The following is a 57,671-nucleotide window of genomic DNA, read 5'->3' as shown; positions in this document are numbered from 1 at the left end:
AGTACCGGGTCACCCCCGGGATCCCGCAAAAGGATTGGGGGTCCCGGTGAACGACCACTCTCCGTAAGATGCCCCACGTGCTTCGCGGCAGCGAAGCACCGTACTTGGGGAAGCGATGGGGAGACGCAATGGACGCCGCACAGCAGGAAGCTACCGCAAGAGCCCGGGAGCTCCAGCGCAGCTGGTACGGGGAGCCGCTGGGGGCGCTCTTCCGTCGGCTGATCGAGGACCTCGGCCTCAACCAGGCCCGCCTCGCGGGAGTGCTCGGCCTGTCCGCGCCCATGCTGTCCCAGCTGATGAGCGGCCAGCGCGCCAAGATCGGCAACCCCGCTGTGGTGCAGCGCGTCCAACTGCTGCAGGAACTGGCGGGGCAGGTCGCCGACGGCAGCGTCAGCGCGGCCGAGGCCACCGAGCGCATGGACGAGATCAAGAAGTCGCAGGGCGGCTCGGTGCTCACCAACACCGGCCAGACCGCGTCCGGTTCGGGTGCGCCGACGGTCAAGCGCGTGGTGCGTGAGATCCAGTCGCTGCTGCGCTCCGTCTCCGCCGCGGGCGACATCATCGAGGCCGCGGACTCCCTCGCCCCCACCCACCCGGAACTGGCAGAGTTCCTCCGGGTGTACGGCGCGGGACGCACCTCCGACGCGGTGGCCCACTACCAGGCGCACCAGAGCTGACCCCTGGCAAACGGCACGGCAGCCGGTGCCGTGACCGCCACCCCCGCGGTGGTGGTCACGGGCCGGACCGGGGGACCTTGCGCGACGTCCGGAGAGCCCCGCGCGGCGGGGCCCGGGAGGGGAGCGACGCACGACCATGGGTGAGGTCTTCGCCGGCCGGTACGAACTGGCCGACCCCATCGGCCGCGGGGGAGTGGGCGCCGTCTGGCGCGCCTGGGACCACCGCCGCCGCCGCTATGTCGCGGCCAAGGTCCTCCAGCAGAGCGACGCCCACACCCTGCTGCGCTTCGTGCGCGAGCAGGCACTGCGCATCGACCATCCGCACGTGCTGGCCCCGGCGAGCTGGGCCGCGGACGACGACAAGGTCCTGTTCACCATGGATCTCGTCGCGGGCGGCTCGCTGGGCCATCTGATCGGCGACTACGGCCCCTTGCCTCCGCAGTTCGTCTGCCTGCTGCTCGACCAACTGCTGTCCGGGCTCACCGCGGTCCACGCGGAAGGCGTGGTGCACCGTGACATCAAGCCCGCCAACATCCTGCTGGAAGCCACCGGCACCGGCCTGCCGCACCTGCGCCTGTCCGACTTCGGCATCGCGATGCGCAAGGGCGAGCCCCGGCTGACCGAGGCCAACTATGTGGTGGGCACACCCGGTTACATCGCCCCCGAGCAGGCACTCGGCGCCGAACCCGACTTCCCCGCCGACCTGTTCGCCGCGGGCCTGGTCGCGCTCTATCTCCTCGAAGGCGCCAAGCCGGACAGCAAGGCCCTGATCGAGCACTTCGCCGAGCACGGCACTCCCGGGCCGCCGCAGGGCATCCCCGGACCGCTGTGGAGCGTCCTCGCCGGGCTGCTCCAGCCCGATCCCGAGGCCCGCTTCCGCACCGCGACCGGCGCCCGCAAGGCTCTGCTCGCCGCCGCGGAGCTCCTGCCGGAGCCCGGCCCCGACGACGAACTGATCGAGGTCTTCGACCAACTCGGTCCGCTCCCGCCGGGGTTCAGCCCCGAGGGCCCGGCCACCCGCGGCCGCAGGGCCCGCCCACTGCACGCCCCCAAGCCCACACACACGCAGTCCACCGTGGTCCCCGAGCGCCCGCCGGCCCGGCCGCCCCAGCCGGTACCACCTCCTGCTCCCGCCGCTGCCCCCTTCGGCGCCCCCGAGCCCGACCCCGATCCCGCTCCCGCTCCTGCTCCCGCCTCTGCTCCTGCCGCCGCTCCGGCGGAACCGGTCACTCCGCCACCGCCCCCACCACCGGCGCAGCCTCCCGTCGCCCCCGCCTCCGCCCCCGCCTCCGCTCCCGCTCCCGCTTCCACGCCCACGCCCGCGCCGGTCCCCAGGTCCACCTCCTCCTCGCCGGAAGCCGGTCACCCACCGCAGCCGCCCCACGAGGTCCCCGTCTCCATGTCGGAGACGGGCAGCTTCCATCTCCCGCCACCGGCCGCCCTCGAAGCACAGCCGCCCCCACCGGCGGTGCCCCCGATGCCGCCGGTCCAGCCCACCGACACCATCTCGTCCGCGCCCAAGTCCACACCCACACCCACACCCACACCCACACCCACACCCACGCCCACACCCAGAACCCCGCTCGCGTCCCCCCATGACCTCTCGCTCTCCCCGCAGCCCGCGCACGCCGTGACGACCGTGATCCCTCCCGACCGGGATCGTCACTCTCTGTACGCACAGCGCGACCGAGAGGTTCCCGAGCGGCGACCGGGACCACCCGTGAGGGTGACGGTCCCGGTCCTGCTCCTCGCCCTGATCTGCTTCACCGTGGGCATCTGGGCCCTGGCTCAATCCTGATCCCCAGCGCCCCAGGCCCCCGAGGTCACCCGCGCACCCGCACCCGCAATCGCCGCACCGCGACCACCCGCCACACCCCAAGCATCAGCAGCAACGCGGTCCCCGTCCCGATCCCCGCCACGCCCAGCACCGTCATCGCCGCGCTCCCCGACGACGTAGAGGAAGCGGAGGCCGCATCGGCGGGCGCCGACCCCGAACCGGAACCCGAGGACGAGCCGGACCCCCCACCGGCCCCAGAGCCAGATCCCGCCCCGGAACCGGACCCGGCCGAAGCCCCGCCGCCCTCACCAGCAGAATCACCGCTCCCGGCGGCCTCGGTGCCCGCCCACACGGCCCCGCCGTCACCGCGCTCGGCGGCCTTCAGATCCGCCCCGGTCACCTGGAACTCCCCCGCGTCCCGCACGTAGTCCGGGGGCTGCGTGACCTCCCCGTCGACCGTCACCCGCACCGTCACGGCCGACGCCCCGGCCCCGAACTTCCGGGCCATCGCCGGATTGAGGGAGACCTTGAGGTAGTACCAGCCGGCGAACCGCATCGCCGTCTGGTCGTCCCGCAGCAGATAACGGTTCTCGTAGGCCACGGGCGGCAGCGGATCGAACGTCGTCGAGGTCGGATCCCCCGAGTACAGGACGTCCTTCGCCGCGACCGACGCCCGCGCCGGGTTGTAGAGCTCCGTGTCGAGCGCCGCGGCCACGGTCGCCCCGCGCGAGGCATCCCCCGTCGCACTGCCCAGCGCGGTGTCGACGGACAGCTGCTGCCCCCAGTTCACGGGCACCCGGAAGAAGTGGCTCTGGCCTGGGGCGATGCGGTCCTTCCACACCCCCGACGACAGGGCCCGCGCATCGTTGAAGCCGGTCCCGCCACTGCGCTGCGCACCGTTCCCCGACGGCGGCTGCACCGACGCCGACGGCCAGGTCCGGGGTCCCGCGGTGGGTTCCGGGGTGACGAGGCCGGGCTCGGTGGCCACCCGCAGTTCGAGGTCCCAGGCCGCGTTCGTGGAGTCGGCCTCGGCCTTGCGCTCCACGGCCACGTAATACGTCCCCGCCGCCTGGCACCGCAGACCCCCGGGGCGCACCAGCCGCTCGGCGACGGCCGCGACCGGCCGCGGAAACGTCCCGGCCCTGAACGTCGCCCGCTGCGCGTCGCACCGGTCGCCCTTGTCGTCCTGAAGGGTGAGGGTGACCCCGTCCGAGTAGGCCGCCTTCACACCGGACCCGAGCGGCGGCACCACGACCACGGAGACGTACGCGTTCGCGGCACCGTCCAGCTCCACGCGGTAGTACGCGGCCGCGCTCGGCCCCGATCCCAGCGAACTCCGATAGGTCTCCCCGGTCTTGAGCCGCGGTGCGTCGGCGCTGTTCTGCGCACCTCTTACGTCCTGCGCGCCCTCGGCGAAGACATACGGGTCCGTCGCCCCGGCACCCGCCGTCGCCGTCGTCCCGGTGTCCGCCACCGCAGCGGCCCCGGACAGCGCCGGAACCCCGCACAGCACCACTGCGGCGGCGACCGCCGCCCCGGCTCGGCCGCGTCGCCCCTCCATCAGCCGCCTCATGAGTCCCCTCATGGACCGTCATCCTGCCGCCCCGGGCGGCGCACTGTCCGCCGTGCGCCGTAATCGCGCCACGCATTTGCCGCCGCAAGGAACGTCCCCGGACACGCGAACCCGCCCGCTCGGAGCCGAGCACAGGACGCGCGACAGCGCACCCGGAGGGCCCCGGACAGCACAGAGCCCCGGCCGCTACTGCGACCGGGGCTCTGCGAAAAGACTGTTGTCGATACTCACGAACCCGTGGGCACGGAGTCAGTCGCCTCCGTCCACAGATCCTGCTCGGCGCGATCCGCCTGGATCTGGCGGTACACGAGGAGCCCGCCGATGGCGGCCAGTGCGACCAGGAGAAGCTTCTTCACCGCGCGACCTCGTCTTTCCTTGACGTAGGGGACCTCTGGCGCCCGACTATACACACCGACCGATACCGATCGGTGACCTGGATCGACCTCAACTCCCGCCCGCCGTACAGCAGTAGAAATGGAGGGCGCGGCTCCAGCGTCTCGGCCTCACTGATTCCCGGACTGTGAGATACGCCGCTTTTCAGCATTCATGGCAGTCCTTGCCCCTTCTTGGGGCCATCCGAGTGGTGTTCATCTGAAGATCGACGCGCCGCGAGCGTGGGTCCCGCACATACAGCGCTGCGTACACATCATGAGGAAAGTACGCAAATCGCCCAACCTGAAAGTGAGGGGCCATGACCAAGAACAAGGTCATGACGCTGTGGACCATCGTCATCTCTGCCTTCATCGCGCTCTTCTCGGCGCTCGGTCTCGTCTCCCCGGCCGCTGCGGCCACGCCCGTTCCGCAGACGGAGGAGGCGCACCGGGCCACCGCGGCCGAAGCCCCCGACGTCGCCTCGATCCGTCCCTACTGGGCCTTCAAGAGGTCCCTGCCACCGACGATGAAGCAGCGCATCCGCGCCGAGGCCCACGGTTCCTCCCCCAGCTGCCGCCACCGCCCGCCGGCCGACTCCGAGCAGGACGAGAACGAGACGGATCTGGCGAACGAAGCACTCGCGGGGCAGCTGTAGCCCGACCCGCGCCCACGGCCCCCCACGCGGAGCCGAACGCCGCTCTGAGAAGCGGGCACAAGAGCAGGAACAGCACCACCGGCAAGAACGGCAAGAACGGCACCACGCAGGACATGCAGTACGCAAGACATGCAGTGCGCAGGACAAGCGCGATGCAGAACAAGCAGTACGCAGGAAATGCCCTACACAGGACAAGCAGTGCGCAGCACCGTGGCCGGCGGCATCCCATGCCGCCCATGAGAGCCATGGGCTGAAGCCTGAAGCCTGAAGCCGCCCGCGAACCGGACAACCGGCAACCGCAACCGGCCATGGGCGAGCGGCAGAGCAGCCGAGCACCCCAGCAGCAGAATGCTGCTGCGGCCGCGCACTCCAGCGGTCGAGCGGTCGAGCGACAACCGAAGACGACACCCGAGAACAGCACCGCCAGCACCGAGGCCCCAGCCAGCACATCCGGCTGAGAGGGCCCTTTCGGCGTGCTCGAAGACTACGGGCGAACAGCAGAAGACCCCCAAGCGTTTCCGCTTGAGGGTCCTCATGATGTGGGGCTAACAGGATTTGAACCTGTGGCCTCATCCTTATCAGGGATGCGCTCTAACCAACTGAGCTATAGCCCCGCCGCGCTCTGCGGTGTGTGTCCCGCGCGCTGACTCCTGAAGATTAGCGCACTGGGGGGCCAGTCCCAAAATCGATAGTCCCGGCCCGCCCACCAGCGGGTCTTTCAGACCTCCGAGAGGCCTCCGAGAGGGCCCCGGGGCCCCAGTGAGAGACCCCCGAGGGACCCGCGAGAGACCTACGAGAGACCTACGAGAAGGTCACTCGTCCTCGGCGAGCGTCAGCTCGATGCCGCCGACGAAGCCCGCGGAGAGGTTGTAGATGAACGCGCCGAGCGTCGCGAGCGCCGTCGCCAGGACGACGTCGATGACCGCGATGACGGTCGTGAACATCAGCACGCGCGGCAGCGACAGGAACGACTGCAGATCGAAGCCGTTGGACTCGTTCGAGCCCGTGGCCTCGGAGATGGTGCCGCCGACCGTCGAGAAGACACCCATGGCGTCCATGACCATCCACAGCACGGCGGCCGCGATGATCGTGCAGATGCCGAGCGCGATGGAGAGCAGGAAGCTGACCTTCATCACCGACCACGGGTCCGCCTTGGCCACCCGCAGGCGGGCCTTGCGGGTGCGCGGGGTCGTGCGCGCCCCGGTGCGCGGCCTGCGGACCGCGCCCGTCGGTGCCCCGGCCGTCGGTGCCCCGGCCGGTGCGTTCTGGTACGCCTGCGGCGGGTGATAGGGCTGAGCCGACTGCTGCGGCTGCTGCCTCTCCCCTGGCAGGGCCGAGCCGCCGGCCGCGTACTGCTGCTGGGTCTGCGGACCTCGGGTGTCCGTCACAGTTCCCCCCTGGGATCCATGAGACTCGTGCGAGTCGGCCGAGCCTTTGACGTCACGTCCGTCATGGACGTCGTGAGCGGAGCCACGGCCGCTCTCGGTTTCCGTACCGGTGGATGTCCCGGTAGAGCCTGCGCCCGTGGCTCCGCTCACGATGACTCTCTCCTCGCGCTACTCGGCCGAGGACTGTCCGCCCTCGTCCGTACCGTCGACCGTCTCGCTCTGGGCCGATTCGTCGCTCACGGCGCCATCCACCTGCTCGGCGTCGCCGTCGACTTCCTCGGCCTCGCGGCCGGCCTCGGCGTTACGTGCGATACCGACGACGGCATCGCGCTTGCCCAGGTTGATCAGTTGGACGCCCATGGTGTCACGGCCCGTCTCCCTGACCTCGTTGACTCGCGTACGAATCACACCGCCGGACAGTGTGATGGCGAGGATCTCGTCGGTCTCCTCGACCACCAGCGCGCCAACGAGCGAGCCACGGTCCTCCACGATCTTGGCGGCCTTGATACCGAGGCCGCCGCGGCCCTGGACGCGGTACTCGTCGACGGCGGTGCGCTTTGCGTACCCACCGTCGGTTGCGGTGAACACGAAAGTACCGGGCCGGACGACATTCATCGAGAGCAGCTCGTCGCCCTCGCGGAAACTCATGCCCTTCACGCCCGAGGTGGCGCGGCCCATCGGGCGCAGTGCGTCGTCCGTCGCGGTGAACCGGATGGACTGCGCCTTCTTGCTGATGAGCAGCAGGTCGTCCTCGGCGGAGACCAGCTCGGCGCCGATCAGCTCGTCGTCCGAACCGTCCGCCGCTTCGCGGAGATTGATGGCGATGACACCGCCGGAACGCGGCGAGTCGTAGTCCTTCAGAGGCGTCTTCTTCACCAGGCCGGCCTTGGTGGCGAGCACCAGGTACGGCGCGGCGTCGTAGTCGCGGATCGCGAGGATCTCGGCGATCGCCTCGTCCGGCTGGAAAGCCAGCAGGTTCGCGACGTGCTGCCCGCGCGCGTCGCGTCCGGCGTCCGGAAGCTCGTACGCCTTGGCGCGGTAGACGCGGCCCTTGTTGGTGAAGAACAGCAGCCAGTGGTGCGTCGTGGACACGAAGAAGTGGTCGACGATGTCGTCTTCCTTGAGCTTCGCGCCGCGCACGCCCTTGCCGCCGCGCTTCTGCGAGCGGTAGTCGTCCGTCTTGGTGCGCTTGACGTAGCCACCGCGTGTGATGGTGACGACGATGTCCTCTTCGGCGATGAGGTCCTCGATGGACATGTCACCGTCGAAGGGCACCAGCTTGGAGCGCCGGTCCTCGCCGAACTTCTCGACGATCGCGGCGAGCTCCTCGCTGATGATGGCGCGCTGACGAACCGGCGAAGCCAGGATCTCGTTGTACTCGTTGATCTTCGCCTGGAGTTCGTCGTGCTCGGCGACGATCTTCTGGCGCTCCAGGGCGGCGAGTCGGCGCAGCTGCATCTCGAGGATGGCATTGGCCTGGATCTCGTCGATGGCCAGAAGGCCCATGAGGCCCTCTCGCGCGATCTCGACGGTCTCACTGCGCCGGATGAGGGCGATGACCTCGTCGATGGCGTCCAGGGCCTTCAGGAGGCCGCGCAGGATGTGGGCGCGCTCCTCGGCCTTGCGCAGGCGGAACTTCGTCCGGCGGACGATGACCTCGATCTGGTGCGTCACCCAGTGGCGGATGAACGCGTCCAGCGAGAGGGTGCGCGGCACGCCGTCGACGAGCGCCAGCATGTTGGCGCCGAAGTTCGTCTGCAGGTCGGTGTGCTTGTAGAGGTTGTTCAGCACGACCTTGGCGACGGCGTCGCGCTTGAGCACGATGACCAGGCGCTGGCCGGTCCGGGACGAGGTCTCGTCGCGGACGTCCGCGATGCCGCCGACCTTGCCGTCCTTCACGAGGTCGGCGATCTTCTGCGCCAGGTTGTCGGGATTCACCTGGTAGGGAAGCTCCGTGACCACCAGGCACTGGCGGTTCTGGATCTCCTCGACCGCGACGACCCCGCGCATCGTGATGGAGCCGCGACCGGTGCGGTACGCCTCCTCGATGCCCTTACGGCCCACTACAAGGGCGCCCGTCGGGAAATCGGGGCCCTTGATGCGCTCGATGAGCGCGTCGAGGAGCTCCTCGTGCGAGGCCTCCGGGTTCTCCAGGAACCACTGGGCGCCGGCCGCGACCTCGCGCAGGTTGTGCGGCGGGATGTTGGTCGCCATGCCGACCGCGATACCGGCCGAACCGTTGATCAGCAGGTTCGGGAAGCGGGCCGGCAGGACGGTCGGCTCCTGGGAGCGGCCGTCGTAGTTGTCCGTGAAGTCGACGGTCTCCTCGTCGATGTCCCGGACCATCTCCATGGACAGCGGCGCCATCTTGCACTCGGTGTAGCGCATGGCGGCCGCCGGGTCGTTGCCCGGAGAGCCGAAGTTTCCGTTGGAGTCCACCAGCGGCATGCGCATCGACCACGGCTGGGCGAGGCGTACCAGGGCGTCGTAGATCGAGGAGTCGCCGTGCGGGTGGTAGTTACCCATGACGTCACCGACGACACGGGCGCACTTGTAGAAGCCCTTCTCGGGCCGGTAGCCGCCGTCGTACATGGCGTACAGGACGCGGCGGTGGACGGGCTTGAGACCGTCCCTCACGTCGGGCAGCGCACGCGACACGATGACGGACATCGCGTAGTCCAGGTACGAACGCTGCATCTCCGTCTCGAGCCCGACGGGCTCGATGCGCATCTGGATGGCGCCCTCTTCGGAATCAGAGGTGCTCGGGCCCATGGAAGAGTTGGGTGTCTCGTCGGCCATTGCTGGTGAAGATCCTTTCTGCGGCGGTCAGCTGAGACCGACTCAGATGTCGAGGAAGCGGACGTCCTTGGCGTTGCGCTGGATGAAGGAACGGCGCGCCTCGACGTCCTCACCCATGAGGACCGAGAACAGGTCGTCGGCCTGCGCGGCGTCGTCCAGGGTGACCAGGCCCAGGACGCGGTGCTCCTGGTCCATGGTCGTGATGCGCAGCTCCTCGGCGTTCATCTCACCGAGACCCTTGAAGCGCTGGACCGAGTCGTCCTTGATGCGCTTGCCCGCCTGGCGGCCCATCTCGATGAGGGCGTCGCGCTCACGGTCCGAGTAGGCGTACTCGAAGTCGTCCCGGCCCCACTTGATCTTGTAGAGCGGCGGACGGGACAGGTACACGTGCCCGGCCTCGACCAGCGGCCGCATGAAGCGGAAGAGGAAGGTCAGCAGCAGGGTGTTGATGTGCTGGCCGTCGACGTCGGCGTCCGCCATCAAGATGATCTTGTGATAGCGCAGCTTCTCGATGTCGAAGTCCTCGTGGACGCCGGTACCGAAGGCGGAGATCAGTGCCTGGATCTCCTGGTTCTGCAGGATCTTGTCGATCCGCGCCTTCTCGACGTTGAGGATCTTGCCTCGGATCGGGAGGATCGCCTGGTACTGCGGGTTGCGGCCCGACTTGGCGGAGCCGCCGGCGGAGTCACCCTCGACGATGAAGATCTCGCACTTGGTGGGGTCGTTCGACTGGCAGTCGGACAGCTTGCCCGGCAGCGAGGCGGACTCCAGGAGACCCTTGCGGCGCGTGAGGTCGCGGGCCTTACGGGCCGCCACGCGCGCGGTGGCCGCCTGGATCGACTTGCGGATGATGTCCGAAGCCTCGTTCGGATTCCGGTCGAGCCAGTCGTTGAGGTGCTCGTGCACGACCTTCTGGACGAAGGTCTTCGCCTCGGTGTTGCCCAGCTTGGTCTTGGTCTGGCCCTCGAACTGCGGCTCGCCGAGCTTGACCGAGATGATCGCCGTCAGACCCTCGCGGATGTCGTCACCCGTGAGGTTGTCGTCCTTCTCGCGCAGCAGCTTCTTGTCACGCGCGTAGCGGTTGATGAGACCGGTCAGCGCGGCACGGAAGCCCTCTTCGTGGGTGCCGCCCTCGTGCGTGTGGATCGTGTTGGCGAACGAGTAGACACCCTCGCTGTAACTGGTGTTCCACTGCATCGCGACCTCGACGGAAAGGAGCTTCTCCTTGTCCTCCGCCTCGATGTCGATCACGGTCTCGTGAACGACGTCGCCCTTACGGGAGTTGAGGTACTTCACGAAGTCGACGATGCCGCCCTCGTAGTGGTACGTCACCGTGCGCGCCTCGGCCGCGGTGTCGTCGCCCGCCTCGGCGGAGTCCGCACCGGCCGTCGCCTTCGCCGACTCACGCTCGTCCGTGAGCTTGATCGTGAGGCCCTTGTTGAGGAAGGCCATCTCCTGGAAGCGCCGCGACAGCGTCTCGAAGGAGTACTCGGTGGTCTCGAAGATGTCGCCGTCGGCCCAGAAGGTGACCGAGGTGCCGGTCTCGTCCGTGGCCTCGTGCTTGGCCAGCGGCGCCGTCGGAACGCCCGCCTTGTAGTCCTGTGTCCAGCGGTGGCCGTCCGTCTTGACCTCGACGGCGACCTTCGTGGACAGCGCGTTCACGACGGAGACACCCACACCGTGCAGACCGCCGGAGACGGCGTAGCCGCCACCGCCGAACTTGCCGCCCGCGTGCAGGACGGTCAGCACGACCTCGACGGCAGGCTTGCCCTCGGAGGGGATGATGCCGACCGGGATGCCGCGGCCGTTGTCGATGACGCGGACGCCGCCGTCCGGCAGGATCGTCACGTCGATCGTGTCGGCATGGCCGGCCAGCGCCTCGTCGACAGAGTTGTCCACAACCTCCTGCACCATGTGGTGCAGACCACGCTCACCGGTCGAGCCGATGTACATGCCGGGTCGCTTGCGGACCGCGTCCAGCCCTTCGAGGACGGTGATCGCACTGGCGTCGTACGAGGCCTCTGTGGCCCCTACGTGCTCTTCGGCGTCGGTGGACGGGATGTTCTCGTTGGGGTTGCCGGAATCGGCCACGAAGCGCCCTTTCTGGCACAGCACAAGCCAAGCTCCCGGTTGGTGGCCGGAGCGGCTGCGGCGTGTTGGTTCGGTAAGCCCTAGTCAGCGTTGCTCGGTGCGTCCCACAAGTGGGGCGGGATTGTCTTCCAGTGTACCGGTAGCGCTGACAGTGATGGGGGTTTGCCGGTACCTGAGTCCGCATGTGCCGCCCTCAACCGGTCTCGGCCGACTCCCCCTATATGGAAAGGGGCTCCAGGAGGCTCACAGCGGCACTCAGCGCTTCGAGGTGTCAACCACCAGCTACCGTGACCGCACTCTCACCCGTAGCTGCTGTCGTGACCGGTGCTTCCGGGGGCACGCAGGGGGCCGTAGCGACGGGGGCCACCGCCGGGATTCTTGATGTCGATCCGGCGCACGGTGCCGTGCCCGAGGTCCTCGTTCAGGCGCCTGACCAGCTGCGGAGCCAGCATCCTGACCTGCGTCGCCCAGGCCGTCGAGTCGCACTGCACCACCAGGACGCGCTCGTCCTCGTCGTACTTCTGCGGCACGCAATGTTTGGCGAGATCCTCACCCACGATCTGCGGCCAGCGGCCCATGACACCGCCGACGGCGGCGGGAGCCTCCCAGCCGCGCTCGGTGATCAGCCGGTTGATGGCGGCGCCGAGCCCCATCGGGTCGCGCCCGTCGGCGCGGGCCCCGGACCGCAGTCCGCCGCCGCGCCGTGCCTGCTTCTTCTGCTGCGCGGACGCGCCACGCGCGCGTGCCGCCTCTTTCGCCGCGCGCAGCGCCACGCGCGCGAGGTCGACGCCCGAGGGCTCGCCGGGCGTCTGCGGAGTCTCGGGCTTCCCGGACCCGCCGGGCTTCTCCTCGGCACTCACAGCCGCTCCACGGTCCCGTTCGACACCGCGTACCGGGTGCCGGTCAGCACGCCCGGTACGTCGTCGTCGACCGCGGCGGTCACCAGGACCTGCTCACCGGGGGCGACGAGCTCCGCCAGGCGCTCACGGCGACGGGCGTCCAGCTCGGCGAAGACGTCGTCGAGGACGAGCACCGGCTCGTTCCCCTCGGCCCGCAGCAGGTCGTAGGAGGCCAGGCGCAGCGCCAGCGCGTACGACCAGGACTCGCCGTGGCTCGCGTACCCCTTGGCGGGCAGCTGGCCGAGCTTGAGCAGCAGCTCGTCGCGGTGCGGACCCACGAGCGTGACGCCCCGCTCGATCTCCTGCTTGCGGGCGCTTTCGAGGGCGGCGAGCAGCTGCTCGTAGAGCTCCTCGCGCGCGTGCCCGACGATCTCGGGCGAGGACGGCTTGTACTCCAGGGCGATCGGACCGCCGCCGGGCGCCAGCTGCTCGTACGCCTTGTCGGCCAGCGGCTGCAGCGTGGCGATCAGGTCGAGGCGCTGGGCGAGCAGCTCCGCGCCCGCGCGCGCGAGGTGCTGGTCCCACACGTCGAGCGTGGACAGGTCCATGGTGCGGCCGCCGTGGCGCCGCGCGAGGGCCGCGGACTTCAGGAGCGTGTTGCGCTGCTTGAGGACGCGGTCGTAGTCGGAGCGGACCCCGGCCATGCGCGGCGAGCGGGCGGTGATCAGCTCGTCGAGGAAGCGGCGGCGCTCGCCCGGGTCGCCCTTGACGAGCGCGAGGTCCTCGGGCGCGAACAGCACGGTCCGGACGATGCCGAGCACATCACGGGGCCTGACCTGCGAGGACCTGTTGATGCGGGCGCGATTGGCCTTGCCCGGATTCAGCTCCAGTTCGATGAGCTGCTGACGGTCCCCCTGGCGGACGGCGGCCCGGACGATGGCGCGCTCGGCGCCCATGCGCACCAGGGGGGCGTCGGAGGAGACGCGGTGGCTGCCGAGGGTGGCGAGATAGCCGACGGCCTCCACGAGGTTCGTCTTGCCTTGGCCGTTGGGGCCCACGAACGCGGTGACGCCCGGGTCGAGCGGGACCTCGGCCCGGGTGTACGAGCGGAAGTCGGCCAGCGACAGATGCGTGACGTGCATGGTCGTGGGCCGACCTCCCCCAACGTTCTGAAGAGCAGTTCTCTGCAGCCGGTTCTCCACTGCCGGTTCTCAACAGCTGTGGACGGCTTCTTGGCGCGCGTTCTTGCCGCGAGCTACTTCTTTTCGACGGCGTGGCCGCCGAACTGGTTGCGCAGGGCAGCGATCATCTTCATCTGCGGCGAGTCCTCCTGCCGGGACGCGAACCGCGCGAAGAGCGACGCGGTGATCGCCGGCAGCGGGACGGCGTTGTCGATGGCGGCTTCCACGGTCCAGCGGCCTTCACCGGAGTCCTGTGCGTAACCGCGCAGCTTGTCCAGGTGCTCGTCCTCGTCGAGGGCGTTGACGGCCAGGTCGAGCAGCCAGGAACGGATGACCGTGCCCTCCTGCCAGGAGCGGAAGACCTCGCGGACGTCGGTCACCGAGTCCACGGCCTCCAGCAGCTCCCAGCCCTCGGCGTAGGCCTGCATCATCGCGTACTCGATGCCGTTGTGGACCATCTTCGCGAAGTGGCCCGCGCCGACCTTGCCCGCGTGCACCGAACCGAAGTCGCCCTCCGGCTTCAGGGCGTCGAAGACCGGCTGCACCTTGGCGACGTCGGCGGCGGAACCGCCGTACATCAGCGCATAGCCGTACTCCAGGCCCCACACACCGCCCGAGACGCCGCAGTCGACGAAGCCGATGCCCTTGGCCGCCAGTTCCTCGGCGTGCTTCTCGTCGTCCGTCCAGCGCGAGTTGCCACCGTCCACGACGACGTCGCCGGGCTCCAGCAGCCGGGCGAGCTCGTCGACCGTGGACTGGGTCGCGGCACCGGCCGGCACCATCACCCACACCACACGCGGACCCTTGAGCCTGCCCACAAGCTCTTCCAGGCTGTGGACATCGGCGACGTCCGGGTTGCGGTCATAACCGATGACGGTGTGGCCTGCGCGGCGGATGCGCTCGCGCATGTTGCCGCCCATCTTGCCGAGGCCGACGAGACCGAGCTCCATCAGTGGTTCCTTACGTTGCGACGGGGCGTGAGGTGGTGATGCGAGCGGTGCGGAGAGCACGCGTGCGTGCCGTTTCGCACCTGTGTCTGAGCCTAAACCCGGACGCTCCCGCCCACCTGTGGGCATAGCCGCTCCGGTGAACGCCGGAGCGGCCCGCCCTGCAGAGGCCTCAGCCCGACAGCCGCACCGGCATGATCAGGTACTTGTACGCGTCGTCCGCCTCGGCGTCCACGGCCGGCTTGCCGGAGAGCAGCGCGGGCTTGGTGGACGTCGTGAACGACAGCTGGGCGACCGGGGAGTCGATCGCGGACAGGCCGTCCAGCAGGAAGGTCGGGTTGAACGCGATGGAGATGTCGTCGCCCTCCAGGTTGGCGTCGACCCTTTCCACAGCCTGTGCGTCGTCGCTGGAGCCGGCCTCCAGGATGAGCACGCCCTGCTCGAAGCTGAGCCGCACCGGGGTGTTCCGCTCGGCGACGAGGGCCACGCGCTTGACGGCCTCCACGAAGGGGGCGGTCTCGATGACGGCCACGGAGTTGAACTCCGTCGGGAACAGCGTGCGGTACTTCGGCAGGTCGCCCTCGAGGAGGCGGGTGGTCGTACGACGACCGGCGCCCTCGAAGCCGATGAGGCCCTCGCCCGCGCCCGAGCCGGACAGGGCCAGCGTGACCGTGTCGCCGCTCGTGAGCGCCTTGGCGGTGTCCAGGAGCGTCTTGGCGGGCACCAGGGCGACCGCGGACGCCTCCGGGTCCTCCGGCTTCCACAGGAACTCGCGGACCGCGAAGCGGTAGCGGTCGGTGGACGCCAGCGTCACCGTGTCGCCCTCGATCTCGATGCGCACACCGGTGAGGACGGGCAGCGTGTCGTCACGGCCGGCCGCGATGGCCACCTGGGAGGCGGCGGCGGCGAAGACCTCGCCGGGGACGGTGCCCGTGGCGGTCGGCATCTGCGGCAGCGCCGGGTACTCCTCCACAGGGAGGGTGTGGAGTGTGAATCGCGAGGAGCCACAGACCACGGTCGCTCGTACACCGTCTGTGGAGATCTCCACCGGACGGTTGGGCAGGGCGCGGCAGATGTCGGCGAGCAGGCGGCCGGAGACGAGCACCGTGCCCTCCTCGTCGACCTCCGCGTCCACAGAGACGCGTGCCGAGACTTCGTAGTCGAAGCTCGACAGGCTGAGTGCGCCTTCCTCGGCCTTCAGCAGAAGGCCCGCGAGGACGGGCGCAGGCGGTCGTGCCGGAAGGCTGCGCGCCGCCCAGGCCACCGCCTCCGCGAGTACGTCGCGTTCCACCCGGATCTTCACTTAAGCCGCCTCCTGCTGTTGCTGGCTGCTCTCGCCCTGCATCGGTCTTCGGTCTTCGTCGGCTGACGTCGGTGTCGCTCGGCCCACAGCTGGGGAGAACACCGGGGACCAGTCTGACGCACCGCACTGACAGTCGTTGCCCGCCTCGGTCAAGTCGTGCCGAGCCGCGGCCGAGGTGCCGAGAGCGAGTTGTGCACAGCCCCGTCTTCGAAACGAATTCCCAGCTCTCTCTAGTTGGGAGTAGTAGTAGGGGCTGTGGAAACCGTGGAAAACCTCTAAATCGCAGGTCAGACCCGGTTTTTTGTCCACTGGGGTTGTGGGCCGAGGCGGTGGACAACCGGGCCTCGCTGTGGACGGCGGAAAGTTCTGCACACTCGATGCACAGCCTTGGGCCACTTCTCCCCAGCGCCGTCCCCAGCTTTACCCACGTTCCCCACAGCCCAATCGACCCCCTTGGTGTGACGCCTTTCACTCGGGACGGTGAGGGGGCGCGTCGCGTTGCCGAACAGTGGACAGTCGTGTGGAGAAGCTCCGGATCGCTGTGCACAACGGCTGCCATCCTGTGGGTCGGCGGTGGACAACGTCATGCACACCCTGTGGAAGAAAAATCTGTCCACAGCCTGTGGAGATCTTCTTTCCACGAATCCACAGGCGCTTGACCTGCCCTGATGGCCTGTCACCAGAGTGTGCTGTGGATGCAGTCTGGACAACTCGCCGGTCCCCAGGATGTGGACCGCAGAAACCCGGCACATCTGTGGAGAACACCCGTAACGTGCCTGGAAATCGAACACCGACGCCGCGCGGGTTCGTACAGGTGTCGCCCGGATGTCTCCCGGAAGCCGCGTCGGAACACGAGAAAGGGCGCCCCAGGAGGTCTCCCGGGGCGCCCTTCAGTGACGTAACTGGGCCCGTGTCAGCCGTTCTTGATGCGGTTGGTGAGCTCGGTGACCTGGTTGTAGATCGAGCGCCGCTCGGCCATCAGAGCGCGGATCTTGCGGTCCGCGTGCATGACGGTCGTGTGGTCGCGGCCGCCGAACTGCGCGCCGATCTTCGGCAGCGAGAGGTCGGTGAGCTCCCGGCACAGGTACATGGCGATCTGGCGGGCCGTCACGAGCACGCGGCTGCGCGAGGATCCGCACAGGTCCTCGACCGTCAGTCCGAAGTAGTCCGCGGTCGCCGCCATGATGGCCGGCGCGGTGATCTCCGGGGACGCGTCCTCCCCACCGGGGATCAGATCCTTGAGGACGATCTCGGTGAGACCCAGGTCCACAGGCTGTCGATTGAGTGACGCGAAAGCGGTGACGCGGATCAGCGCGCCCTCCAGCTCGCGGATGTTGCGCGAGATGCGGGACGCGATGAACTCCAGCACCTCCGGCGGGGCGTTGAGCTGCTCCTGCACCGCCTTCTTACGAAGGATCGCGATACGCGTCTCCAGCTCGGGCGGCTGGACGTCCGTGATCAGGCCCCACTCGAACCGGTTGCGCAGCCGGTCCTCCAGAGTCACCAGCTGCTTGGGCGGCCGGTCGCTGGAGAGCACGATCTGCTTGTTCGCGTTGTGGAGCGTGTTGAAGGTGTGGAAGAACTCCTCCTGTGTCGACTCCTTGTCCGCGAGGAACTGGATGTCGTCGACCAGCAGGATGTCCATCTCGCGGTACCGCTTGCGGAAGGAGTCGCCCTTGCCGTCACGGATCGAGTTGATGAACTCGTTGGTGAACTCCTCCGAGCTCACGTATCTCACGCGCGTGCCCGGATAGAGACTACGGGCGTAGTGCCCGATGGCGTGCAGAAGGTGCGTCTTGCCGAGGCCTGACTCCCCATAGATGAACAGGGGGTTGTACGCCTTGGCCGGCGCTTCGGCGACGGCGACCGCGGCCGCGTGGGCGAAACGGTTCGACGCGCCGATGACGAACGTGTCGAAGAGGTACTTGGGGTTCAGCCGCGCGGTCGGCTCACCGGGGCCGGTCGCCGGAGCGGGCTGCGCCGCCAACGGACCGGGGGCACCCGTGGGCACACCGCGGCCGGGGCCGCCGTCCTGCCCGGGGCGGCCGCCCATCGTGGGCTCACCCGTGTCGCGGCGCTGCTGGCGGTCGCGCGGTGCCGGGTCGTAGGAACCGCGCTCCTCGTAGGAGGGGCGCTCGTCGTACGAGGGCCGGTCCACCGGCTTCTGCTCGTAGGAGGAGCGCTCGGGCTGCTGGTCGTAGCGGCCGCGCTCGGGCTCGTAGCCCTGCGGCTCGTAGGGCGACCGTTCCTGCTGCCGGTAGTCGTGCTGGGGCTGCTGCGGGGGCGACGCGTACGGGTCGCGCTCGGGGAAGCCGAGCCGGGGCTGCTGCCAGCCGTAGTCGTCCTGCTGCGGCCGCGGCCAGGCGCCGGGCTGGGGGCGCTGGTAGCCCGGGTAGGCGGGGCGGGCGGTCGGCAGCTGGTCCTCGCGAGGGGACTGCGACTGCTGCTCGGAGCCGCGCGGACCACCCTGCCCGTGGTCGTCCATGCCGCGCCGCTCGTAGCCGTCGTACGCGTCACGGGAATCGCGGGAATCGCGGGAATCACGGGAATCACGGGTGTCGCGGGTGTCGCGGGTGTCGTACGGATCACGCGACTCGTACGTGTCACGGCTCTCGTACGTGTCATGGCCCTGCCCGGGACCGCCGGCCGGCTCCGCGTCCTCGTAGCGGTGCTGCTGCTGGACCGGCGGGGCGGGCGGCGCGGCCGGCTCGCCCACGGAGTCGTCGACCGTGATCGCGATCCGGATGGGGCGGCCGCACTCGCGGCTGAGCGTCTCGCTCACGACCGGGGCGAGACGGCCCTCGAGTACGCCCTTCGCGAATTCGTTGGGCACCGCCAATAGCGCCGTGTCGGCCACGAGGGCCAGGGGCTGGCACCGCTTGATCCAGTGCTCGTCCTTCGTCTCGACGCCCTGCCCGCGGCCTTCCCCGAGGAGTTGTTCCAGAACTCGTGGCCACACTGCGGCAAGATCGGCAGGTACGTCAGCCACAGGGCACGCTCTCTCGCTGGTCCCACGAACGTGTGGTTCTGGGGACGGGTCGGGAAGAAAATCGGGTGGGGTGGTGGGAAGGGAACGAATCGGAGTTCAGCCACGGTAGTCAGCGCGACCGCTGCGGTTCAAGTTGTTGTCCCCAGCCTGTGGACAGTGTCTCCCGCGTGACGCCGGTTTGACCGGATGGCGTAGCCGCGCGTACCGTAACCAGGTCGAGTTGTCGATGGCTGCTGCCGCCTGCCTCCGATGGGCAAGGTCACGGTCCTCACTCTTTGAGGGCCGTCTAGCGGTGCACTCGGGCGTATTGCGAGCTACTCGTGGGCGCACGGTGACAGCCAGGCGATGTCCCGCCACCACAAGTTTTTCAGGAGCCCCCGAGTGAGCAAGCGCACCTTCCAGCCGAACAACCGTCGTCGCGCCAAGACCCACGGTTTCCGCCTTCGCATGCGGACCCGCGCCGGTCGTGCGATTCTCGCCAACCGTCGTGGCAAGGGTCGCGCCAGCCTGTCCGCCTGATCTCGTAATCAGGTCATGACGTGCTGCCTACCGAGCATCGGCTGAGGCGGCGCGAAGACTTCGCAACCGCGGTACGACGAGGTCGTCGGGCAGGACGCCCGCTTCTTGTCGTCCATCTACGCAGCGGTTCACCGGACCCGCACGTGCCTGGGGAGAGCGTTCCCCCGTCACGTGCGGGTTTCGTCGTGAGCAAGGCTGTGGGTGGAGCCGTCGTACGGAACGCGGTGAAGCGCAGACTTCGCCACCTCATGCGCGACCGAGTGTCCCTGGTGCCCCCAGGTAGCCTGGTAGTCGTCCGTGCGTTGCCCGGTGCGGGTGACGCCACCCACGCACAGCTGGCCCGAGACCTGGATGCCGCCCTTCAGCGGCTACTGGGAGGGGGCGCGCGATGAAATACCCACTGCTTGCACTGATCAAGATCTACCAGTGGACCATCAGTCCACTGCTCGGTCCCGTCTGCAAGTACTACCCGTCGTGCTCCCACTACGGTTTCACGGCCATCGACCGTCATGGCGCGATCAAGGGAACAGCCCTCACCGCATGGCGGATCCTTCGGTGCAACCCGTGGTCCCCCGGCGGTGTCGACCACGTTCCGCCGCGTAAGCGCCCGCGCTGGCACGAGATGCTGCGCGATGCCTTGCGCGGGGACAAGAAAGCGGCCCCCGTCGTTCAGGACGACAGCCCCTCTGCCCAGGACAGCCCGTCCGCAGCGACCCCGCCCCATGCCCAAGGAGCCTGATCAGGGACATGATTTCCGATATCGTCAACGCGATTTCTGGCGTCTTCGCGTTTCTCACGACCCCGGTGTCCTGGGTCATCGTCCAGTTCCACAAGGTCTTCGGAGCCATCTTCGGCCCTGACACTGGATGGGCCTGGGGTCTCTCCATCGTGTCGCTGGTGGTGCTGATCCGCATCTGCCTGATCCCGCTCTTCGTGAAGCAGATCAAGGCGACGCGGAACATGCAGCTGCTCCAGCCTCAGATGAAGGCGATCCAGGAGCGCTACAAGAACGACAAGCAGCGTCAGTCCGAAGAGATGATGAAGCTGTACAAGGAGACGGGTACCAACCCGCTCTCCTCGTGCCTTCCCATCCTCGTGCAGTCGCCGTTCTTCTTCGCGCTCTACCACACGCTGGCCGGTATCGCCGAGGGCAAGACGATCGGCGTCATCAACCAGCCGCTGCTGGACAGCGCCCAGAAGGCCCACATCTTCGGTGCTCCGCTGGCCGCCAAGTTCACCGACAGCGCCGCCGAGGTGCAGGCGATGGGCGCCTCGCTCACCGACGTGCGCGTCGTCACCGGCATCATGATCCTTCTGATGTCGGCGTCGCAGTTCTACACGCAGCGCCAGCTGATGACGAAGAACGTCGACCTCACGGTCAAGACGCCGTTCATGCAGCAGCAGAAGATGCTGATGTACGTCTTCCCGCTGATCTTCCTCTTCATGGGCATCAACTTCCCCGTCGGTGTCCTCGTCTACTGGCTGACCACCAACGTGTGGACCATGGGCCAGCAGATGTACGTGATCAGCAGGAACCCCACTCCGGGCAGCAAGGCCCAGGCCAAGATGCTCGAGGGCCTGCAGAAGCACGTGGTCGAGCACGGTGCGACGCGCACCAAGCGCGAGCGGAACATCGTCAAGGCGATCGTCTCCAAGGGCCGCGACCGCAACGAGCACGAGCGCAAGTTCATCAACGGTCTGACCAAGGCCAGCCTCGCCGCGCAGGCCGACGGCACCGTGGTGAAGAGCTCGGCGGCCACCGCTGTTCTGGACGAGGACGGCACCCCGGGTTCGGCCGGCGCCCCCAAGCGCCAGCAGCCCAAGCGCCAGTCCAAGTCGCAGCGTCAGTCCACGGGCGGGGCCGCGCAGGGCACGGCCAAGTCCGACTCGACCGAGTCCACCGACTCCTCCAAGCCGTCGCTGGAGAAGAAGGACGAGCCGCAGGACGCCAAGCCCAAGCCGCAGGCGAAGCAGCGGGGCGGCGCCAAGCCGGCCGGTGGCTCGCAGCAGCAGCGCAGCAAGGCCAAGTCGGGACAGGGCAAGGGTCCGCAGCGTCCCAAGTCCCCTTCCAAGAAGTAAGACCTCGACGTAAGACGTTGGCGTAAGCCTTTAGACGTAAGAAGGAGTCCTCCCGTGACGGAAGGCACCACCTCCGCTCCTGAGGGTGGCGACACCCTGACCCGCCTCGAGCAGGAGGGTGAGATCGCTGCGGACTACCTCGAGGGTCTGCTGGACATCGCCGACCTCGACGGCGACATCGACATGGACGTCGAGGCCGACCGTGCCGCGGTGTCCATCGTCAGTGACGGCGGAAGCCGTGATCTGCAGAAGCTGGTCGGCCGTGACGGTGAGGTGCTCGAGGCCCTCCAGGAGCTCACCCGTCTCGCGGTGCACCGGGAGACCGGTGACCGCAGCCGCCTGATGCTGGACATCGCCGGATACCGGGCCAAGAAGCGCGCCGAGCTCACCGAGCAGGGCGCCAAGGCCGCGGCCGAGGTGAAGAGCTCCGGCGAGCCGGTCAAGATGAAGCCGATGACGCCCTTCGAGCGCAAGGTCGTGCACGACGCGGTCAAGGCCGCCGGGCTGCGCAGTGAGTCCGAGGGCGAGGAGCCGCAGCGCTTCGTCGTCGTACTCCCCGCCTGAGCGGCACGTCGCTTTCCCGGCCCCGTCTGTTCGCAGGCGGGGCCGATCTTTGTCAGCCTGTTAATCAGCCACCCAGTGCGGTGGAGCGGTGAGGTACGGAAGGACGGTCCCCGTGACGGAGGCAGCAGAACTCCCCCCGGCTCCGGAGCACGCCCGGGAGGTATTCGGCGAGCGCTTCCCGGACGCGGTGCGGTACGCGGAGCTCCTCGCTGACGCGGGAGTGCAGCGTGGCCTCATCGGGCCTCGCGAGGTGCCGCGTCTGTGGGAGCGGCACATCCTGAACTGTGCGGTTCTCTCCGAGGTCGTGCCCGAGGGCGTCACCGTGTGCGACGTCGGTTCGGGTGCCGGTCTTCCGGGTATCCCGCTGGCCCTGGTCCGCCCGGACCTCAAGATCACGCTGCTTGAGCCCCTGCTGCGGCGTACGACTTTCCTCACCGAGGTCGTCGAGCTGCTCGGGCTCGACCACGTCACGGTGGTGCGCGGCCGCGCCGAGGAAGTCCTCGGCAAGCTGCCGCCCGTCCATGTCGTCACGGCCCGCGCCGTGGCACCGCTCGACCGTCTTGCCGCATGGGGCGTTCCCCTGCTGCGGCCGTACGGAGAGATGCTGGCCCTCAAGGGCGACACGGCGGAGGAAGAGGTCCAGAGCGCCGGCGCGGCCCTGAGCAAGCTCGGTGCCGTGGAGACCTCGGTGCTCCAGGTCGGCGAGGGCGTGGTCGACCCGCTCTCGACCGTGGTGCGCGTGGAGGTCGGGGAGAGCCCGGGTGGTGTGCGGTTCGCCGCCAAGCGGGCGAAGGCGGCCCGCACGGGGCGCACCCGTCGCAGGCGCTGAGACTTGATCGACGGTTGACGAGTGCCGCTGATCCGTCCTGACGACCAGCGGTACTCCACAAAAGCTGTCAAACGTACGCGTCTCGGGGTGTCGCACAGGTGCGCGCTGGGCCGCGGTGCATCGTGTTTCACGTGAAACGTCGCTCACTGCTGCATGGGATCATCAGTCGCGGCCGCGCAGCGGCCGCTCCCCGCGACCGTCAACCTCTCGGATCCCTCGATACGGGCACGGAGTTGTCCACAGAGGGGGATTCGTCCACAGAAGATCGGGCCTCGCTGGTTCTCGACCCCGAAGGCATGGGAGGCTCTGTTCATTGCGAGCCTGAAGTCGAGGAGAGTGAATCCTTGCGGTCCGACGCCAACATCGCGGGACCGATGACCGATCCGGTCCCCGGTCCCCGTACCGAGTCGGCGGGGGAGGATGTTTCACGTGAAACACCGACCCCGATGGACGACACACCCATCGGTCGAGCTGCCCAACTGGCAGTAGAAGCTCTCGGTCGCGCGGGCGAGGGCCTGCCACGTCCTGAGCAGACCCGCGTCATGGTGGTGGCCAACCAGAAGGGTGGGGTGGGCAAGACCACGACTACGGTCAACCTTGCCGCCTCACTCGCGTTGCACGGCGCACGCGTCCTGGTGATCGACCTGGACCCACAGGGCAACGCTTCTACGGCTCTGGGGATCGACCACCACGCCGAAGTGCCGTCCATCTACGACGTGCTGGTCGAGAGCAGGCCGCTCTCCGACGTCGTGCAGCCGGTCCCGGACGTCGAGGGTCTCTTCTGCGCCCCGGCCACCATCGATCTCGCCGGTGCGGAGATCGAGCTGGTGTCCTTGGTGGCACGTGAGAGCCGGCTGCAGCGCGCCATCCAGGCGTACGAGCAGCCGCTGGACTACATCCTCATCGACTGCCCGCCGTCGCTCGGCCTGCTGACGGTCAACGCCCTGGTCGCGGGAGCGGAAGTACTGATCCCGATCCAGTGCGAGTACTACGCGCTGGAGGGCCTCGGCCAGCTGCTGCGCAACGTCGATCTCGTCCGCGGGCACCTCAACCCTGCGCTGCACGTCTCGACGATCCTGCTCACGATGTACGACGGACGGACCCGGCTGGCTTCCCAGGTCGCCGACGAAGTCCGGAGTCACTTCGGCACCGAGGTGCTGCGGACGAGCATTCCCCGCTCGGTCCGTATCTCGGAGGCGCCGAGTTACGGGCAGACCGTGCTGACCTACGATCCGGGATCGAGCGGTGCGCTCTCCTATCTCGAAGCGGCGCGGGAGATGGCACTGCGCGGTGTCGGGATTCACTACGACGCCCAGAACGCCCACCCGGGCGCCCAACTTGACCAGCAGAGCACGCCGGAGGGTATTCAGTGAGCGAGCGACGGAGGGGACTGGGCCGTGGCCTCGGCGCGCTGATCCCGGCTGCCCCTACACCTGAGAAGACGGCGCAGGCCGCCCCGGCCGGGGGCGGTTCGACGTCCCCGAGCTCGGTGCCGGTCCTCACCGCGGAGCGCGGAGTGGCCGCGGCGAAGGTGGCATCGCTCGCGCAGAGCGATGTTTCACGGGAAACCGAAGCGCCCACCAGGAACGCGGCGCCGGAGTTCGAGCGGCCCACGGGCGCGCACTTCGCCGAGCTGCCGCTCGACTCCATCACGCCCAACCCGCGCCAGCCGCGCGATGTGTTCGACGAGGACGCCCTCGCTGAACTCGTCACGTCCATCAAGGAAGTCGGCCTTCTTCAGCCTGTCGTCGTACGGCAGGTGGGTCCGGGGCGCTACGAGCTCATCATGGGCGAGCGGCGCTGGCGGGCCACGCGTGAGGCGGGGCTCGACCGTATCCCGGCCATCGTGCGTGCCACGGAGGACGAGAAGCTTCTCCTGGATGCGCTGCTGGAGAACCTGCACCGGGCTCAGCTGAACCCGCTGGAAGAGGCGGCCGCCTACGACCAGCTGCTCAAGGACTTCAACTGCACCCACGACCAGCTGGCGGACCGCATCGGCCGGTCCCGCCCGCAGGTCTCCAACACGCTGCGGCTGCTGAAGCTCTCGCCGGCCGTGCAGCGTCGTGTCGCGGCGGGTGTGCTCTCCGCGGGCCACGCCCGCGCGCTACTCTCCGTCGACGACTCGGAGGAGCAGGATCGTCTCGCTCACCGCATCGTCGCCGAGGGGCTCTCGGTGCGAGCCGTCGAGGAGATCGTGACGCTCATGGGCTCGCGGCCCGCGAGCACGACCCGGGCCAAGGGGCCGCGGGCCGGTGCACGGGTCTCTCCGGCGCTGAGCAACCTCGCGACGCGGCTCTCGGACCGTTTCGAGACGCGGGTGAAGGTCGACCTGGGCCAGAAGAAGGGCAAGATCGTCGTCGAGTTCGCTTCGATGGATGATCTGGAGCGCATCCTCGGCACGCTCGCCCCTGGAGAAGGACCGGTTCTCCAGAACGGTCTCTCCGAGGAGACCGAGGACGACGAACAGGGCTGACGGCCCTCGGACGCCCGGGAGCGGGCCGTGTCCGGTGTGTACCGGAACACGGCTCGCTCTTTGCTTTCTTACGGTATCGATGGAATCGCATCGTGGTTACGATGCGACCGGGAAGAGCGCATCCACCCGACAGCACCTCAAGGGGAGGCGGGGTCATGCGATCGGTGAGTCGCACCGGGCTGATGACCGCAGGTCTCGGACTGGGCGCGGTCGGCGGATTCGTCGGCAGTCTGCTCAGGGAACGGAGCGCTCTGACAGCCGCCCGCGTCGCAGCGGGCGAGGAAAGCGAGGAACTGCCTTCATGGGGCGTCGGCTCGTACCGCTCACGCTGGACAACCTCCCGGACCTTCCCCAGCGCTGCCGGTCGTGTGTCTTCTGGGAGCTGGACCCGGTCAGTGGCCAAGCCGCAGTGAAGGCGGGTACGCCGGAGTTGGAGAAGGAGGCGTGGATCTCAGCGGTCCTGCTGGAGTGGGGCTCCTGCGGTCGCGTGGTCTACGTCGATGACGTCCCGGTCGGCTTCGTGCTCTACGCGCCGCCCGCTTATGTGCCGCGTTCCCTCTCGTTCCCGACGAGCCCGGTGTCCCCCGATGCCGTCCAGCTGATGACGGCCTGGATCCAGCCCAGTCATCAGGGTCAGGGGCTCGGACGGGTCATCGTGCAGACTGTCGCCAAGGATCTCCTGCGCCGGGGCTTCAAGGCGATCGAGGCCTTCGGCGACGCCCAGTGGAAAGAGCCGTCCTGTCTGCTGCCCGCCGACCATCTGCTGGCCGTCGGCTTCAAGACCGTCCGCCCGCATCCCTCGTACCCGCGGCTGCGCCTCGAACTGCGGACGACGCTGTCGTGGAAGGAAGACGTCGAGATGGCGCTGGACCGGCTCCTGGGCGCGGTCCAGAAGGAGCCCGCGCTGCGGCCGCTGTGAGGGACCGGAACTAAGGGACCAGAACTGAGGGGCCGGAACGCCGAACGGGCCAACCCGATGGGGTTGGCCCGCTCGTGTTTCACGTGAAACAGCGGCTGCCGTCCGTGAAACGGCGTCGCGGGAGATTACTCCGCGATGAAGTCCTCGAGGTCACGCACGATGGCGGCCTTCGGCTTCGCACCGACGATGGTCTTGGCGACCTCGCCACCCTGGTAGACGTTCAGCGTCGGGATCGACATGACGCCGTACTTGGCGGCCGTGCCCGGGTTCTCGTCGATGTTGAGCTTGACGATCTCGATCTTGTCGCCGTACTCGGCCGCGATCGCCTCGAGCGACGGGGCGATCTGGCGGCACGGACCGCACCAGGCGGCCCAGAAGTCGACCAGGACGGGCTTGTCGCTCTTGAGGACGTCCTCGTCGAAGGAAGCGTCCGTCACGTTCTTCAGGTTGCCGGCCACAGCGGGCTCCTCATTTCTCGGTGTTGCGGTGGTGGAAGTACGGGTCAGACCGCGGCGGTCTTCTCGGGCTCGGCGGCTTCGCCGTCGGCGAGCGCGGCCAGGAAGCGCTCGGCGTCGAGAGCGGCGGAGCAGCCGGTGCCGGCCGCCGTGATCGCCTGACGGTAGGTGTGGTCGACGACGTCACCGGCGCCGAAGACACCGGTGAGGTTGGTGCGGGTCGAGGGGGCCTGAACCTTCAGGTAGCCCTCGTCGTCCAGCTCGAGCTGCCCCTTGAAGAGCTCGGTGCGCGGGTCGTGGCCGATCGCGATGAACAGGCCCGTGACCGGAAGCTCGGACGTCTCGCCCGTCTTCAGGTTGCGCAGCGTCAGGCCCTCCAGCTTCGGGTTGCCCTTGATCTCGGCGACCTCGCTGTCCCAGACGAACTTGATCTTCGGGTCGGCGAAGGCACGCTCCTGCATCGCCTTGGAGGCGCGCAGGCTGTCGCGGCGGTGGACGATCGTCACGGACTTGGCGAAGCGCGAGAGGAAGGTGGCCTCCTCCATCGCGGTGTCGCCGCCGCCGATCACGGCGATGTCCTGGTCCTTGAAGAAGAAGCCGTCGCAGGTCGCGCACCAGGAGACGCCACGGCCCGACAGCGCGTCCTCGTTCGGCAGACCGAGCTTGCGGTGCTGGGAGCCGGTGGTGACGATGACGGCCTTCGCACGGTGCACGGTGCCCGAGGTGTCCGTCACGGTCTTGATCTCACCGGTGAGGTCGACGGACACGACGTCGTCGGGGACGAGCTCAGCGCCGAAGCGCTCGGCCTGGCCCCGCATGTTGTCCATGAGCTCGGGGCCCATGATGCCGTCCTGGAAGCCGGGGAAGTTCTCCACCTCGGTCGTGTTCATCAGCGCGCCACCGGCGGTGACGGCACCCTCGAACACGAGCGGCTTCAGCGAAGCACGCGCCGTGTACAGCGCCGCCGTGTAGCCGGCTGGCCCGGAGCCGATGATGATCACGTTACGGACGTCGCTCACGGCTTGATTCCTCGTCTCTGCGGGACTTCTGCGTACTGCCGGGGGAGCCTCTTCTCGGGACTCTCACCCCACCCAACGGATCCTACGGGGCATGCATTCCCAACGTGTCAGGGTGCACATCGGGAGTGCGTTCGGCCGCCCTTCAGGTCCGGTTGTAGGTGTGGCTGTACAGCAGCTTGCCCGCCGTGGAGGACGTCTGCTTCGTGCAGGCCGCGTCGACGATGAACGCAGTGACCCGGCGCGCCGGGTCACTCCTGTCGGGCAGCACGAGGAGATAGACGGGCTTTCCCTCGTAGGTACCCCGCTTGAACGCGATCGGGTCCTCGTTGCGGTGCGTTCCCAGCTGGATGCAGGCCGGCGGCGCCAGAGCGCTCTTCGGCATCTCGGGATTCGCCGGCGTGTTGGGGCCGGTGGTCTCCGTGCCGAGCGGCGGGTTCGCGTCGTGGAGCAGCTCCGAGACTTTCGTCTCCAGGTTCTCCTTGGCGAACGTGGAGACGGGCTTGCCGGTGCTCGCGGGCGGATGGGCGACCGGGGTGCCGCCTCCGTTCTGCAGGAACAGCGCGCCTGTGCCGATCGCAGCAGCGGCGAGGACGGCGCCGATCGCGGCGCGCGTGCGACGTCGTCCCGTGCGTGACGTGCGGCCGGGGCCGGTGGCGGAGTGCGCATGACCGGCCGGGCGGTCCGTGCTCCGTGGTGCGGGGACGGGGGACTCGGGCGATGTTTCACGTGAAACAGGCTCGGTTTCACGGACGGCTTCCTCGTCGCGCCCCTCGTCCGCGGGGCTTGCCTCGGCCGCGTACGTGACCGTGTCCAGGAGCGCTTCCGCGGCCAGCGCCGCGTCGATCCGGGCGGCGACGTCCTCGGGCATGCGCGGTGCGTCCGGCAGCGTGCCGAGCATCCCGCGGATCTCCTCCAAGGAGGAGTAGACGTCGGCGCACAGGACACAGCCGTCGATGTGCCGGCGGATGTCGGAGGTACGGGACGGCGGCAGCAGGCCCTCGGCGAGGTCGGAGATCTCGGTGACCTCCGGGTGTTCTGCCGTGTCGGTCGTGGAAGTCACGCTCGCCCACCTCCGCCCTTCACCGCAGTCGAGTCATGTGGCCCGGCCTCGTCCCGAGGCCCCGCTGCGGGTGGGACGGATGTCCCCTGCGCCCGGTTCCTTCCGGGGGGCGGGTTCTCGCCATCGTCCTTCCCACCGGACTCCGTCCGTAGGTGGGTCAGGAGGGGCAGCAGTCGGGCTCTGCCCCGGGCGCAGCGGCTCTTCACGGTTCCTGTGGGGATGTCGAGGACGCGGGCGGCCTCGGCCACCGGATAGCCCTGCATGTCGACGAGGACCAGAGCCGCCCGCTGATCGGCCGGAAGGGAGGCCAGGGCCGCCAGGAGCTCCCGGTGCAGATCGTTGCGCTCGGCGGGCGCCGCCGCCGACTCGTGCGGCTCCAGAAGCTGCTCCAGGCGTTCGGTGTCGTCCACCGGGGCGGTCCTGCGCGACGCGGTCTTACGGGCCCGGTCCAGGCACGCGTTGACGGTGATGCGGTGCAGCCAGGTCGTGACGGCGGACTGGCCGCGGAAGGTGTGCGCGGCGCGGTACGCCGAGACGAGCGCGTCCTGCACCGCGTCGGCCGCTTCCTCCCGGTCCCCCAGCGTCCGCAGCGCCACGGCCCACAGCCGGTCCCGGTGCCGGCGCACGATCTCGCCGAAGGCGTCCTTGTCGCCCTCGACATGACGGGCGAGGAGGTCCTGATCGCTTACTCCGCCATAGGCGTCGTCCACTGCCGAACCCCCTCCCCCTGATGAGTCCCTGAAGCGTCAGCCGGTGAACTTCACGTCCGTGATGCCCTGCTTGTAGCCGGCGCCGCTGTACCCATCCTGACCCGCGTGGGGCAGTGCGGTCAGCCATACGAGCACGTACCGCGTCTTGACCGGCTTGTCGGCCTTGATACTCACCGAGGTGCCCGTGGTATCCGTCTTGGCGCCTAGCCGCTCCATGCCGCTGATGGCGGACGGGCTGGGGCTCAGCGAGTCCGACGCGTACAGCGAGACGGTGGTGTGGTCACCGCCGTAGCGGAACTTTATCGACGAGCCCGACACGTCCTGTTCGGAACCGAGGTCGTAGACGATGCCGACACCCGGCTTTATGACCATCTTGGGACCGTCGACGAAGGCCTTCGTGCGCCAGTAGGAGGAGCCGTCGTTGTCGTACGTCTTGTCGACGTCCTGCGGGGACTGGGAGTCACCCGCCGCGACGAACTCCTTGGCGCCCTCGATGGTGATGGTCTTCGCGGGCTTCTTGTCGTCCTTGGCGCTGCCGTCCGTGGTGTGGGTGTTCTCCGTCCCGTTCGACGTGCCGCGGTCCATGAGCGCGTCCGCGAGCTGCCAGCTGCCGAGCCCCAGCGCGGCGATGAGCAGCGCCGAGACGGCCCACTTGAGGGCCTTGCCGGTGCGGCTCTGCAGCGGGGGCGGCGGCGTGGGGACGGGCTGGGTGGCGCCGGGCGCCGCAGGACGGCCGTACGAGCCCTGCTGGTACGTCGTGCGCTGGTACTCCGGGGGCGCGGTGAACGCGGGCTCCGGAGGACGGATCCTGGGCATCTCGCCGATCGCCTTCACCAGGTCCTCCGGCGTGGTGCACGGCGGCTCCTGGCGGGAGGCGGTGGCCCCGTCGTTGGCGAGCGCGCGCATGGCGAGCTCGGCGAGACCGCGGTGGACGCCGGCCCGGACCTGGTCGGGCGCGATGAGCCCGACGTCCTTGGGCAGCCCGGTCAGTCCGTAGGCATCGTTCTCGTAGGGCCACCGCTGCGTCAGGGACGCGTACAGGAGCGCGCCGATCGCCTCGGCGTCGGTGCGCTGCGGGGTGTCGGAGGTGATGCCGCGCAGCGCCGCGTTGACGGCGAGGCCGCGGATCCGCCACTGGCCGGTCGAGGTGCGCAGCACGGCGCTCGGCGTGAGGCGCAGGTGCGCCAGGCCCTCCCGGTGTGCGGCGGCCATGGCGTGCGAGACCTGGCTGACCATCTCGTACGCGTCGTGCGCCTCCAGGGAGCTGACGGCGAGCAGCGCGGTCAGCTCGGTGGCGTCGGGCAGCCACTCGTGGACCACGTAGACGAGATCGTTCTCCTCCACCGCGTCCAGGACCTGGACGAAGCGGGGATCGCCGAGCAGCGCCGACGAGCGGGCCGCGGCGAGCACGGAGCGGGCCCGCGGATGGTCGGCGGGCAGCAGGTGCACCCCGACGGCGCGACGCAGCTTCTCGTCGACCGCACGCCAGCTGCTGAAACCGTCCAGACGGGTGACGCACTCTTCGAGCCGATACCGCCTGGCGAGCTTGTGCCCGCTGTGCAGCTCGGGTGGTGATGCCTTGCCGGGGCTGAGGTGCGTGCCCGTCTCCGCGGTGTCCGCAGGCGCCTGTGACGCCGTCTGCTTCTGCTCCGCACTCTCGGCCACACCGTCGGCCGTGGCCTGCTCCGCCTTGTCCGCCTTGGCGGTCAGCGGTTCGTCACCGCCGTTGTCGGCCACGTCGACGGCAGCCGTGCTCCGTTCCGCCACCGTCGCTCCTGCCTCCCCATTCGTTGCACTCACTCCGACGCCAAAGCCAATTGTGCCCACAGTCCGGCGCTATGCACGACACGCGGTGGTCGCCGATGGTTGTGCGCACATCCGGCCGAGTCAGCGGCCAAGGCGGCCACGGACCATTCCGACCAGAGAATTCAGTTCTTCGATCCGCATTTTGCGGGCTGCTACATAGAAGACACCCAGCAGCGCCGCACTGCCTACGACCAGCGCCGCGATGGATCCGACGACGCCGTGGCCGAGAGCCTCGGTGACCGCGTACCCGATTCCGCCGCCGATGACCGTAGCGGGTACGGAGGCGAGGCAGAGCCGGGCGTACGTACGGACTACATTCGCTCCGTCCAGGTCGCCGCCGAGCCGGTTGCGCAGCCGCCGCCACGCGACACCGACGCCGATGGCGTAGGCGAGACCGTAGGACAGAGCCATGCCGACGACGGCCCAGCGGGCGGGCAGGATCAGGTAGCACACGGCCGAGGCGGCGGCGTTGACCGCGGCGACGATGACCGTGTTGTAGAAGGGCGTCCGCGTGTCCTCGTACGCGTAGAAGCCGCGCAGCACGACGTACTGGACGGAGTAAGGGATCAGGCCGAGGCCGAACGCCATGAGGATGAAGCCCATGGACTGGGCGGCCTCGATGCCGCTGGAGCCGAAGAGCAGGGTGCACATCGGGATGCCGAGCGCCACGAACATGAACGAGATCGGGACGATCGCCACGGCCGAGGTGCGCAGGCCCGAGGAGATGTCGTCGCGGACCGCGCCCGCGTCGCCGTCGTGGGCGGAGCGCGAGATGCGCGGCAGCATCGCGGCCATGACCGAGACGGTGATGATGGCCTGCGGCATGCCCCAGATCAGCTGTGCGTTCGAGTAGCCCATGATGCCGGTGCCGTCCACGGGCGAGGCCTCACCGGCGGCGGTGGCCAGCTGGGTGACGACCAGGACGCCCGCCTGGTTGGCGAGGACGAACAGGACCGTCCACTTGGCGAGCTTGACGGCCTTGCCGAGGCCGTGGCCCTTCCAGTCGAAGCGCAGCCGGAAGCGGAAGCCGGTCTCGCGCAGGTACGGGATCATCGCCAGCGACTGCACGACCAGGCCCAGCAGGGTGCCGATCCCCAGGAGGCGCACGGCCTCGTCCGGGATGGTGCCGACCGACATCTTCGTCTGGGACCAGGGACCGTAGACCCACAGGAACATGCCGAACGTGAAGATCATGACGATGTTGTTGAGGACCGGGGTCCACATCATCGCGCCGAACTTCCCGCGGGCGTTGAGGATCTGGCCCATGACCACGTGCACACCCATGAAGAAGATCGTGGGCAGGCAGTAGCGGGCGAAGGCGATGCCGACGCTGTCGGCCGCCGGGTCGTTGGCGACCGTGCTCGACATCAGGTGGATCAGCAGCGGCGCGGCGAACACGACGATCGCCGTGATGCCCGCGAGCGCCACCATGACAAGGGTGAGCAGGCGGTTGGCGAAGGCCTCGCCGCCGTCCTCGTCCTCCTTCATGGCGCGCACCAGCTGCGGCACGAACACGGAGTTCAGGCCGCCGCCGACGGTCAGGATGTAGATCATCGTCGGCAGCGTGTACGCGACGGACCAGGTGTCACCGAGGAGTCCGGCGCCGAGCGCCGCGGTGATCACCATGGTGCGGACGAAGCCGGTGAGGCGGGAGACGAGCGTGCCCGCCGCCATCACCGCGCTCGACTTCATGAGGCTGGAGGCGCGGCCGCCCTTCTTGGGCGTGGCGGGGGCCGGCGCGGCGGCCGGCGGCGGTGCGGGGACGGCCGCCTGGCCGAGGACCTGCGTCTTGTCGTCGACCGGCTGCGGGGCCGGCGGACGGTTCCCGCTGTAGCCCGGCTGCTGGTCGCGGAAGAGGTGCGCGAAGGCGTCCGGCTCGTGGCGCTCCTCGCTCGCCTGTGTCACCAGGTCGTCGACGCCCACGAACTGCGTCGTACGGGCGTCGTCGCCGTACGGCAGGTACTGGGTGGGGCCCTCCGGCTCCGGCGGCGGCGTCTGCGCCCACACGCGCGGGTCCGGCTGGTACTGGTTCGTGGGCGGCGGCGCGTAGAGCGGCTGCTGCGCCTGGTAGGTGCCCGGGGCAGGCGGGGGGTGCGCGGCGCGGTCGTACAGCGCCTCGGTCACCGGGTCCTGCGCGGCCAGATCCTGTGCACGGTACGGATCCTGGTCGTACGCGTCCTGGAGGTACGCGTCGGGGGCCGGCTGGGGCGGCGGGACCTGCCCGCCGACACCGTGGGAGCCGGCGTACGGGTGGCCGTCGCCCGAGGCAGAGCCGCCCGAGCCCTGGCCACGGTCACCGTCGTACGGCGCGTTCATGGTTACCCCACCTCATCGTCCCCGGCCCACCGGCCACGACATCGCTCAACGGTCCACTCTCTCACTCGTGTCCGACGGGGCCGTGCTTTCGGAAGTGGTGTCAGCCGTCGGGTCACTCGGCTGCTGCGGGACGTCTGCCCGCGCGGCGGGCGTCGAGTCGTCCTCGGGCCCGGCCTCGGCGGCCGTCCCCGAGTCGTCCTGCGGAGCGTCCTCGTCGGCCTTGGCGGCCGTGGCGCGCTTGCGCTGGGTGAACATGCGGAACCCGGCCAGGACCAGCAGCAGGACGCCGCCGGCGATCACGAGCATCACGGTCGAGGTGACCTCGGTGACGTCGACCTGGAAGGCGATCTGCTTGCCGTAGGGCTGGTTGTCCTCGGTGTAGAGCTGGGCGTAGACCCAGACGGGCCCGGTGGCCTTGGCGGTGGTGGTGAACTTCACCGACTGGCTGTGCCCGCTGGCGATCGTCACCTCCTGGTCCTGCGAGGCGCCGTCGCCGATCTTGAGGCGGGTGCCGTTGTCGGACGTGAGCCGCAGCTTGAGGTGGTCGACGTCCTGCCACAGGTTGTTCTGCACCGACACCGGGATGGTCGCGCTGCGCCCGGAGAGCTTCACCTCGGACTTGTCGATCAGCGACACCTGGTCGGTGAGGCCGGACAGATAGTCGGAGACACCCGTGCGGAAGCCGTCCGCCGCCGTGGTGCTACCCCGCCAGGACGTGGACATCTCGCGGTCCACGGCCCGGCCGAACGGGGTCACCACACGCGACTCGTTGGTGAGGACGACCTTGAAGTTCTCCAGCTCGCGCTGCGTGGCCTGGATCTGCTCGAAGGCCGCCTGCGGCAGCTCCTGCTTGCGCAGCTTCGACGGGTACGCGCGCGTGGACGGCACGCGGGTGGTCGCCCCCGGGTCGGGCTTGGCCCCCGCGGTGGCGGACAGGCCCTGGGACTGCGACCAGGTGCCCTCCTGGAGCGCCGCGACCGCCTTGGCCATCGTCTGGGCCTGGCTGGCGGTGGGCATGCGTTGCGGGGCGATCACCGCGGTGCGCTGCTTGTCCGTCTGCAGGTCGAGCATCAGGCTCTGGGCGAGGAACTTCTGCACGGCGAGCGTGGAGTTCTCGGCGCGCGTCATGTCGCCCTCGAACGCGGTCGACAGGCGCGCGTCGGCGACCACAGCGGTCGTGCCGCCGCCGATGGGCCGCGCGGCGGACGGCGTGTACTGCAGGCTGCTGTTGTCCCGGAGGCTGTCGCTGCGCGCGATGATCTTGTCGGCGCCGGCCGACGTGGCGACCTTCACGATGTCCGGGTCGACGGCGCCCTCCACGGGCCAGGCGTAGGAAGCGTCGGGCGTGACGTGGAGGATCGTGTCCACGGTCTTCACGGCGGCGTCCGTGGCGTCCTTGAGGTGGCTCAGCGAGCCGGCCACCTTCGTGCCGTTGTGGGCGAGGGAGGCCAGATCGGGGTCGGCGAAGGGGAGCGTGACCACCTTCTGCCCCTGCACCGCGGTCTGCAGGTCGTTCAGCCACGCGTTGGCGACCGCCCGGTGGTCCTTGCCCGAGGTGAGCTTTCCGTCCGCTCCCTTGACCTTGTACGACTCCGTCATCGCGTCGACCGAGGCCAGCAGGTCGGGGTCGATCACCCAGGTGACGTCCAGCGTGCTGCCGAGCGCCAGCATCTGCTGGAGGCGGCCGCCGGGGCCGATCTCGTCGGCCAGGTCGTCGTTGTCGAAGACAGCGGTCTGGTCCTCGCTCGTCCCCGTCTCGGCCGTCAGCCCCGTGTCCGCGATCAGCGGCCACAGGACGGTCGTCTTCGTCTTCGTGTCCGCGCCGTCCGGCTGCCAGGGCAGGAACGTGCGCTGGATGCCGAGCGTCTGCGGGTACGGCAGGGCGGCCGTCTGCCCGCGCACGGCAGCGCTGATCTGGTAGACCCCGTCGGCGCCCAGGTTCAGCGCCTTGACGGGCACGGAGAGCGTGAAGTCCTGGGTGGCGCCGGGCTTGAGATCGGCGAACTTCTCGGCGTACTTGCTCGCGACCTCGGTGCCGTCGGGGTAGCCGCCCGTGCTGTTCCTCGCCGCGGTGTCGACCTGGGTGCGTCCGCTGAACGACGTACCGACCCGCAGGCCGATGTGTGCGTCGGTGACGGTCTGCCTGCCCTTGTTGGTGACCTTGCCCTTGATCGTCAGGGTGTCGCCGTCGGTCGGCACGCTCGGCGAAAGGGCGTTCACCGTGACGTCGACCGTGCTCGTGCCGGTCGCTTCGGCGGTGGCCGTGGCAGGAGCGGCGGCCTGGGCGGGCGGGGCGCCGGTCAGTACGGGCGCCGCGAGCAGCGGCGTCGCGGCGAGCAGTGCTCCCGTACGCCGCAGCAGTCGGCGGGCAGGTGAGGGACTCATCCCTGGGAAGTCTGCCGCCTCGGCCACGCGCTCGTCCGTCCCTCGTCGTCGTCAGTGGTCGCAGATGTGTCCACGCATCGTAACGAGCAGCACTGTGCCTGAGTGCCTGGGTCCGCCCCACAAGATCGTGCAGTCAGAGTAGGGGGCCCTTGTGCACGAGGACGCCGTGGGCCCTGCAAACGGTTCGGCCGGGGCGGTCCGGGCCACGTACCCTGTCCTGTTGTGCCGAACGCCAATGAAGACAACGCCAGTGCCCTGAGCGAGGTGCAGCGCCGCGCCGTCAGCGAGCTGCTGCGGGTTTCGCCTGTCGCAGACGACCTCGCCCGCCGATTTCAGGAGGCCGGGTTCTCCCTCGCCCTGGTCGGCGGCTCGGTTCGCGACGCACTGCTCGGCCGGCTCGGCAACGATCTGGACTTCACCACGGACGCGCGTCCCGAGGACGTGCTGAAGATCGTCCGTCCCTGGGCCGACGCGGTCTGGGAGGTCGGGATCGCGTTCGGCACTGTCGGATGCCAGAAGAACGGCCGGGTCGAGGGCGTCGACCAGGTCTTCGAGATCGAGGTCACGACGTACCGCTCCGAGGCGTACGACCGCGCCTCCCGCAAGCCGGAGGTGTCGTACGGCGACTCGATCGAGGAAGACCTCGTCCGGCGCGACTTCACGGTGAACGCGATGGCGGTCGCGCTCCCGGAGAAGGACTTCATCGACCCGCACGGCGGTCTTGAGGACCTGGCCGAGCGCGTTCTGCGGACCCCCGGCACTCCCGAGGACTCCTTCTCCGACGACCCGCTGCGGATGATGCGGGCCGCCCGCTTCGCCGCGCAGCTGGACTTCGAGGTGGCCCCCGACGTCGTCACCGCGATGACGGAGATGGCGGGGCGCATCGAGATCGTCTCCGCCGAGCGCGTCCGGGACGAGCTCAACAAGCTGATCCTCTCCGCGCACCCGCGCAAGGGCCTCACCCTGCTCGTCGACACCGGCCTGGCCGACCACGTCCTGCCCGAGCTGCCCGCCCTGCGCCTGGAGCGCGACGAGCACCACCGGCACAAGGACGTCTACGACCACACGCTGATCGTCCTGGAGCAGGCGATGGCGCTGGAGACCGACGGGCCCGATCTGACGCTGCGACTCGCGGCGCTGCTGCACGACATCGGCAAGCCGCGCACGCGCCGCTTCGAGAAGGACGGCCGGGTCTCCTTCCACCACCACGAGGTGGTCGGCTCCAAGATGACGAAGAAGCGCATGACGGCGCTCAAGTACTCCAACGAGCTCGTGAAGGACGTCTCACGCCTCGTCGAGCTGCACCTGCGCTTCCACGGCTACGGCACCGGCGAGTGGACGGACTCGGCCGTGCGCCGCTATGTGCGGGACGCCGGGCCGCTCCTGTCCCGGCTGCACAAGCTGACCCGTTCCGACTGCACGACCCGCAACAAGCGCAAGGCGAACACGCTGTCCCGGGCGTACGACGGTCTTGAGGAGCGCATCGAGCGCCTTGCGGAGCAGGAGGAGCTGGACTCGATCCGCCCGGACCTCGACGGCAACCAGATCATGGAGATCCTGGGCGTGGGCCCGGGGCCGGTGATCGGCCAGGCCTACAAGTTCCTGCTGGAGCTCCGGCTGGAGAACGGGCCGATGGAGCACGACGCGGCGGTCACGGCACTCAAGGAATGGTGGGCCGGGCAGTCGCAGGACTGACCTCTTGTACGGCGGCCGGGGTGTTGTTTCACGTGAAACAACACCCCGGTTCGTCTGTCCGGGAGGGTCGTTGTTTCACGTGAAACAACGACGCATCGCCAGCGCGACGCCGGCATAGACGGCCGCAACCAGCACCACGAGCGGGACCGAGCGCCCGTCCGGCGGCAGCATCAGGGCCGCCACCCCGGCTGCGCCGACGAACGAGGCGTTGAACAGGACGTCGTAGACGGAGAAGATCCGCCCGCGGAAGCCGTCGTCGATGGAGGACTGCACGACGGTGTCGGTGGCGATCTTCGCTCCCTGTGTCGTGAGCCCCAGCACGAACGCGGCCACCATGACCGGACCCGGTTCAAAGGAGAGCCCCAGGGCGAGCTCCAGAACGGCGGCGGCACCGGCGCAGATCGCGATCCAGCCGCCCGGCCCGAAACGCCCCGCGGCGGCCGGGGTGATGACGGCGGCGACGAAGAACCCGGCCCCCGAGATCCCCACAGCCAGGCCGAGCAGGGCCAGCCCCCGGGAGTCCGTCGTCGACCATGCGTACCGGCACAGCATCAGCACCATGACGAGCAGGGCGCCGTAGCAGAACCGCATCGCCGTTATCGCGGCCAGGGCGCGCGCCGCGGAGGGACGGGAGGCGAGGTGCCGTACGCCGGACACCAGATCCCGGACCGCGCCGGACAGAGCCGCTTTGAGGCGCGGGCGCACCAACTCCGGGTCGGGCCCGAGGAGCTGTACGTCCATGGGGAGCGACGCCAGTGCAGCGCAGAGGTACAGGAAGGCGCCGACCAGGACGACGGCGGCGTCGGAGTCCGAGGCGACGATCCGGACCGCGAAGGCCAGTCCGCCGCCGAGGGTCGCGGCGAGCGTTCCTGCGGTCGGTGAGAGCGAGTTGGCGACGACGAGGCGGTCGTCGTCCACGACGCGCGGGAGCGCGGCCGAGAGCCCCGACAGCACGAACCGGTTGACCGCGGTGACGCAGAGAGCGGAGGCGTAGAAGAGCCAGTCCGGTGCATGGCTGAGCATCAGGACTGCCGTCGCGGAGGCGAGCAGGACGCGCAGCAGGTTCCCGTAGAGGAAGACCTGCCGGCGGCGCCAGCGGTCCAGCAGGACGCCCGCGAAGGGCCCCACGAGCGAGTAGGGCAGCAGCAGAACGGCCATGGCGGAGGCGATCGCCGCGGGGGAGGTCTGCTTCTCCGGGGAGAAGACGACGTACGTGGCGAGCGCGACCTGGTACACGCCGTCCGCGCCCTGGGAGAGCAGCCGCAGCGTGAGCAGACGCCGGAAGTCGCGCAGGCGCAGCAGGACGCGCAGGTCACGGACGACAGCCATGGAGCACAGCCTCACATACGAGGAAGGCCCCCGGCCGCACGACGTGTGCGATCCGGGGGCCTCAACAGCCTTCGGTCGACGGGTGTTTCACGTGAAACACCCGGCTCGGCCGTCAGGAGTGGTCGGAGCTCAGCGCTCGACCTCGCCCTTGATGAACTTCTCGACGTTCTCGAAGGCCTCGTCGTCGAAGTACTGAACCGGCGGGGACTTCATGAAGTAGGACGACGCGGAGAGGATCGGGCCACCGATGCCGCGGTCCTTGGCGATCTTCGCGGCGCGCAGGGCGTCGATGATGACACCCGCGGAGTTCGGGGAGTCCCAGACCTCGAGCTTGTACTCCAGGTTCAGCGGGACCTCACCGAAGGCGCGGCCCTCGAGGCGGACGTACGCCCACTTGCGGTCGTCGAGCCATGCGACGTAGTCGGACGGGCCGATGTGGACGTTCTTCTCGCCCAGCTCGCGGTCGCGGATCTGGGAGGTGACGGCCTGGGTCTTCGAGATCTTCTTCGACTCGAGGCGGTCACGCTCGAGCATGTTCTTGAAGTCCATGTTGCCGCCGACGTTGAGCTGCATGGTGCGCTCAAGACGGACACCGCGGTCCTCGAACAGCTTCGCCATCACGCGGTGCGTGATGGTGGCGCCGACCTGGGACTTGATGTCGTCACCGACGATCGGGACACCGGCCTCGGTGAACTTGTCGGCCCACTCCTTGGTGCCGGCGATGAAGACCGGAAGGGCGTTGACGAAGGCGACCTTGGCGTCGATGGCGCACTGGGCGTAGAACTTCGCCGCGTCCTCGGAACCGACGGGCAGGTAGCAGACGAGAACGTCGACCTGCTTGTCCTTGAGGATCTGGACGACGTCGACGGGGGCCTCGGCGGACTCCTCGATCGTCTCGCGGTAGTACTTGCCCAGACCGTCGAGCGTGTGACCACGCTGGACCTGGACGCCCGTGTTCGGCACGTCGCAGATCTTGATGGTGTTGTTCTCGGAGGCGCCGATGGCGTCCGCGAGGTCGAGGCCGACCTTCTTCGCGTCGACGTCGAACGCGGCGACGAACTCGACGTCACCGACGTGGTAGTCGCCGAACTGGACGTGCATGAGGCCGGGGACCTTGGTCTCCGGGTCAGCGTCCTTGTAGAACTCGACGCCCTGCACCAGCGAGGCGGCGCAGTTGCCCACGCCGACGATGGCTACGCGAACCGAACCCATTCCGGTTGCTCCCTGTGTGTACTGGTGAAGTCCTGAGCGGACTTCACATGGCGGTGTCGTCGGACGGATCCGGCCGGGTGCTGTCCCGGTGCCGGGGCAGGCCGCCCGTCTCTCCAGATGTGTCCTGCTGAGCTGCGCCCCCCGGACCGGACCTTCGCTGGTCCCGGCCCGCGCGCTCGCTCTCGATCAGCTCGTTCAGCCAGCGCACTTCGCGCTCCACGGACTCCATTCCGTGCCGCTGCAGCTCGAGCGTGTAGTCGTCCAGGCGCTCCCGCGTGCGGGCGAAGGAGAGGCGCATCTTTTCCAGGCGCTCCTCCAGCCGGCTGCGACGGCCCTCGAGGACGCGCATCCGCACGTCGCGCGACGTCTGCCCGAAAAAGGCGAATCGCGCGGCGAAGTGCTCGTCCTCGTACGCATCGGGACCGGTCTGCGAGAGCAGGTCCTCGAAGTGCTCCTTACCTTCCGCCGTCAACCGATAGACGATCTTGGCGCGACGCCCTGCGAGTGGTGCTGCAGCGGCATCGGCGGGACCTGTGCCCGGTTCCTCGATCAACCAGCCGTTGGCGACCAGCGTCTTGAGGCAGGGGTACAGCGTCCCGTAACTGAAGGCACGGAAGACCCCCAGCGACGTATTGAGTCGTTTGCGCAGCTCATAGCCGTGCATCGGGGACTCGCGGAGCAGTCCGAGGACGGCGAATTCGAGAATGCCGGAGCGTCTGCTCATCGTCGCCTCCTCACTCTCGCGGTCCCATGTATCGACTCTTTATGTCGTGCTGATGTATCGACTCGATACATCCCGACGATAGAACGGGCCTGCGACTGCGGCAAGAGGGATCACGGTGAACGGCGTCACATCACCGATTAGCACGAGGCAACTTGCCTGATTTGGGGTGAACTTCGGCCCTAGGAAGGTTTTGACGGTGCGTAGTCTGTCCGCCATGCAGACCACCGGGAGCCGAGTGACGCCTGGGGGCGTCGTCGTCCCCGGTGTAGTACGGGTGAGCGCGGGAGGGTGCTCGTTCGTACTTCGGGGGGGACCGGAAACCAGCCGCCGTTTCCAGGCGCGCGAGGCCGCGCCTGCCCGAGGAGTAGTCGTTCGATGAGCGAGCATCGTCGCAAACCGCCGCAGCCGCAGGGCGGCGGGCGCGCCGCGGCCCGTCGCGGAGCGTCCGGAACACCGTCGGGCCGCCGCGCGGCACCGCGTGGCGCCTCCGGTTCGCCGTCCGCTTCCTACGGCGCCCCGAGTTCATCGGGTTCGCACGGGAGTGAGGGCGAGGACCGCCCATGGGGCGGTCGCGCGGAAGCGCGCCGTGCGGCCCAGCGCAGTGGCAGTACCGGAGGAAGGCGCAGAGGCCCTGACGGCGGCGCAGGCCGCGGTGGAGCCGGTGGTGGCGGCCGTCGCGGCGGCGGTGGCTCCGGTGGGCCGAACGGTCCCGGGCGCGGCAGGGGCCGCGGCTCCGGCCGACCGGAGAAGAAGAGGTTCATCGACTACCCGCGCGCCTACAAGGACGGGTGGCGTCGCTGGGTCCCGTCGTGGCGACTGGTGACGGGCATGGGCGTCGGGTTCTTCGGCAGCCTGATGGTCGCGGCGGGTATCGCCTACGCGATGGTGGGCGTGCCCCAGATGGCCGACACCGCCAAGGCCCAGAACAACGTCTACTACTGGGCGGACGGGACCCAGATGGTCGCGACCGGTGGTGAGACCAACCGGCAGATCATCAACTACGCGGACATCCCGAAGTCGATGCGCTACGCCGTCATGTCGGCGGAGAACAAGACGTTCGAGAGCGACAAGGGCGTCGACCCCATGGGCATCGCCCGCGCCGTGTTCAACATGGCCAAGGGCGGTGAGACACAGGGCGGGTCGACGATCACCCAGCAGTACGTGAAGAACGCGATGCTGGACGACCAGTCCCAGACGGTCTCCCGAAAGCTCAAGGAACTGTTCGTCTCCATAAAGGTCGGCCAGACGGTCAACAAGGAGACGATCATGGCCGGCTACCTCAACACCGCGTACTACGGACGAGGCGCCTACGGAATCCAGGCCGCGGCGCGCACCTACTTCGACAAGAACGCGTCCGACCTGAGCCCGAGCCAGACCGCCTTCCTCGCCTCCGTCCTCAAGGGCGCGACGTACTTCGACCCCGCGGGAGCGCCGGAGATCGACCCGGTCAACGCGACCAGGGAGAAGAACACGAAGCGGGCCAAGGAGCGGTGGGCCTGGATCCTCGGTGAAGAGGTGAAGGACGGCCGTCTGTCCGCGACGGACCGTGACAAGTACCTGAAGGCCGGGTTCCCCCACCTGCAGAGCCCGCGCTCCAACGCCCAGCTGGGTGGCCAGATCGGCTATCTCGTCGACCTGGCCAAGGCGTACGTCATCAACAACAGCAACGGGAACATCAGCGCCGACGACCTGCAGAAGGGCGGCTACGAGATCCACACCACCTTCGACAGGAAGAAGGTGAACGAGCTCGAGGCCGCCGTGAAGAAGGTCCGCAAGGAGAGCATCAAGCCGGACCAGCGGGACAAGGACAAGTACGTCCAGTTCGGCGGGGCCTCGGTGAACCCCAAGACCGGAGCGATCGAGGCCATCTACGGCGGCGCCGACGCGACGAAGCACTTCACCAACAACGCCGACGTGACGGGCGCCCAGGTCGGCTCGACCTTCAAGCCGTTCGTGCTGGCGGCCGCCTTCAAGTACGGCGTGAAGGACCCGGACCAGAGCAGCGACCAGCCCGAGAGCGCGCGCACCATCGTCTCGCCGAAGAGTCTCTACAGCGGCAAGAACAAGCTGAAGATCAAGAACTACGACGGCACGGTCTGGACGGACAAGGAGGGCAAGGAGTGGCTGCAGACCAACGACGGTGGCGCTTCCTACAACCCCCCGAGCTACCAGATCGACCTGCGTGAGGCGATGCGGGAGTCCGTGAACTCCGCCTATGTGCAGCTGGGCATGGATGTCGGCCTGGACAAGGTGAAGGAGTCCGCCCTGAGCGCGGGTCTCCTGGAGAACAGCTTCGCCAGCGCCAACTACCCGTCCTTCTCCCTCGGCACCTCCGACCCGAGCGCGATCCGGATGGCCGGTGCCTACGCCACCTTCGCGACCAGCGGTCAGCAGAACGACCCGTTCTCGGTGTCGTCCGTCGACCTCAAGGGCGACACGATCTACCGGCACGAATCGAAGCCGAAGCGGGCCTTCGACCCGAAGGTCGCGGACAACGTCACCGATGTCCTCAAGACCGTCGTCGACAAGGGCACCGGTACGGCGGCGAAGCTGCCGGGCCGCGACGTGGCCGGCAAGACCGGTACCACCGACGGCAACAAGTCCGCCTGGTTCGTGGGCTACACCAAGCAGCTGTCCACCGCGATCACGATGTACCGGATGGACGACAACGAGAACTCCAAGAACCGGAAGTTCCTCGAGATGTACGGAACGGGTGGCCAGGAGAAGATCCACGGCGCCTCGTTCCCGGCCCAGATCTGGCACGACTACATGGCCAAGGCGATGTCCGGCCAGCCCTACGAGTCCTTCGAGACGCCGGAGTCCATCGGCAAGGTGGTCGGTGCGACCCCGAGCCCGACGCCGACGCCGACCGTGAGCAGCTCGCCGTCCTCGTCCCCCACGGCGTCCCCGACCCCGAGCCAGTCGTCGACGGGCCCCTCGCCGTCGACCACGCAGTCGTGCAGCAAGTGGGACTGGAACTGCAGCACCGGCGGCGCCACGGGCGGTACGAACGGTGGCACGACGGACGGCGGAACGTCGTCGTCGCCCTCGCCCACCGAGTCCACGGCCAACGGGAACTCCCGAGGCAATGGAAACGGAGGCCTCTTCGGAGGAACCGGCTAGCCCGCTCCACGACCACGCAGCGTGTTTCACGTGAAACGCTGCGTGGCCCACGGCGGTCGAGGGCCGTCGCACCGATCGGGTGCGGCGGCCCTCGCCCCGTTCTCAGCCTCGTACGGCAGGATGTGCGGCATGCCCAGTGCAGAGACGACGCGCGTGAACCCGCAGCAGCCGGATCCGGTACGACCGACCAGAGAGGACGAGGTCGCCGCGGCCGGCAGCGAGTTCATCGGTGGACCCATCGGGCGGCGAGCGCTGCTCGGCTCCTCCTGGTGGACCCCTGTACGTGTCATCGCGCTCGTCATGATCGGCATGTTCGCGCTCGGCATGGTGCAGAAGTTCCCCTGCTACGACGGCGCCTGGTTCTTCGGGGCCAGCTCCCAGTACACGCACGCGTGCTACTCGGACATCCCGCACCTCTACCAGGGACGCGGTTTCGCCGACGGGCTCGTGCCGTACTTCGACAAGCTCTCCGGCGACATGGACTATCTCGAGTACCCGGTGCTCACCGGTGTGTTCATGGAGGTCGCCGCGTGGCTGACGCCCGGCGGCGGCTCCATCCAGCACCAGGAGCAGGTGTACTGGATGGTCAACGCCGGGATGCTGATGATCTGCGCCGCGATCATCGCCGTCTGTGTGACCAGGACGCACCGCAGGCGCCCCTGGGACGGCCTCCTGGTCGCTCTGGCGCCCGCGTTCGCCCTGACCTCCACCATCAACTGGGATCTCTTCGCCGTGGCTCTCACGGCCGCTGCGATGCTCATGTGGTCACGGGGCCGTGCGCTCGCCTTCGGCGTGCTGCTGGGGCTCGCGACGGCGGCGAAGCTCTATCCCTTCCTGCTGCTCGGTCCGCTGCTGGTGCTGTGCTGGCGGGCGGGCAAGTGGCGGGAGTTCTGGGTGGCGACGGCCGGTGCGGTCGTCTCGTGGCTCGTCGTGAACCTGCCGGTGATGATCCTGGCGCCCGAGGGCTGGTCGAAGTTCTACCGGTTCAGCCAGGAGCGCGGGGTCGACTTCGGCTCCTTCTGGCTGATCATCTCCCAGCACATGGACTCACCGCTCGACACGCACGTGGTCAACACCCTGGCCACGGCGCTGATGGTGCTGGCCTGCCTGGGCGTCGCGGCCCTGACACTCACCGCCCCGCGCCGGCCGCGCTTCGCGCAGCTCGTCTTCCTGGTGATCGCCGCGTTCATCCTCACCAACAAGGTCTACTCGCCGCAGTACGTGCTCTGGCTGATCCCGCTCGCCGCCCTCGCCCGGCCCAAGTGGCGGGACTTCCTGATCTGGCAGGCGTGCGAGGTCGCGTACTTCCTGGGGATCTGGCTCTACCTCGCCTACACGACCAGCGGCGACAAGCACCAGGGCCTGCCGACCGCGGGCTACCAACTGGCCATCGCCGTGCATCTGGTGGGCACGCTGTACCTGTGCGCCGTCATCGTGCGGGACATCTGGCTGCCCGAGCGGGACGTGGTGCGGCGCACCGGGGACGACGATCCGTCCGGCGGCGTACTGGACGGCGCGACGGACGTCTTCGTCCTCGGGTACGCCGCCCATCCCCCGCGGCACGCCGCCCATGACTGGGAGCAGCCGCCGGCGGTGGACTGGGGCAAGGAGCCCGGCGGTTCACTCTGAGCGAACGTGGACGAGGCAAGGCGGGCCGGGCACCGAAAAGGTGCCCGGCCCGCCTTGTCCGTACAGGGTGTGAAAGACCGCCTCAGCGGTCCGCGACCTCAGCGGTCCACGATGCGGTCGAACTGGGTGGTGGTGTGCCGCAGATGGGCCACCAGCTCCTCGCCGACCTTCGGCTCGGGCGCGTCCGACGGCACGAACAGGATCGACACCTGCATGTGCGGCGGCTCGGCGAACCAGCGCTGCTTGCCCGCCCAGACGAACGGGGCGAGGTTGCGGTTCACCGTCGCCAGACCGGCGCGGGCGACGCCCTTGGCGCGCGGCATGACGCCGTGCAGCGCCTTCGGGGCCTCCAGGCCCACACCGTGCGACGTACCGCCCGCCACGACCACCAGCCAGCCGTCGGAGGCCGTCTTCTGCTGCCGGTAGCCGAAGCGGTCGCCCTTGGCGACGCGCGTGACGTCCAGGACGGCACCGCGGTACTCGGTCGCCTCGTGGTCGCCCAGCCACAGCCGCGTACCGATGCGCGCGCGGAAGCGGGTCTGCGGGAACTGCTGCTGCAGCCGCGCCAGTTCCTCGGCCTTGAGGTGGCTGACGAACATGGTGTGCAGCGGGAGGCGGGCCGCACGCAGTCGGTCCATCCAGCCGATGACCTCCTCGACGGCGTCCGAGCCGTCGGTGCGGTCCAGCGGCAGGTGGATCGCGAAGCCCTCCAGACGCACGTCCTGGATGGCGTGGGCGAGCTGCGGCAGGTCCTGCTCGGTCACGCCGTGGCGCTTCATCGAGGACATGACCTCGACGACGACGCGGGCGCCGACCAGGCCGTGCACCCCGTCCACGGAGGAGACGGAGCGGATGACGCGATCGGGCAGCGGAACCGGTTCTTCGCCGCGCCGGAACGGAGTCAGGACCAGCAGGTCACCGCTGAACCAGTCCTTGATCCGGGCGGCTTCGTACGTGGTCCCGACGGCGAGGATGTCGGAGCCGAGGCGCGTGGCCTCCTCCGCCAGCCGTTCGTGGCCGAAGCCGTAGCCGTTGCCCTTGCAGACGGGGACGAGCCCCGGGAACTGCTCGAATACGTGCTTGTGGTGTGCCCGCCAGCGCGCGGTGTCGACGTAGAGCGTGAGCGCCATGGCCGGTCCCGGAACCTTTCTCGTGGCTGCGGTGGAGCAGAGGTATGAAGAATTCTTGAAGCTACGTGAATTGTGCCGGGTCCGCCGAGCAAGCGGAGCGGTAAGCACCGGAACGGCCCGTTCGAGGGGCCGGTTCCGGCCTGCGGTCAGCGCCGCGACATGTAGATGTCGAGCGCCTTGTGCAGCAGCTTGTTCAGCGGGAAGTCCCACTCGCCGAGGTACTCGGCCGCCTGGCCGCCGGTGCCGACCTTGAACTGGATCAGGCCGAAGAGGTGATCGGTCTCGTCCAGCGAGTCGGAGATGCCGCGCAGGTCGTAGACGGTGGCACCGAGCGCGTACGAGTCGCGGAGCATCCGCCACTGCATCGCGTTCGACGGCCGGACCTCGCGGCCGATGTTGTCGGAGGCGCCGTAGGAGTACCAGACGTGCCCGCCGACGACGAGCATCGTCGCGGCGGAGAGGTTCACTCCGTTGTGGCGCGCGAAGTAGAGCCGCATCCGGTTGGGGTCCTCGGAGTTGAGGGCTGTCCACATGCGCTGGAAGTACGAGAGCGGACGCGGCCGGAAGTGGTCGCGGACCGCCGTGATCTCGTACAGGCGCTGCCACTCGGCGAGGTCCTGGTAACCGCCCTGGACGACCTCGACACCGGCCTTCTCGGCCTTCTTGATGTTGCGGCGCCACAGCTGGTTGAAGTTCTTGTGGACCTCTTCCAGGGAGCGGTTGGCGAGCGGCACCTGGAAGACGTAGCGCGGCTGGACGTCGCCGAAGCCGGCGCCGCCGTCCTCGCCCTGCTGCCAGCCCATGCGGCGCAGCTTGTCGGCCACCTCGAAGGCGCGCGGCTCGATGAAGTCCGCCTCGATGTCGCGCAGTCGCTTCACATCGGGGTTCTGGATGCCGGCCTTGATGGAGGGGGCGTCCCAGCGGCGGATGATGACCGGCGGGCCCATCTTCACGGAGAAGGCGCCCTGCTGCTTGAGGTGCGCCAGCATCGGGCGCAGCCACTCCTCCAGGTTCGGGGCGTACCAGTTGATCACCGGGCCCTCGGGGAGGTACGCGAGATAGCGCTTGATCTTGGGCAGCTGGCGGTACAGGACGAGGCCCGCGCCGACCATCTCGCCGGTCTTGTCGTCGAACCAGCCCAGGCTCTCGGAGCGCCACTCCGCCTTCACATCTGCCCATGCGGGGACCTGCATGTGGCTCGCCGACGGCAGGCTCTGGATGTACGCCAGATGCTGCTCTCGGCTGATGGTCCTCAGGGTCAGGCTCATTCGGGGCGCTCCTCGGGCTGGTGTGTCCCCATGGGTACAGGGGCTCCGGCTCTCGCGCCGAAGCCTACTGCGCCCCGTGAGCGCCCCGACTGGCCGTATGGAAGGTAAGCCTTCGCGGGCCCCCGGCCTCAGCCGATGACCCCGCCGAACAGGCCTCCGTGAGCCATGCCGATGAAGAAGCCGACCGCCGACGCTCCCAGGCCCAGGATCAGGCCGAATCGTTCACGGGTCGTCTCCGAGACGAACTGTCCGTACGCCCCCGTGAGGATCCCGACGAGGCCGGTCCAGGAGCTGAGGAGATGAAGGCCGGGCCAGATCGAGGAGATGATCGCCACCGCCCCGAGCACCGCGGTCACCGCGAGCAGGGTGTCGGGGAGCGGATGGGACTTCCCGTCGGTGGCCAAGAGAGAGCCGGCGGTCGTGCTGTTCGGTCGCATTGCCTGTGCCATGAGGGCACCTCCTGCGGAAGGCGGCGCATCGTAGCGCCATACACACCCGATGTGTCCAGATTGAGGCCGTCCACTGTCGGATTTCAACCGGAAGCCGAGGTGCAGGTAGTCTGTACCGTCTGCATTGGTGTCTGCCCACATCCCGACGAGGGATGCATACCCACTGATCTGCACGGTTCTCCTCCGGAGGCCGGATTGTCAGTGGCGGCGGATACCGTTGCTCACGCATAACAACCCTCCTGCCACGGAACGACCGTGGCCGCTGAGTCCAAAGGAGGTGGGTTCCACATGCGTCACTACGAGGTGATGGTCATCCTCGACCCCGATCTGGAGGAGCGCGCTGTCGCCCCCCTGATCGAGAACTTCCTCTCCGTCGTCCGTGAGGGCAACGGAAAGGTCGAGAAGGTCGACACCTGGGGCCGTCGTCGTCTCTCGTACGAGATCAAGAAGAAGCCCGAGGGCATCTACTCGGTCATCGACCTGCAGGCCGAGCCTGCGGTCGTCAAGGAGCTCGACCGCCAGATGAACCTGAACGAGTCGGTCCTCCGGACCAAGGTCCTCCGTCCCGAGACCCACTGAACTTCCTAGTTCAGCGGTACTCGGGTTTCGAGTAGCAGCAAGCAGTCCGCAGCAAACCCGCCGAGAGGTACCCCATGGCAGGCGAGACCGTCATCACGGTCGTCGGCAATCTTGTCGACGACCCCGAGCTGCGCTTCACCCCCTCCGGTGCGGCGGTCGCGAAGTTCCGTGTCGCGTCCACTCCCCGCACCTTCGACCGGCAGACCAATGAGTGGAAGGACGGCGAGAGCCTGTTCCTGACCTGCTCGGTCTGGCGTCAGGCGGCGGAGAACGTCGCGGAGTCGCTCCAGCGAGGCATGCGCGTCATCGTGCAGGGCCGGCTGAAGCAGCGGTCCTACGAGGACCGTGAGGGCGTCAAGCGCACGGTCTACGAGCTGGACGTCGAGGAAGTCGGCGCCAGCCTCCGCAGCGCCACGGCCAAGGTCACCAAGACCTCTGGCGGCGGCCGCAGTGGTGGCCAGGGCGGCTACGGCGGTGGCGGTGGCGGCCAGCAGGGCGGCGGCTGGAGCGGTGGCTCCGGCGGCGGTCAGCAGCAGGGTGGCGGCGGTGCTCCCGCCGACGACCCCTGGGCGACCGGTGCGCCGGCCGGCGGCGGCCAGCAGGGCGGCGGCGGTGGCGGCTGGGGCGGAAGCTCCGGCGGCTCCGGCGGCGGCTACTCGGACGAGCCCCCCTTCTAGGGAGCACTCCCTTCAGGGACGGGCTCGCACCCCAAACTTCTTGATCACACAGGAGAAACACCATGGCGAAGCCGCCTGTGCGCAAGCCTAAGAAGAAGGTCTGCGCGTTCTGCAAGGACAAGGTCACGTACGTGGACTACAAGGACACGAACATGCTGCGGAAGTTCATTTCCGACCGCGGCAAGATCCGTGCCCGCCGCGTGACCGGCAACTGCACGCAGCACCAGCGTGACGTCGCCACGGCCGTCAAGAACAGCCGTGAGATGGCGCTGCTGCCCTACACGTCCACCGCGCGATAAGGGAAGGGTGACCGAAAAATGAAGATCATCCTGACCCACGAGGTCTCTGGCCTCGGCACCGCCGGTGACGTCGTCGACGTCAAGGACGGGTACGCCCGCAACTACCTGGTCCCGCGTGGCTTTGCCATCCGCTGGACCAAGGGTGGCGAGCAGGACGTGGCGCAGATCCGCCGCGCCCGCAAGATCCACGAGATCGCGACGATCGAGCAGGCCAACGAGGTCAAGGCCAAGCTCGAGGGCGTCAAGGTCCGTCTGGCCGTTCGCTCCGGCGACGCCGGTCGTCTCTTCGGTTCCGTCACCCAGGCCGACGTCGCTTCGGCGATCGAGACCGCCGGTGGCCCGAAGGTCGACAAGCGCCGCGTCGAGCTGGGCGCGCCGATCAAGACGCTGGGCGCCCACGAGGCGACCGTGCGTCTGCACCCCGAGGTTGCCGCCAAGGTCAACGTCGAGGTCGTCGCTGCCTGAGCACTGCCCTGAGCAGCGCTGAAGCGAATGTGGGGCCGCACCCTCCGGGGTGCGGCCCCACACGCTTGTCACGCGTTCTGTTTCCCGTTTCACGTGAAACGGTGCGCTTCGGTCAGCGCGTGGCGCCGGTGACCGCCCAGCGGCCGGAGCGGTAGCGAACCCAGAGCGTCGCCATCCGTACGGCCATCATCAGCGTCATCGCTCCCCACAGCGCGGTGAGTCCCCCGCCCAGGGCCGGGACCAGGAGCGCCACCGGCGTGAAGACCGCCAGGGTGATCAACATGGCCCAGGCCAGATAGGGGCCGTCGCCTGCCCCCATGAGGACACCGTCGAGGACGAAGACGATGCCGCAGATGGGCTGGGAGAGCGCCACGACGACGAGGGCGGGCAGGGCCGCGTCCTGCACGACCGGGTCGCTCGTGAAGAGCGGGACGAACAGCGGGCGGGTGACGACGACGAGAAGGCCGAGGACCACTCCGGTCGCGATGCCCCACTGCACCATGCGGCGGCAGACGTCCCGGGCCCCGTCGGCGTCGTCGGCGCCGAGATAGCGACCGATGATCGCCTGCCCCGCGATGGCGATGGCGTCGAGCGCGAAGGCGAGCAGACTCCACAGGGACAGCACGATCTGGTGGGCGGCCACGTCCGCGTCGCCGAGACGGGCGGCCACGGCGGTGGCGATCATCAGGACCGCGCGGAGTGCGAGGGTGCGGACCAGGAGCGGGGTGCCCGCCTGGGCGCAGGCACGTATGCCCGCGGCGTCGGGGCGCAGCGAGGCGCCGTGGCGACGGGCCCCGCGCACGACCACGACCAGGTAGACCGCGGCCATGCCGAGCTGGGCGATGACGGTGCCCCAGGCGGAACCGGCGATGCCGAGCCCGGCACCGTAGACCAGCCCGGCGTTGAGCACACCGTTGGCGATGAAACCGGCGACGGCCACGTACAGCGGGGTCCTGGTGTTCTGCAGACCGCGCAGCACACCGGTGGCGGCCAGGACCACGAGCATCGCGGGGATGCCGAGCGCGGAGATGCGCAGATACGTGGTCGCGTACGGGGCCGCGGTGTCCGAGGCACCGAACAGGCTGACCAGGGCGGGGGCGGTGGGCAGCACGACCGCGACGACCGCGGCGCCCAGCAGCAGTGCGAGCCAGATGCCGTCCATGCCCTGCTGGATCGCGGCCCGGGTGTCTCCCGCGCCGACCCGGCGGGCGACGGCGGCCGTGGTGGCGTAGGCAAGGAAGACGAAGACGCTGACCGCGGTCGTCAGGAGGGCCGAGGCGACGGCGAGCCCTGCCAGTTGGGCAGTGCCGAGATGACCGACGATGGCGCTGTCGGCCATCAGGAAAAGGGGCTCCGCGACGAGTGCGCCGAAGGCGGGAACGGCGAGGGCGACGATCTCTCGGTCGTGCCGGCGGCGGGTGGCCTTGGGCGTCACGGGGGCCTGTGTCATGAGCACCAATCTAATCTTCCACAGGTAAGAGATGCAATCGCATTGAGACCCTTACTTTGGGTGGGTGTGCGGACGGGGCGAAACGGTGTTCGTGACGATCTTGGTCCGACTGGGGAAGTTTTTCTTCTGCACAGCCGGTGGACGGCAAAAGTGCAGGTCAGGGTATGTGTGTAAGAACGCCTGAGGGCTTGTTCACAGGGCTGTCCACCGGGTCGTGCACAGGTTTTCCCCGGTTCTCCACAGAGAGAGGCCCGTCTTCCACAGCGCCTGTGGATAACCAGATTGGCTGACGGTGCCGACGCGCCTACGGTGGTGCGGCGCCCGCTGTGCCTTTCGACCTCGGAAACCTCACAAATCCGACGCGTCAGAACCGGAATCGGGCCCCCTGTTTTGTCAGTGTCGTGCCGTAGGAATGTAGGGCACGGCGAGGTCCGCTCGGCGGACGGGAGGAGGTGGCCCGGTGAGTATCTCCGAGCCGTTGGACGACCCCTGGGCCGACAGCGGTCCGAGTGATCGTCTGCCCCCTTCCCGGCCGCGCCGAGGCGGCGGGCGACAGGGTGATCAGCACGAGCGGGGCCGGGACGACGGCGGCTGGGACGACGGTCCCGCCACGTTCGAGCGGGTACCGCCGCAGGATCTGGACGCCGAGCAGTCCGTGCTCGGCGGCATGCTGCTGTCCAAGGACGCGATCGCCGACGTCGTCGAGGTCCTCAAGGGCGCCGACTTCTACAAGCCCGCCCACGAAACGATCTTCCAGGCGATCCTCGACGTCTACGCCAAGGGCGAGCCGGCCGACCCGATCACCATCGCCGCGGAGCTGACCAAGCGTGGCGAGATCAACAAGGTCGGCGGCGCATCGTATCTGCACACCCTCGTCCAGACGGTCCCGACGGCGGCGAACGCCGAGTACTACGCGGAGATCGTCCACGAGCGGGCGGTGCTGCGCCGTCTCGTCGAGGCCGGCACGCGGATCACGCAGATGGGCTACGCGGCCGACGACGACGTCGACGAGATCGTCAACAAGGCGCAGGCCGAGATCTACGCGGTCACCGAGCAGCGCACCAGCGAGGACTACCTCCCGCTCGGCGACATCATGGAGGGCGCCCTCGACGAGATCGAGGCGATCGGCTCGCGCAGCGGCGAGATGACCGGCGTGCCGACCGGCTTCACCGACTTCGACTCGCTGACCAACGGCCTGCACCCGGGCCAGATGATCGTCATCGCGGCCCGTCCCGCCATGGGTAAGTCCACGCTCGCGCTGGACTTCGCGCGCGCGGCGTCCATCAAGAACAACCTGCCCAGCGTCATCTTCTCCCTCGAAATGGGGCGCAACGAGATCGCGATGCGTCTGCTGTCGGCCGAGGCGCGGGTGGCTCTGCACCACATGCGCTCCGGCACGATGACCGACGAGGACTGGACGCGGCTCGCACGCCGGATGCCCGAGGTCTCGGCCGCGCCGCTCTACATCGACGACTCCCCGAACCTGTCGATGATGGAGATCCGCGCCAAGTGCCGCCGTCTCAAGCAGCGCAACGACATCCGGCTCGTGATCATCGACTATCTGCAGCTGATGCAGGCCGGTGGCTCCAAGCGTTCCGAGAGCCGTCAGCAGGAGGTCTCGGACATGTCCCGAAACCTCAAGCTGCTGGCCAAGGAGCTGGAGGTCCCGGTGATCGCGCTGTCGCAGCTGAACCGTGGTCCCGAGCAGCGCACGGACAAGAAGCCGATGGTGTCCGACCTGCGTGAGTCCGGCTCCATCGAGCAGGACGCCGACATGGTCATCCTGCTGCACCGCGAGGACGCGTACGAGAAGGAGTCGCCGCGCGCGGGCGAGGCCGACATCATCGTCGGCAAGCACCGTAACGGCCCGACGGCCACGATCACCGTGGCCTTCCAGGGTCACTACTCGCGGTTCGTGGACATGGCGCAGACCTGATTCCGCGCCGTGTCGGCGGCCGTCGCGTTGCGATGATGGCCGTGTGACACAGGACCAGGACGCGGCGCCGCCCGTCCTTCTCGGCATCGACGACCTGCGGCCGCTGCCGCATGTCACACGGATCGCCCGCACCAGCGCCGACGGCGTCCGGCTCCTGGAGGAGCACCGAGACAGCTACGTCGACGAACTCTGGCTCGATCACGATCTCGGCGGCGACGACAGCATCATGCCGGTGGTGACGCTGCTGGAGGAGGCCGCCTTCGACGGCCGGCCGTTCCGCATCGGGACGGTCTTCGTGCACAGTGCCAACCCCATCGGCGCCGAGACCGTCGTCCGGTCCCTCACGCGCTGGGGCTACCGGGTGCGCCGGACGACGGCCTGAGCGAGCCCGGGACCAGCGAGATCTCCAGTTCCGACAAGCGGGCCGGATCCGCGATCACCTCGTAGGCGGACACCCGGTCGGCCTCGACCGTGACGGCCAGGGCCAGCAGCAGGCGGCCGCGCGGGGCGACCACGAGGCCGGGACGGCCGTCGATGAGGGCCGTGGCCGCGAACCGGGCGTTGCGGCGCAGTACGACCGTCTCGCGGGCCACCTCGTCGGCGCCGCGGGCCCGGGCCGACGCGCCCGGCGCCAGGGTGAGCGGGTCGGCATGACGTACGACGTCGGGGGCGAGGACCGCGAGGAGCGCGTTCAGGTCGCCGTCGCGGGCCGCGGCGCGGAAGGCGTCGACCACCTGGCGCTGCCGGTCCAGCTCGGGAGCGGGGAGCGTGCTCGTGCCCTGGACGCGATGGCGGGCGCGGCTCGCGAGCTTCTTCGTGGTGACAGGGGTGCGTCCCACGACGGGGGCGATCTCGGCGAAGGGCACCGCGAACAGGTCGTGCAGGACGAAGGCGACGCGCTCCGCGGGGCTCAGCGAGTCCAGGACGACGAGCAGGGCGCGGCCCACGGCGTCGACCAGCACGGCCTCGCTCTCCGGGCCGGCGCCCGTACGCTCCTCGTCCCAGACCTCCTCGGGCAGGTGCCCGACGAAGTCCTCACGGCGCGAGGTGCGCGAGCGCAGCATGTCGAGGCAGATCCGGGAGACGACCGTGCGCAGCCAGGCGGCCAGGTTGTCGATGGCGCCGGCATCGCTGCGGCTCAACCGCAGCCAGGTCTCCTGCACCGCGTCGTCCGCGTCCGCGAGGGAGCCGAGCAGCCGGTACGCGACACCGCGCAACGGTCCGCGGTGCTCCTCGAAGCGCCGCGCCAGCTCGTCCTGGGAGTCTTCTCCGGCCCGTTCGGTCACCGCCATGGCGACCACGCTACGGGCACGGTGATCGCCTCCGGTGAAATCGGGTCGACGTGGCTCGGCGCCCAGGATGGACTGGGCCCATGACGACACCTTCGAAAGAGCTGCTGCCCACCACCCGCCGTGCGCTCCTGCACCGCATCGCCGTCGCGCAGAGCGAGGGGCGTGCCCCCTCCCTCGTCGCCGCGGTCGCCCGCGACGGGGAGCTGGTGTGGACGGGGTCGCGCACCTCGGTGGACGGACACGGACCCGATGAGCACGTGCAGTACCGGATCGGTTCGATCACGAAGACGTTCACCGCCGTCCTGGTGATGCGGCTGCGCGACGAGGGCCTGATCGACCTGGGTGACCCCCTGGAGAAGCACCTTCCGGGAACGGGCGCGGGGGAGGTCACCGTCGCCGAACTCCTCGCGCACACCGGCGGACTGGCGGCCGAGACGCCGGGCGAGTGGTGGGAGCGGTCGTCCGCCGCGCTGCGCCCGGCCCTCGACGACGTCCTCGGAGAGCAGCCCTTCCGGCACCCCGTGGGACGCCGCCACCACTACTCCAACCCCGGCTACACGCTGCTGGGCGCACTGGTCGAGAAGGTGCGGGGCGTCTCCTGGGAGGAGGCGCTGCGCCAGGAGATCCTCGAACCGCTCGGCCTGACGCGGACGAGCGCCGAGCCGCGGATGCCGCACGCCGGCGGCTGGGCCGTGCACCCGTACGCCGATGTGCTGCTCCCGGAGCCGAGCGAGGATCTCGGCCTGATGGCACCGGCCGGTCAACTGTGGTCCACCACCCGGGACCTGGCCGTCTTCGCGGGCTTCCTCACGACGGGCGACGACCGGGTGCTGAGCGCGGAGACCGTACGGGAGATGCGGACGCCCGCCGCACCGACGCTGCCGGGTGACTGGGAGACCTCGTACGGACTCGGGATGCAGGTGGCGCGCCGGGACGGGCGTGTTCTCGCCGGGCACACCGGCTCGCTGCCCGGGTTCGTGGCCGGGCTGTGGCTGGACGAGGAGGAAGGCCTTGCCTCCGTCGCCCTCGCCAACGCCACGAGCGGAGTGGCCATCGGGACGCTGGCCGCCGACCTCCTGAAGATCGTCGCCGACGCCGAGCCGCGGATGCCCGAGCCGTGGCGCCCGCTGCCCGAAGTCGACGCCACCCTGCTGGAGTTGACGGGCCCCTGGTACTGGGGCACGCAGATCGCGGCGCTGCGCCTTGCGGCCGACGGCGGCGTCGAACTCGGGCCGGTGGCCGGCGCGGGTCGGCGCTCCCGGTTCCGGGCGAACGGGGACGGCACCTGGACCGGGCTCGACGGCTACTACATGGGGGAGATCCTCCGGGCCGTTCGGCGGCCGGACGGCTCGGTGAGCCACCTCGACCTCGGCTCGTTCGTCTACACGCGGGAGCCGTACGGCAAGGACGAGCCCGTTCCCGGCGGGGTGGACCCGGAGGGGTGGCGGGGGGTCCCGCAGTAGGGAGCCGGATCGACACGGTGTGCGCTCGTTTCACGTGAAACGAGCGCACACCGCTCTTGCACGGCCTCTCACAGCTGGAGTTTGAACCCCACGTGGGACGCCACGAAGCCGAGGCGCTCGTAGAAGCGGTGCGCGTCGGTGCGGGTGGCGTCCGAGGTCAGCTGCACCAACTGGCAGTCCTGGCGCCGGGATTCGTCGACGGCCCAGGTCATGAGATGCGTCCCGAGCCCGCTGCCGCGCTCGTCGGCGTGGATGCGTACGCCCTCGATGATCGAGCGGGTGGAGCCCTTGCGGGAGAGCCCGGGAACGAGGGTGAGCTGAAGGGTGCCGACGACCCGGCCGTCCCGGACGGCGACGACCAGGTGCTGGTTCGGGTCGGCGGCCAGGCGGGCCTGCGCGGCGAGGTACGGAGTGAGGTCGTCCGGCGACTCGCGCTGTGCGCCCAGCGGATCGTCCGCCAGCATCGCGACGATCGCCGGTACGTCCTCGGCCGTGGCCGCCCTTATTTCAAGATCTCCCATGACGGCAGCCTAGAGGGGCGGCGGGAACTCAGGCGGGTACGCGCAACTCCTCGACAGCCCTGACCAAGGGGGCGAGCTCAGGGTTCTCGGCGGCGGCGTCGAGAGCCTCGCGCAGGGCGGCCTGGTTGGTCGGGCGGGCCTCCTCCAGGAGCTTCAGGCCGGCCTCGGAGACATTCGTGTAGATGCCGCGCCGGTCGGTGGGGCACAGGTAGCGCTGCAGCAGACCGCGGTCCTCCAGGCGGGTCACCAGGCGGGTCGTGGCGCTCTGGCTGAGGACGACGGCGTCGGCCACCTGCTTCATCTGGAGGTGGCCGCCCTCGCCGTCGTGCTGGCGGCTCAGCACGTCGAGCAGGGAGTACTCGCGCACGCTCAGATCGTGCCCGGTCTGCAGGGCGCGCTCGATATGGGCCTCGATCCTCCCGTGCAGCAGGGAGAGGGCGCACCACCCTTGGGAGAGGGCGGTGAGTGCGGGGTCTGTGGCGGTCATGGCTCGTCCAATCCTCCGTCCCGGAGCGGCTGCACACCAGGATAGTCGATGCATCGCGATTGCCCGCGTTTGCAATTAACCGGCGTCTGCAATTATTGTGAGGTCTCGTAAAGCGCATCCGCAACAGTCTGGGAAGGTGAACCCCATGCCTCTCGCGCTTCTGGCCCTCGCGATCGGGGCCTTCGGGATCGGAACCACGGAATTCGTGATCATGGGAC

Annotated in this window: 50 protein-coding genes and 1 tRNA gene (1 of these 51 running past the window's edge); 23 read left to right on the top strand and 28 right to left on the bottom strand. The window is 69.0% G+C overall.

Features of this window, described 5'->3' with window-relative positions; all coding sequences use genetic code 11:
• Positions 1 to 128 precede the first annotated feature (128 nt).
• The gene (locus J3486_RS36950) at positions 129 to 677 is read left to right on the top strand and encodes a DNA-binding protein (protein WP_207828185.1); all 549 of its coding nucleotides are present in this window, start codon (positions 129 to 131) and stop codon (positions 675 to 677) included.
• A gap of 136 nt (positions 678 to 813) precedes the next feature.
• Positions 814 to 2,475, top strand: a complete 1,662-nt coding sequence (locus J3486_RS36945; RefSeq protein WP_207828184.1) for a serine/threonine-protein kinase — start codon at positions 814 to 816, stop codon at positions 2,473 to 2,475.
• 25 nt (positions 2,476 to 2,500) lie between these two features.
• Here the strand turns inward: J3486_RS36945 and J3486_RS36940 are convergent, their stop codons facing one another.
• Entirely contained in the window at positions 2,501 to 4,039 is a 1,539-nt protein-coding gene (locus tag J3486_RS36940; protein WP_207828183.1) for a hypothetical protein, read from the bottom strand.
• Between the two features lie 215 nt (positions 4,040 to 4,254).
• Positions 4,255 to 4,383: a DLW-39 family protein gene (locus J3486_RS44500; protein ID WP_003999697.1), complete on the bottom strand. Its 129-nt coding sequence runs from the start codon at positions 4,381 to 4,383 to the stop codon at positions 4,255 to 4,257.
• Positions 4,384 to 4,718: 335 nt separating this feature from the next.
• Here J3486_RS44500 and J3486_RS36930 point away from each other — a divergent pair, with 335 nt between their 5' ends.
• Positions 4,719 to 5,054 (top strand): DUF6344 domain-containing protein, encoded by a 336-nt coding sequence (locus J3486_RS36930; RefSeq protein ID WP_207828182.1) that lies wholly within the window; start codon positions 4,719 to 4,721, stop codon positions 5,052 to 5,054.
• Positions 5,055 to 5,594: 540 nt separating this feature from the next.
• Here J3486_RS36930 and J3486_RS36925 read toward each other — a convergent pair.
• From J3486_RS36925 to dnaA, 9 genes are all read right to left on the bottom strand, one after another.
• A tRNA-Ile gene (locus tag J3486_RS36925) sits at positions 5,595 to 5,668 on the bottom strand.
• A 198-nt stretch (positions 5,669 to 5,866) separates the two neighbouring features.
• Positions 5,867 to 6,592: a DUF3566 domain-containing protein gene (locus J3486_RS36920; protein ID WP_207828181.1), complete on the bottom strand. Its 726-nt coding sequence runs from the start codon at positions 6,590 to 6,592 to the stop codon at positions 5,867 to 5,869.
• Between the two features lie 18 nt (positions 6,593 to 6,610).
• Positions 6,611 to 9,214 (bottom strand): DNA gyrase subunit A, encoded by a 2,604-nt coding sequence (gene gyrA, locus J3486_RS36915; protein ID WP_374194816.1) that lies wholly within the window; start codon positions 9,212 to 9,214, stop codon positions 6,611 to 6,613.
• 69 nt (positions 9,215 to 9,283) lie between these two features.
• Positions 9,284 to 11,356 carry a DNA topoisomerase (ATP-hydrolyzing) subunit B gene (gyrB, locus tag J3486_RS36910; RefSeq protein ID WP_207828179.1) on the bottom strand — a complete coding sequence of 691 codons (2,073 nt, stop codon included), beginning with the start codon at positions 11,354 to 11,356 and terminating at the stop codon, positions 9,284 to 9,286.
• A 275-nt stretch (positions 11,357 to 11,631) separates the two neighbouring features.
• Positions 11,632 to 12,192 carry a DUF721 domain-containing protein gene (locus J3486_RS36905; RefSeq protein ID WP_207828178.1) on the bottom strand — a complete coding sequence of 187 codons (561 nt, stop codon included), beginning with the start codon at positions 12,190 to 12,192 and terminating at the stop codon, positions 11,632 to 11,634.
• Positions 12,189 to 13,313 (bottom strand): DNA replication/repair protein RecF, encoded by a 1,125-nt coding sequence (gene recF / locus J3486_RS36900; protein WP_207828177.1) that lies wholly within the window; start codon positions 13,311 to 13,313, stop codon positions 12,189 to 12,191. The genes J3486_RS36905 and recF overlap by 4 nt, the downstream gene beginning before the upstream one ends.
• Before the next feature lie 113 nt (positions 13,314 to 13,426).
• The gene (gene gnd, locus J3486_RS36895; protein WP_207828176.1) at positions 13,427 to 14,302 is read right to left on the bottom strand and encodes a phosphogluconate dehydrogenase (NAD(+)-dependent, decarboxylating); all 876 of its coding nucleotides are present in this window, start codon (positions 14,300 to 14,302) and stop codon (positions 13,427 to 13,429) included.
• A 169-nt stretch (positions 14,303 to 14,471) separates the two neighbouring features.
• Positions 14,472 to 15,602 (bottom strand): DNA polymerase III subunit beta, encoded by a 1,131-nt coding sequence (gene dnaN / locus J3486_RS36890; protein ID WP_207828175.1) that lies wholly within the window; start codon positions 15,600 to 15,602, stop codon positions 14,472 to 14,474.
• Positions 15,603 to 16,515: 913 nt separating this feature from the next.
• The gene (gene dnaA / locus J3486_RS36885) at positions 16,516 to 18,561 is read right to left on the bottom strand and encodes a chromosomal replication initiator protein DnaA (RefSeq protein WP_374194813.1); all 2,046 of its coding nucleotides are present in this window, start codon (positions 18,559 to 18,561) and stop codon (positions 16,516 to 16,518) included.
• 411 nt (positions 18,562 to 18,972) lie between these two features.
• On the opposite strand from dnaA, the gene rpmH reads away from it, so the two are divergent.
• From rpmH to J3486_RS36840, 9 genes are all read left to right on the top strand, one after another.
• On the top strand, positions 18,973 to 19,110 hold the full coding sequence (gene rpmH / locus J3486_RS36880) for a 50S ribosomal protein L34 (protein WP_006381191.1): 138 nt from the start codon (positions 18,973 to 18,975) through the stop codon (positions 19,108 to 19,110).
• A 20-nt stretch (positions 19,111 to 19,130) separates the two neighbouring features.
• Entirely contained in the window at positions 19,131 to 19,502 is a 372-nt protein-coding gene (gene rnpA / locus J3486_RS36875; protein WP_207828173.1) for a ribonuclease P protein component, read from the top strand.
• Complete coding sequence (gene yidD / locus J3486_RS36870) at positions 19,499 to 19,849, top strand: membrane protein insertion efficiency factor YidD (RefSeq protein WP_207828172.1); 351 nt, start codon at positions 19,499 to 19,501, stop codon at positions 19,847 to 19,849. Before rnpA ends, yidD begins: the two co-directional genes overlap by 4 nt.
• Before the next feature lie 8 nt (positions 19,850 to 19,857).
• The gene (yidC, locus tag J3486_RS36865; protein ID WP_207828171.1) at positions 19,858 to 21,189 is read left to right on the top strand and encodes a membrane protein insertase YidC; all 1,332 of its coding nucleotides are present in this window, start codon (positions 19,858 to 19,860) and stop codon (positions 21,187 to 21,189) included.
• Positions 21,190 to 21,243: 54 nt separating this feature from the next.
• Positions 21,244 to 21,753, top strand: coding sequence for a R3H domain-containing nucleic acid-binding protein (locus J3486_RS36860; protein ID WP_207828170.1), 510 nt, complete (start codon positions 21,244 to 21,246; stop codon positions 21,751 to 21,753).
• 112 nt (positions 21,754 to 21,865) lie between these two features.
• A complete protein-coding gene (gene rsmG, locus J3486_RS36855; RefSeq protein ID WP_207828169.1) occupies positions 21,866 to 22,582 on the top strand; it encodes a 16S rRNA (guanine(527)-N(7))-methyltransferase RsmG in 717 nt (238 codons plus the stop codon).
• Between the two features lie 296 nt (positions 22,583 to 22,878).
• On the top strand, positions 22,879 to 23,955 hold the full coding sequence (locus tag J3486_RS36850; protein ID WP_207828209.1) for a ParA family protein: 1,077 nt from the start codon (positions 22,879 to 22,881) through the stop codon (positions 23,953 to 23,955).
• Positions 23,952 to 25,055 (top strand): ParB/RepB/Spo0J family partition protein, encoded by a 1,104-nt coding sequence (locus J3486_RS36845; protein ID WP_207828168.1) that lies wholly within the window; start codon positions 23,952 to 23,954, stop codon positions 25,053 to 25,055. Before J3486_RS36850 ends, J3486_RS36845 begins: the two co-directional genes overlap by 4 nt.
• Before the next feature lie 301 nt (positions 25,056 to 25,356).
• The gene (locus tag J3486_RS36840; RefSeq protein ID WP_207828167.1) at positions 25,357 to 25,974 is read left to right on the top strand and encodes a GNAT family N-acetyltransferase; all 618 of its coding nucleotides are present in this window, start codon (positions 25,357 to 25,359) and stop codon (positions 25,972 to 25,974) included.
• 125 nt (positions 25,975 to 26,099) lie between these two features.
• Here the strand turns inward: J3486_RS36840 and trxA are convergent, their stop codons facing one another.
• From trxA to J3486_RS36805, 7 genes are all read right to left on the bottom strand, one after another.
• Entirely contained in the window at positions 26,100 to 26,432 is a 333-nt protein-coding gene (trxA, locus tag J3486_RS36835; RefSeq protein ID WP_111663056.1) for a thioredoxin, read from the bottom strand.
• Positions 26,433 to 26,476: 44 nt separating this feature from the next.
• Positions 26,477 to 27,448 (bottom strand): thioredoxin-disulfide reductase, encoded by a 972-nt coding sequence (trxB, locus tag J3486_RS36830; RefSeq protein ID WP_207828166.1) that lies wholly within the window; start codon positions 27,446 to 27,448, stop codon positions 26,477 to 26,479.
• Between the two features lie 142 nt (positions 27,449 to 27,590).
• Positions 27,591 to 28,508: a hypothetical protein gene (locus tag J3486_RS36825; RefSeq protein ID WP_207828165.1), complete on the bottom strand. Its 918-nt coding sequence runs from the start codon at positions 28,506 to 28,508 to the stop codon at positions 27,591 to 27,593.
• The gene (gene sigM, locus J3486_RS36820; RefSeq protein ID WP_207828164.1) at positions 28,505 to 29,218 is read right to left on the bottom strand and encodes an RNA polymerase sigma factor SigM; all 714 of its coding nucleotides are present in this window, start codon (positions 29,216 to 29,218) and stop codon (positions 28,505 to 28,507) included. The genes J3486_RS36825 and sigM overlap by 4 nt, the downstream gene beginning before the upstream one ends.
• Positions 29,219 to 29,254: 36 nt before the next feature.
• The gene (locus J3486_RS36815; protein ID WP_207828163.1) at positions 29,255 to 30,985 is read right to left on the bottom strand and encodes a protein kinase family protein; all 1,731 of its coding nucleotides are present in this window, start codon (positions 30,983 to 30,985) and stop codon (positions 29,255 to 29,257) included.
• 120 nt (positions 30,986 to 31,105) lie between these two features.
• A complete protein-coding gene (gene murJ, locus J3486_RS36810; RefSeq protein ID WP_207828162.1) occupies positions 31,106 to 33,340 on the bottom strand; it encodes a murein biosynthesis integral membrane protein MurJ in 2,235 nt (744 codons plus the stop codon).
• A 45-nt stretch (positions 33,341 to 33,385) separates the two neighbouring features.
• The gene (locus J3486_RS36805; protein ID WP_229379185.1) at positions 33,386 to 35,725 is read right to left on the bottom strand and encodes a DUF6049 family protein; all 2,340 of its coding nucleotides are present in this window, start codon (positions 35,723 to 35,725) and stop codon (positions 33,386 to 33,388) included.
• Between the two features lie 222 nt (positions 35,726 to 35,947).
• Between J3486_RS36805 and J3486_RS36800 the strand changes: the two genes are divergently transcribed.
• On the top strand, positions 35,948 to 37,420 hold the full coding sequence (locus tag J3486_RS36800) for a CCA tRNA nucleotidyltransferase (protein WP_207828160.1): 1,473 nt from the start codon (positions 35,948 to 35,950) through the stop codon (positions 37,418 to 37,420).
• Between the two features lie 75 nt (positions 37,421 to 37,495).
• On the opposite strand, the gene J3486_RS36795 is transcribed toward J3486_RS36800, so the two are convergent.
• The 3 genes from J3486_RS36795 to J3486_RS36785 all read right to left on the bottom strand — a co-directional run bounded on the left by J3486_RS36795 (position 37,496) and on the right by J3486_RS36785 (position 40,685).
• Positions 37,496 to 38,749: an MFS transporter gene (locus J3486_RS36795; protein WP_207828159.1), complete on the bottom strand. Its 1,254-nt coding sequence runs from the start codon at positions 38,747 to 38,749 to the stop codon at positions 37,496 to 37,498.
• Positions 38,750 to 38,878: 129 nt separating this feature from the next.
• Positions 38,879 to 39,961: an inositol-3-phosphate synthase gene (locus J3486_RS36790; RefSeq protein WP_207828158.1), complete on the bottom strand. Its 1,083-nt coding sequence runs from the start codon at positions 39,959 to 39,961 to the stop codon at positions 38,879 to 38,881.
• Positions 39,962 to 40,004: 43 nt separating this feature from the next.
• A complete protein-coding gene (locus J3486_RS36785) occupies positions 40,005 to 40,685 on the bottom strand; it encodes a PadR family transcriptional regulator (protein WP_207828157.1) in 681 nt (226 codons plus the stop codon).
• Positions 40,686 to 41,060: 375 nt separating this feature from the next.
• Here J3486_RS36785 and J3486_RS36780 point away from each other — a divergent pair, with 375 nt between their 5' ends.
• Both J3486_RS36780 and J3486_RS36775 read left to right on the top strand, forming a co-directional pair.
• On the top strand, positions 41,061 to 43,808 hold the full coding sequence (locus J3486_RS36780; protein WP_207828156.1) for a transglycosylase domain-containing protein: 2,748 nt from the start codon (positions 41,061 to 41,063) through the stop codon (positions 43,806 to 43,808).
• 120 nt (positions 43,809 to 43,928) lie between these two features.
• Positions 43,929 to 45,437, top strand: coding sequence for a glycosyltransferase family 87 protein (locus tag J3486_RS36775; protein WP_207828155.1), 1,509 nt, complete (start codon positions 43,929 to 43,931; stop codon positions 45,435 to 45,437).
• Positions 45,438 to 45,535: 98 nt separating this feature from the next.
• On the opposite strand, the gene J3486_RS36770 is transcribed toward J3486_RS36775, so the two are convergent.
• The 3 genes from J3486_RS36770 to J3486_RS36760 all read right to left on the bottom strand — a co-directional run bounded on the left by J3486_RS36770 (position 45,536) and on the right by J3486_RS36760 (position 48,284).
• Positions 45,536 to 46,567, bottom strand: coding sequence for an alanine racemase (locus J3486_RS36770; protein ID WP_207828154.1), 1,032 nt, complete (start codon positions 46,565 to 46,567; stop codon positions 45,536 to 45,538).
• Between the two features lie 146 nt (positions 46,568 to 46,713).
• Positions 46,714 to 47,835, bottom strand: a complete 1,122-nt coding sequence (femX, locus tag J3486_RS36765; protein ID WP_207828153.1) for a peptidoglycan bridge formation glycyltransferase FemX — start codon at positions 47,833 to 47,835, stop codon at positions 46,714 to 46,716.
• Between the two features lie 128 nt (positions 47,836 to 47,963).
• Positions 47,964 to 48,284 (bottom strand): hypothetical protein, encoded by a 321-nt coding sequence (locus tag J3486_RS36760; RefSeq protein WP_207828152.1) that lies wholly within the window; start codon positions 48,282 to 48,284, stop codon positions 47,964 to 47,966.
• 288 nt (positions 48,285 to 48,572) lie between these two features.
• On the opposite strand from J3486_RS36760, the gene rpsF reads away from it, so the two are divergent.
• The 4 genes from rpsF (at position 48,573) to rplI (ending at position 50,304) form a co-directional block, all read left to right on the top strand.
• Positions 48,573 to 48,863 (top strand): 30S ribosomal protein S6, encoded by a 291-nt coding sequence (rpsF, locus tag J3486_RS36755; RefSeq protein ID WP_005482942.1) that lies wholly within the window; start codon positions 48,573 to 48,575, stop codon positions 48,861 to 48,863.
• A gap of 74 nt (positions 48,864 to 48,937) precedes the next feature.
• A complete protein-coding gene (locus J3486_RS36750; RefSeq protein ID WP_207828151.1) occupies positions 48,938 to 49,540 on the top strand; it encodes a single-stranded DNA-binding protein in 603 nt (200 codons plus the stop codon).
• A gap of 62 nt (positions 49,541 to 49,602) precedes the next feature.
• On the top strand, positions 49,603 to 49,839 hold the full coding sequence (gene rpsR, locus J3486_RS36745) for a 30S ribosomal protein S18 (RefSeq protein WP_003949403.1): 237 nt from the start codon (positions 49,603 to 49,605) through the stop codon (positions 49,837 to 49,839).
• Between the two features lie 18 nt (positions 49,840 to 49,857).
• Positions 49,858 to 50,304, top strand: a complete 447-nt coding sequence (gene rplI, locus J3486_RS36740) for a 50S ribosomal protein L9 (protein ID WP_207828150.1) — start codon at positions 49,858 to 49,860, stop codon at positions 50,302 to 50,304.
• Positions 50,305 to 50,416: 112 nt separating this feature from the next.
• Here the strand turns inward: rplI and J3486_RS36735 are convergent, their stop codons facing one another.
• Positions 50,417 to 51,754: an MATE family efflux transporter gene (locus J3486_RS36735; RefSeq protein ID WP_207828149.1), complete on the bottom strand. Its 1,338-nt coding sequence runs from the start codon at positions 51,752 to 51,754 to the stop codon at positions 50,417 to 50,419.
• Positions 51,755 to 52,214: 460 nt separating this feature from the next.
• On the opposite strand from J3486_RS36735, the gene dnaB reads away from it, so the two are divergent.
• Together dnaB and J3486_RS36725 are read left to right on the top strand one after the other, a co-directional pair.
• Entirely contained in the window at positions 52,215 to 53,690 is a 1,476-nt protein-coding gene (gene dnaB / locus J3486_RS36730) for a replicative DNA helicase (protein ID WP_207828148.1), read from the top strand.
• A gap of 43 nt (positions 53,691 to 53,733) precedes the next feature.
• Entirely contained in the window at positions 53,734 to 54,072 is a 339-nt protein-coding gene (locus J3486_RS36725) for a cyclic-phosphate processing receiver domain-containing protein (RefSeq protein WP_207828147.1), read from the top strand.
• On the opposite strand, the gene J3486_RS36720 is transcribed toward J3486_RS36725, so the two are convergent.
• Positions 54,032 to 54,982, bottom strand: coding sequence for a sigma-70 family RNA polymerase sigma factor (locus J3486_RS36720; protein WP_207828146.1), 951 nt, complete (start codon positions 54,980 to 54,982; stop codon positions 54,032 to 54,034). The genes J3486_RS36725 and J3486_RS36720 overlap by 41 nt on opposite strands.
• Before the next feature lie 80 nt (positions 54,983 to 55,062).
• Here J3486_RS36720 and J3486_RS36715 point away from each other — a divergent pair, with 80 nt between their 5' ends.
• The gene (locus J3486_RS36715) at positions 55,063 to 56,445 is read left to right on the top strand and encodes a serine hydrolase (protein WP_207828145.1); all 1,383 of its coding nucleotides are present in this window, start codon (positions 55,063 to 55,065) and stop codon (positions 56,443 to 56,445) included.
• A gap of 68 nt (positions 56,446 to 56,513) precedes the next feature.
• Here J3486_RS36715 and J3486_RS36710 read toward each other — a convergent pair whose 3' ends face one another.
• On the bottom strand, positions 56,514 to 56,966 hold the full coding sequence (locus tag J3486_RS36710) for a GNAT family N-acetyltransferase (RefSeq protein WP_207828144.1): 453 nt from the start codon (positions 56,964 to 56,966) through the stop codon (positions 56,514 to 56,516).
• A 28-nt stretch (positions 56,967 to 56,994) separates the two neighbouring features.
• Positions 56,995 to 57,453, bottom strand: a complete 459-nt coding sequence (locus J3486_RS36705; RefSeq protein WP_207828143.1) for a MarR family winged helix-turn-helix transcriptional regulator — start codon at positions 57,451 to 57,453, stop codon at positions 56,995 to 56,997.
• Positions 57,454 to 57,598: 145 nt separating this feature from the next.
• Here J3486_RS36705 and J3486_RS36700 point away from each other — a divergent pair, with 145 nt between their 5' ends.
• On the top strand, positions 57,599 to 57,671 hold the 5' end (the start) of the coding sequence (locus J3486_RS36700) for an MFS transporter (protein ID WP_207828142.1). Its footprint extends 1,133 nt past the window's final position; 73 of the gene's 1,206 nt are visible here — the first part of the coding sequence; it begins with the start codon at positions 57,599 to 57,601; its stop codon lies beyond the right edge, outside the window.

This window comes from Streptomyces sp. VRA16 Mangrove soil (assembly GCF_017377775.1).
GTDB lineage: Bacteria > Actinomycetota > Actinomycetes > Streptomycetales > Streptomycetaceae > Streptomyces.
Note: the sequence above shows the minus strand (reverse complement) of the source record. Positions and strands in the feature narration are given on the sequence as shown.

Coding starts and splice junctions, on each gene's coding strand:
- J3486_RS36950 (WP_207828185.1), top strand. CDS start 129: ATGGACGCCGCACAGCAGGAAGCTACCGCAAGAGCCCGGGAGCTCCAG.
- J3486_RS36945 (WP_207828184.1), top strand. CDS start 814: ATGGGTGAGGTCTTCGCCGGCCGGTACGAACTGGCCGACCCCATCGGC.
- J3486_RS36940 (WP_207828183.1), bottom strand. CDS start 4,039: ATGAGGGGACTCATGAGGCGGCTGATGGAGGGGCGACGCGGCCGAGCC.
- J3486_RS36930 (WP_207828182.1), top strand. CDS start 4,719: ATGACCAAGAACAAGGTCATGACGCTGTGGACCATCGTCATCTCTGCC.
- gyrA (WP_374194816.1), bottom strand. CDS start 9,214: ATGGGCCCGAGCACCTCTGATTCCGAAGAGGGCGCCATCCAGATGCGC.
- recF (WP_207828177.1), bottom strand. CDS start 13,313: ATGCACGTCACGCATCTGTCGCTGGCCGACTTCCGCTCGTACACCCGG.
- gnd (WP_207828176.1), bottom strand. CDS start 14,302: ATGGAGCTCGGTCTCGTCGGCCTCGGCAAGATGGGCGGCAACATGCGC.
- yidD (WP_207828172.1), top strand. CDS start 19,499: ATGAAATACCCACTGCTTGCACTGATCAAGATCTACCAGTGGACCATC.
- yidC (WP_207828171.1), top strand. CDS start 19,858: ATGATTTCCGATATCGTCAACGCGATTTCTGGCGTCTTCGCGTTTCTC.
- J3486_RS36850 (WP_207828209.1), top strand. CDS start 22,879: ATGGGAGGCTCTGTTCATTGCGAGCCTGAAGTCGAGGAGAGTGAATCC.
- J3486_RS36840 (WP_207828167.1), top strand. CDS start 25,357: ATGGGGCGTCGGCTCGTACCGCTCACGCTGGACAACCTCCCGGACCTT.
- murJ (WP_207828162.1), bottom strand. CDS start 33,340: ATGAACGCGCCGTACGACGGTGACCGTGGCCAGGGCTCGGGCGGCTCT.
- J3486_RS36805 (WP_229379185.1), bottom strand. CDS start 35,725: ATGAGTCCCTCACCTGCCCGCCGACTGCTGCGGCGTACGGGAGCACTG.
- J3486_RS36795 (WP_207828159.1), bottom strand. CDS start 38,749: ATGGCTGTCGTCCGTGACCTGCGCGTCCTGCTGCGCCTGCGCGACTTC.
- J3486_RS36790 (WP_207828158.1), bottom strand. CDS start 39,961: ATGGGTTCGGTTCGCGTAGCCATCGTCGGCGTGGGCAACTGCGCCGCC.
- J3486_RS36785 (WP_207828157.1), bottom strand. CDS start 40,685: ATGAGCAGACGCTCCGGCATTCTCGAATTCGCCGTCCTCGGACTGCTC.
- J3486_RS36780 (WP_207828156.1), top strand. CDS start 41,061: ATGAGCGAGCATCGTCGCAAACCGCCGCAGCCGCAGGGCGGCGGGCGC.
- J3486_RS36775 (WP_207828155.1), top strand. CDS start 43,929: ATGTGCGGCATGCCCAGTGCAGAGACGACGCGCGTGAACCCGCAGCAG.
- J3486_RS36770 (WP_207828154.1), bottom strand. CDS start 46,567: ATGGCGCTCACGCTCTACGTCGACACCGCGCGCTGGCGGGCACACCAC.
- femX (WP_207828153.1), bottom strand. CDS start 47,835: ATGAGCCTGACCCTGAGGACCATCAGCCGAGAGCAGCATCTGGCGTAC.
- J3486_RS36760 (WP_207828152.1), bottom strand. CDS start 48,284: ATGGCACAGGCAATGCGACCGAACAGCACGACCGCCGGCTCTCTCTTG.
- rpsF (WP_005482942.1), top strand. CDS start 48,573: ATGCGTCACTACGAGGTGATGGTCATCCTCGACCCCGATCTGGAGGAG.
- J3486_RS36750 (WP_207828151.1), top strand. CDS start 48,938: ATGGCAGGCGAGACCGTCATCACGGTCGTCGGCAATCTTGTCGACGAC.
- rpsR (WP_003949403.1), top strand. CDS start 49,603: ATGGCGAAGCCGCCTGTGCGCAAGCCTAAGAAGAAGGTCTGCGCGTTC.
- rplI (WP_207828150.1), top strand. CDS start 49,858: ATGAAGATCATCCTGACCCACGAGGTCTCTGGCCTCGGCACCGCCGGT.
- J3486_RS36735 (WP_207828149.1), bottom strand. CDS start 51,754: ATGACACAGGCCCCCGTGACGCCCAAGGCCACCCGCCGCCGGCACGAC.
- J3486_RS36720 (WP_207828146.1), bottom strand. CDS start 54,982: ATGGCGGTGACCGAACGGGCCGGAGAAGACTCCCAGGACGAGCTGGCG.
- J3486_RS36715 (WP_207828145.1), top strand. CDS start 55,063: ATGACGACACCTTCGAAAGAGCTGCTGCCCACCACCCGCCGTGCGCTC.
- J3486_RS36710 (WP_207828144.1), bottom strand. CDS start 56,966: ATGGGAGATCTTGAAATAAGGGCGGCCACGGCCGAGGACGTACCGGCG.
- J3486_RS36705 (WP_207828143.1), bottom strand. CDS start 57,453: ATGACCGCCACAGACCCCGCACTCACCGCCCTCTCCCAAGGGTGGTGC.